The 57671-nt window shown below is 70.5% G+C and carries 51 protein-coding genes and 1 pseudogene (2 of these 52 only partly in view); 14 read left to right on the forward strand and 38 right to left on the reverse strand.

The window, feature by feature from the left end:
* From ACYVLQ_RS14530 to ACYVLQ_RS14615, 18 genes are all read right to left on the reverse strand, one after another.
* Window positions 1–314 carry the 5' end (the start) of a cell division protein SepF gene (locus ACYVLQ_RS14530; protein ID WP_460697977.1) on the reverse strand. The gene continues 493 nt to the left of window position 1, outside the view, so only the first 314 of its 807 coding nucleotides appear in the window; it begins with the start codon at window positions 312–314; the stop codon falls past the left edge of the window.
* 188 nt (window positions 315–502) lie between these two features.
* Window positions 503–1252 carry a YggS family pyridoxal phosphate-dependent enzyme gene (locus ACYVLQ_RS14535; protein ID WP_460697978.1) on the reverse strand — a complete coding sequence of 250 codons (750 nt, stop codon included), beginning with the start codon at window positions 1250–1252 and terminating at the stop codon, window positions 503–505.
* Window positions 1253–1543: 291 nt separating this feature from the next.
* Window positions 1544–2281 carry a peptidoglycan editing factor PgeF gene (pgeF, locus tag ACYVLQ_RS14540; protein ID WP_460697979.1) on the reverse strand — a complete coding sequence of 246 codons (738 nt, stop codon included), beginning with the start codon at window positions 2279–2281 and terminating at the stop codon, window positions 1544–1546.
* Window positions 2282–2569: 288 nt separating this feature from the next.
* Window positions 2570–3820 (reverse strand): cell division protein FtsZ, encoded by a 1251-nt coding sequence (gene ftsZ, locus ACYVLQ_RS14545; protein WP_460697980.1) that lies wholly within the window; start codon window positions 3818–3820, stop codon window positions 2570–2572.
* Between the two features lie 357 nt (window positions 3821–4177).
* Window positions 4178–5062: a cell division protein FtsQ/DivIB gene (locus ACYVLQ_RS14550; RefSeq protein WP_460697981.1), complete on the reverse strand. Its 885-nt coding sequence runs from the start codon at window positions 5060–5062 to the stop codon at window positions 4178–4180.
* A 70-nt stretch (window positions 5063–5132) separates the two neighbouring features.
* Window positions 5133–6614, reverse strand: coding sequence for a UDP-N-acetylmuramate--L-alanine ligase (gene murC, locus ACYVLQ_RS14555; protein ID WP_460698259.1), 1482 nt, complete (start codon window positions 6612–6614; stop codon window positions 5133–5135).
* A gap of 65 nt (window positions 6615–6679) precedes the next feature.
* A complete protein-coding gene (locus ACYVLQ_RS14560) occupies window positions 6680–7771 on the reverse strand; it encodes a UDP-N-acetylglucosamine--N-acetylmuramyl-(pentapeptide) pyrophosphoryl-undecaprenol N-acetylglucosamine transferase (protein ID WP_460698260.1) in 1092 nt (363 codons plus the stop codon).
* Window positions 7772–7869: 98 nt separating this feature from the next.
* Window positions 7870–9354: a putative lipid II flippase FtsW gene (gene ftsW / locus ACYVLQ_RS14565; RefSeq protein ID WP_460697982.1), complete on the reverse strand. Its 1485-nt coding sequence runs from the start codon at window positions 9352–9354 to the stop codon at window positions 7870–7872.
* A complete protein-coding gene (gene murD, locus ACYVLQ_RS14570; RefSeq protein WP_460698261.1) occupies window positions 9351–10799 on the reverse strand; it encodes a UDP-N-acetylmuramoyl-L-alanine--D-glutamate ligase in 1449 nt (482 codons plus the stop codon). The genes ftsW and murD overlap by 4 nt, the downstream gene beginning before the upstream one ends.
* Before the next feature lie 47 nt (window positions 10800–10846).
* Complete coding sequence (gene mraY / locus ACYVLQ_RS14575; RefSeq protein WP_460697983.1) at window positions 10847–11923, reverse strand: phospho-N-acetylmuramoyl-pentapeptide-transferase; 1077 nt, start codon at window positions 11921–11923, stop codon at window positions 10847–10849.
* A complete protein-coding gene (locus tag ACYVLQ_RS14580) occupies window positions 11920–13434 on the reverse strand; it encodes a UDP-N-acetylmuramoyl-tripeptide--D-alanyl-D-alanine ligase (protein ID WP_460697984.1) in 1515 nt (504 codons plus the stop codon). Before ACYVLQ_RS14580 ends, mraY begins: the two co-directional genes overlap by 4 nt.
* Window positions 13431–15017 carry a UDP-N-acetylmuramoyl-L-alanyl-D-glutamate--2,6-diaminopimelate ligase gene (locus tag ACYVLQ_RS14585; protein ID WP_460697985.1) on the reverse strand — a complete coding sequence of 529 codons (1587 nt, stop codon included), beginning with the start codon at window positions 15015–15017 and terminating at the stop codon, window positions 13431–13433. Before ACYVLQ_RS14585 ends, ACYVLQ_RS14580 begins: the two co-directional genes overlap by 4 nt.
* Window positions 15018–15177: 160 nt before the next feature.
* Window positions 15178–17061, reverse strand: a complete 1884-nt coding sequence (locus ACYVLQ_RS14590; protein WP_460697986.1) for a peptidoglycan D,D-transpeptidase FtsI family protein — start codon at window positions 17059–17061, stop codon at window positions 15178–15180.
* Window positions 17058–17900, reverse strand: coding sequence for a hypothetical protein (locus ACYVLQ_RS14595; protein ID WP_460697987.1), 843 nt, complete (start codon window positions 17898–17900; stop codon window positions 17058–17060). The genes ACYVLQ_RS14590 and ACYVLQ_RS14595 overlap by 4 nt, the downstream gene beginning before the upstream one ends.
* A 106-nt stretch (window positions 17901–18006) precedes the next feature.
* Entirely contained in the window at window positions 18007–18993 is a 987-nt protein-coding gene (gene rsmH / locus ACYVLQ_RS14600) for a 16S rRNA (cytosine(1402)-N(4))-methyltransferase RsmH (RefSeq protein ID WP_460698262.1), read from the reverse strand.
* Window positions 18994–19128: 135 nt separating this feature from the next.
* A complete protein-coding gene (mraZ, locus tag ACYVLQ_RS14605) occupies window positions 19129–19560 on the reverse strand; it encodes a division/cell wall cluster transcriptional repressor MraZ (protein WP_068033060.1) in 432 nt (143 codons plus the stop codon).
* A 392-nt stretch (window positions 19561–19952) separates the two neighbouring features.
* Window positions 19953–20387: a DUF3040 domain-containing protein gene (locus tag ACYVLQ_RS14610; RefSeq protein WP_460697988.1), complete on the reverse strand. Its 435-nt coding sequence runs from the start codon at window positions 20385–20387 to the stop codon at window positions 19953–19955.
* 124 nt (window positions 20388–20511) lie between these two features.
* Window positions 20512–20952, reverse strand: coding sequence for an SAV_6107 family HEPN domain-containing protein (locus ACYVLQ_RS14615; protein ID WP_460697989.1), 441 nt, complete (start codon window positions 20950–20952; stop codon window positions 20512–20514).
* A 189-nt stretch (window positions 20953–21141) separates the two neighbouring features.
* Here ACYVLQ_RS14615 and ACYVLQ_RS14620 point away from each other — a divergent pair, with 189 nt between their 5' ends.
* The 5 genes from ACYVLQ_RS14620 to ACYVLQ_RS14640 all read left to right on the forward strand — a co-directional run bounded on the left by ACYVLQ_RS14620 (window position 21142) and on the right by ACYVLQ_RS14640 (window position 26535).
* On the forward strand, window positions 21142–21762 hold the full coding sequence (locus ACYVLQ_RS14620; protein WP_460697990.1) for a GNAT family N-acetyltransferase: 621 nt from the start codon (window positions 21142–21144) through the stop codon (window positions 21760–21762).
* A gap of 34 nt (window positions 21763–21796) precedes the next feature.
* Entirely contained in the window at window positions 21797–23374 is a 1578-nt protein-coding gene (locus ACYVLQ_RS14625) for a phytoene desaturase family protein (protein ID WP_460697991.1), read from the forward strand.
* On the forward strand, window positions 23374–24147 hold the full coding sequence (locus tag ACYVLQ_RS14630) for a carotenoid biosynthesis protein (protein WP_460698263.1): 774 nt from the start codon (window positions 23374–23376) through the stop codon (window positions 24145–24147). Before ACYVLQ_RS14625 ends, ACYVLQ_RS14630 begins: the two co-directional genes overlap by 1 nt.
* A gap of 119 nt (window positions 24148–24266) precedes the next feature.
* A complete protein-coding gene (locus tag ACYVLQ_RS14635) occupies window positions 24267–25013 on the forward strand; it encodes an LppM family (lipo)protein (RefSeq protein WP_460697992.1) in 747 nt (248 codons plus the stop codon).
* 268 nt (window positions 25014–25281) lie between these two features.
* Window positions 25282–26535 (forward strand): glycosyltransferase family 2 protein, encoded by a 1254-nt coding sequence (locus tag ACYVLQ_RS14640; RefSeq protein ID WP_460697993.1) that lies wholly within the window; start codon window positions 25282–25284, stop codon window positions 26533–26535.
* A gap of 427 nt (window positions 26536–26962) precedes the next feature.
* Here ACYVLQ_RS14640 and ACYVLQ_RS14645 read toward each other — a convergent pair whose 3' ends face one another.
* Complete coding sequence (locus ACYVLQ_RS14645; RefSeq protein WP_460697994.1) at window positions 26963–27673, reverse strand: hypothetical protein; 711 nt, start codon at window positions 27671–27673, stop codon at window positions 26963–26965.
* A gap of 85 nt (window positions 27674–27758) precedes the next feature.
* Window positions 27759–28757, reverse strand: a complete 999-nt coding sequence (locus ACYVLQ_RS14650) for a methylenetetrahydrofolate reductase (protein ID WP_460697995.1) — start codon at window positions 28755–28757, stop codon at window positions 27759–27761.
* A gap of 258 nt (window positions 28758–29015) precedes the next feature.
* On the opposite strand from ACYVLQ_RS14650, the gene ACYVLQ_RS14655 reads away from it, so the two are divergent.
* The 4 genes from ACYVLQ_RS14655 (at window position 29016) to ACYVLQ_RS14670 (ending at window position 34510) form a co-directional block, all read left to right on the forward strand.
* Entirely contained in the window at window positions 29016–30125 is a 1110-nt protein-coding gene (locus ACYVLQ_RS14655; protein WP_460697996.1) for a polyprenyl synthetase family protein, read from the forward strand.
* 79 nt (window positions 30126–30204) lie between these two features.
* Entirely contained in the window at window positions 30205–31815 is a 1611-nt protein-coding gene (crtI, locus tag ACYVLQ_RS14660) for a phytoene desaturase family protein (protein WP_460697997.1), read from the forward strand.
* Window positions 31816–31976: 161 nt separating this feature from the next.
* On the forward strand, window positions 31977–33503 hold the full coding sequence (locus ACYVLQ_RS14665; protein ID WP_460698264.1) for an alpha-(1->6)-mannopyranosyltransferase A: 1527 nt from the start codon (window positions 31977–31979) through the stop codon (window positions 33501–33503).
* Window positions 33500–34510, forward strand: a complete 1011-nt coding sequence (locus tag ACYVLQ_RS14670; RefSeq protein ID WP_460697998.1) for a phytoene/squalene synthase family protein — start codon at window positions 33500–33502, stop codon at window positions 34508–34510. The genes ACYVLQ_RS14665 and ACYVLQ_RS14670 overlap by 4 nt, the downstream gene beginning before the upstream one ends.
* A gap of 341 nt (window positions 34511–34851) precedes the next feature.
* Here the strand turns inward: ACYVLQ_RS14670 and ACYVLQ_RS14675 are convergent, their stop codons facing one another.
* The gene (locus ACYVLQ_RS14675) at window positions 34852–35220 is read right to left on the reverse strand and encodes an Rv2175c family DNA-binding protein (RefSeq protein ID WP_460697999.1); all 369 of its coding nucleotides are present in this window, start codon (window positions 35218–35220) and stop codon (window positions 34852–34854) included.
* Window positions 35221–35349: 129 nt separating this feature from the next.
* On the opposite strand from ACYVLQ_RS14675, the gene pknB reads away from it, so the two are divergent.
* Complete coding sequence (gene pknB / locus ACYVLQ_RS14680) at window positions 35350–37341, forward strand: Stk1 family PASTA domain-containing Ser/Thr kinase (RefSeq protein WP_460698000.1); 1992 nt, start codon at window positions 35350–35352, stop codon at window positions 37339–37341.
* On the opposite strand, the gene ACYVLQ_RS14685 is transcribed toward pknB, so the two are convergent.
* From ACYVLQ_RS14685 to ACYVLQ_RS14695, 3 genes are all read right to left on the reverse strand, one after another.
* Complete coding sequence (locus tag ACYVLQ_RS14685; RefSeq protein ID WP_460698001.1) at window positions 37316–37726, reverse strand: hypothetical protein; 411 nt, start codon at window positions 37724–37726, stop codon at window positions 37316–37318. The genes pknB and ACYVLQ_RS14685 overlap by 26 nt on opposite strands.
* A 131-nt stretch (window positions 37727–37857) precedes the next feature.
* Window positions 37858–38163: a hypothetical protein gene (locus ACYVLQ_RS14690; RefSeq protein ID WP_460698002.1), complete on the reverse strand. Its 306-nt coding sequence runs from the start codon at window positions 38161–38163 to the stop codon at window positions 37858–37860.
* The gene (locus tag ACYVLQ_RS14695; protein WP_460698003.1) at window positions 38160–39545 is read right to left on the reverse strand and encodes a class II 3-deoxy-7-phosphoheptulonate synthase; all 1386 of its coding nucleotides are present in this window, start codon (window positions 39543–39545) and stop codon (window positions 38160–38162) included. Before ACYVLQ_RS14695 ends, ACYVLQ_RS14690 begins: the two co-directional genes overlap by 4 nt.
* Before the next feature lie 161 nt (window positions 39546–39706).
* Between ACYVLQ_RS14695 and ACYVLQ_RS14700 the strand changes: the two genes are divergently transcribed.
* Window positions 39707–40204 (forward strand): polyadenylate-specific 3'-exoribonuclease AS, encoded by a 498-nt coding sequence (locus tag ACYVLQ_RS14700; protein WP_460698265.1) that lies wholly within the window; start codon window positions 39707–39709, stop codon window positions 40202–40204.
* A gap of 4 nt (window positions 40205–40208) precedes the next feature.
* Here ACYVLQ_RS14700 and ACYVLQ_RS14705 read toward each other — a convergent pair whose 3' ends face one another.
* The 10 genes and pseudogenes from ACYVLQ_RS14705 to ACYVLQ_RS14750 all read right to left on the reverse strand — a co-directional run bounded on the left by ACYVLQ_RS14705 (window position 40209) and on the right by ACYVLQ_RS14750 (window position 49386).
* Window positions 40209–40934, reverse strand: coding sequence for a lysophospholipid acyltransferase family protein (locus tag ACYVLQ_RS14705; protein ID WP_460698004.1), 726 nt, complete (start codon window positions 40932–40934; stop codon window positions 40209–40211).
* 507 nt (window positions 40935–41441) lie between these two features.
* Window positions 41442–42407 (reverse strand): annotated as a pseudogene (locus tag ACYVLQ_RS14710) (ROK family protein); the annotation flags it as partial.
* Window positions 42404–42952, reverse strand: coding sequence for a hypothetical protein (locus ACYVLQ_RS14715; protein WP_460698005.1), 549 nt, complete (start codon window positions 42950–42952; stop codon window positions 42404–42406). The gene ACYVLQ_RS14715 and the pseudogene ACYVLQ_RS14710, both read right to left, overlap by 4 nt.
* Window positions 42953–43019: 67 nt before the next feature.
* A complete protein-coding gene (locus ACYVLQ_RS14720) occupies window positions 43020–44312 on the reverse strand; it encodes an ArsA family ATPase (RefSeq protein ID WP_460698006.1) in 1293 nt (430 codons plus the stop codon).
* 7 nt (window positions 44313–44319) lie between these two features.
* Window positions 44320–44757 (reverse strand): SRPBCC family protein, encoded by a 438-nt coding sequence (locus ACYVLQ_RS14725; protein WP_460698007.1) that lies wholly within the window; start codon window positions 44755–44757, stop codon window positions 44320–44322.
* Window positions 44758–44815: 58 nt separating this feature from the next.
* Window positions 44816–45214, reverse strand: coding sequence for a polyketide cyclase / dehydrase and lipid transport (locus ACYVLQ_RS14730; RefSeq protein WP_460698008.1), 399 nt, complete (start codon window positions 45212–45214; stop codon window positions 44816–44818).
* A gap of 39 nt (window positions 45215–45253) precedes the next feature.
* Window positions 45254–46399: a glycosyltransferase family 4 protein gene (locus tag ACYVLQ_RS14735; RefSeq protein WP_460698009.1), complete on the reverse strand. Its 1146-nt coding sequence runs from the start codon at window positions 46397–46399 to the stop codon at window positions 45254–45256.
* Window positions 46400–46438: 39 nt separating this feature from the next.
* A complete protein-coding gene (locus tag ACYVLQ_RS14740; protein ID WP_460698010.1) occupies window positions 46439–47446 on the reverse strand; it encodes a hypothetical protein in 1008 nt (335 codons plus the stop codon).
* A gap of 48 nt (window positions 47447–47494) precedes the next feature.
* Window positions 47495–48502 (reverse strand): NlpC/P60 family protein, encoded by a 1008-nt coding sequence (locus tag ACYVLQ_RS14745; RefSeq protein ID WP_460698011.1) that lies wholly within the window; start codon window positions 48500–48502, stop codon window positions 47495–47497.
* A 281-nt stretch (window positions 48503–48783) separates the two neighbouring features.
* Window positions 48784–49386 carry a C40 family peptidase gene (locus tag ACYVLQ_RS14750; protein ID WP_460698012.1) on the reverse strand — a complete coding sequence of 201 codons (603 nt, stop codon included), beginning with the start codon at window positions 49384–49386 and terminating at the stop codon, window positions 48784–48786.
* Window positions 49387–49937: 551 nt separating this feature from the next.
* On the opposite strand from ACYVLQ_RS14750, the gene ACYVLQ_RS14755 reads away from it, so the two are divergent.
* Both ACYVLQ_RS14755 and ACYVLQ_RS14760 read left to right on the forward strand, forming a co-directional pair.
* Entirely contained in the window at window positions 49938–51845 is a 1908-nt protein-coding gene (locus ACYVLQ_RS14755; protein ID WP_460698013.1) for a DEDD exonuclease domain-containing protein, read from the forward strand.
* A gap of 59 nt (window positions 51846–51904) precedes the next feature.
* Window positions 51905–52180 (forward strand): Lrp/AsnC family transcriptional regulator, encoded by a 276-nt coding sequence (locus ACYVLQ_RS14760; protein WP_460698014.1) that lies wholly within the window; start codon window positions 51905–51907, stop codon window positions 52178–52180.
* Between the two features lie 50 nt (window positions 52181–52230).
* Here ACYVLQ_RS14760 and qcrB read toward each other — a convergent pair whose 3' ends face one another.
* The 4 genes from qcrB to ctaE form a co-directional block, all read right to left on the reverse strand.
* Window positions 52231–53859: a cytochrome bc1 complex cytochrome b subunit gene (gene qcrB, locus ACYVLQ_RS14765; RefSeq protein ID WP_460698015.1), complete on the reverse strand. Its 1629-nt coding sequence runs from the start codon at window positions 53857–53859 to the stop codon at window positions 52231–52233.
* Window positions 53856–55001 (reverse strand): cytochrome bc1 complex Rieske iron-sulfur subunit, encoded by a 1146-nt coding sequence (gene qcrA / locus ACYVLQ_RS14770; RefSeq protein WP_460698016.1) that lies wholly within the window; start codon window positions 54999–55001, stop codon window positions 53856–53858. Before qcrA ends, qcrB begins: the two co-directional genes overlap by 4 nt.
* Before the next feature lie 20 nt (window positions 55002–55021).
* A complete protein-coding gene (gene qcrC, locus ACYVLQ_RS14775; protein ID WP_460698017.1) occupies window positions 55022–55903 on the reverse strand; it encodes a cytochrome bc1 complex diheme cytochrome c subunit in 882 nt (293 codons plus the stop codon).
* A 70-nt stretch (window positions 55904–55973) separates the two neighbouring features.
* Window positions 55974–56585 carry an aa3-type cytochrome oxidase subunit III gene (gene ctaE / locus ACYVLQ_RS14780; RefSeq protein ID WP_460698018.1) on the reverse strand — a complete coding sequence of 204 codons (612 nt, stop codon included), beginning with the start codon at window positions 56583–56585 and terminating at the stop codon, window positions 55974–55976.
* Window positions 56586–56831: 246 nt separating this feature from the next.
* Between ctaE and trpD the strand changes: the two genes are divergently transcribed.
* Window positions 56832–57671, forward strand: partial view of an anthranilate phosphoribosyltransferase gene (gene trpD / locus ACYVLQ_RS14785; protein WP_460698019.1) — the 5' portion only. The gene runs 216 nt beyond the window's last position; the window shows 840 of its 1056 coding nt (coding positions 1–840); the start codon lies at window positions 56832–56834; its stop codon lies off the right edge, out of view.

Raw genomic sequence — 57671 nt, forward strand, 5'->3', positions numbered from 1 at the left:
GGGCGGCGCGGTTCGTACCGGTCCTCGCCGTAGGACTCCGTGCCGTAGTCGTCGCGGCGCGCGACGGAGTATCCGGGCTGGTACGGAGCCTTGTAGGCCGGTTCCGGATAGCCCGGGTCGTCGCCGAAGCGATCGTCGGAGAAACGGTCGTCGGAGAAACGGGATCGGCCGCCGTCGTAGCGGGGCTCGACGAAACCCCGACGCGCGCCGTGTTCCTCGACGCCGCGCGGGCCGCGATCGTCGATGTAGTCGTCCTCGTATTCCTCGAGGGGAACCATGCCGAAGTAGGCCTTGAACCTGTGCAGGGTGCTCATACTCCCACCTCGCTAACGCTCGGCCCCAGCACGAGCATGCTCGTGGCTGCGCTTATGTCTCGCTCGCTGCGCTCGCACATCCTGGTCGACCTTCCTACGGCACCCGGCTGGCCTGGGGTGTTGAAGTCTTGCCTCAATCCTCGTCAGCCCCAGCATATGTTTCGAATGTGACTGATGAGGTTTGTTTGCTATCCAGAGGTTATCGGTCGTTCGCCCATCAGCGCGGTACCGACACGCACGCAGGTCGAGCCGTGTCGTATCGCGGCTTCCAGATCGCCGGACATGCCCGCGGACAGCTCGGCAGCCTCCGGATGATCGGCCCGCAGCCGGGTGTGCAGCGCGGCCAGTCGCGCGAACTCGGGCTCCGGATCGGCGGCCAGCGGCGGGATCGCCATCAGGCCCGCCAGCCGCAGGTTCTCCGCGGCCGCCACCTGATCTGCCAGCCGCGGCAGGTCGTCCGGGGACACGCCGCTGCGAGTCGGATCGCCGTCCAGGCTCACCTGCAATAACACCTCCAGCGGCGCCGTGCGGCGACCATCCTCGCGGGCCGCGCCCGCCGCGCCGTCGAGGGCTGCGGCCAGGCGCTCGGTGTCCACCGAATGCACGGCGTAGGCCCAGCGCGCGACCGCCTTGGCCTTGTTGCGCTGCAGGCGGCCGATCATGTGCCAGCGCACGCCGGGCAGGTGGCCCAGCGCCGCCCCCTTCGCGGCCGCCTCCTGCTCCCGCGATTCGCCGAATTCCCGGCGTCCGAGGCGGTACAGGGCCTCGATATCCGCGGCGGGAAAGAACTTCGTTACTGGAAGCAACCGAACCTCGCCCGGATCGCGTCCGGTGGCGTGGCACGCGGCCTCGATTCGGGCCGACAGACCGGTCAGGGCACTGGCCAGTTCGGCCGCCCGCGTGGATTCCGCTGCGGCGGTGCCGGATTCGGCGGTCATAGAACAACTCCCTCGAATGCGAAACTGATCACGAATGTCTCGGGCGTGTCGATAGTCCATTTTCCGCGCGCATTCATGGCGCGGTTGTAGGTGCAAGCCCAGAAAATGGGGGCAGGCGTTACGAACTTCTCATCTCCCGCGCCGTGGAAGGTCATCATTCCGGCCCTCGGAATTTGTCGCACGCCCCAATCCCGCCGCACCCCGCGCATGTTCACGCACCCCGTACAAGCGATGCAGTGGGTGCGAGAACTCGCACGGGGTGCGACAAATGCGGAATTTCGCCGCGAACACTCACTCCGGGGATCCCTCGGTTTCCATCCAGACGACCCCGGCGATGCGGCCTGTGGGGGCGCCGCGGCGGTGGCTGAAGAGCGTCTCGTCCTCGATGGTGCAGCGGGGGTCGACCGCCACCGCGCCGACGCCCGCTTCCTCGAGCTGACGGCGGACTCCGGCGCGCAGATCCAGGCCGGGGGTGCCCTTGGCGGTGGTGGTGGCGCTGCCGGGGAGGTGCTTCTCGACGTCGTCGCGCATCTGGGCGGGGACCTCGTACCGGCGGCCGCTGGCGGCGGGGCCCAGGAATGCGCCGATCCGTTCGGGTTTCGCGCCGAGCGAGGCCATCGCCTCCAGCACCCGCGGCACGATGCCGATCCGTGCGCCCACCCGACCGGCGTGCACCGCGGCGATCACGCCCGCCTCGTCGTCGGACAGCAGCAGGGGGACACAGTCGGCGGTCAGCACCACCAGGGCCAGGCCCGGCACGGTGGTGACCAGCGCGTCGGTCACCGGCACCGGTTCGCTGCGCGGCCCGTCGACGATCTCGACGTGGCGGCCGTGCACCTGCTCCATCCAGACCAGCCGTTCCGGCGCCAGCCCGATCCCCTCGGTCAGCCGTATCCTGTTGCGCCGCACCGCCTCCGGATCATCCCCGACATGGGCCCCCAGATTGAACGAGTCATACGGGGCCCGCGAGAACCCCCCGTCCCGCGTAGTCGTCACACGCCGAGTCCGAACCGAAGCAGCAGCAGTCATACCCCGAGATTAATAGCCACCACCGGGCAACTCCCGCCCTCGGTCGCGTCGACCCCGCAAGAATCCGAGAAGGCCCGGGATACGAAGGCCCGCCGCGATACGGGATCCGTGCGATACGAAGGGGGAGGCTGCAGTAAAGGTGTGGAGGCGTTGGCTCGTGCGGTGAGCCTGCTATCCGAGTGGCCGTGCACCTTGTTCCCCGCATCCGGCGCCCCGGCGCCGGATGCGGGGGTGGGGAACGCGGACGCACCCGCTCCCTTGCGCTGGAGCGGGTGCGTTCGGGGGTTCCTAGCGGCGCATGAAGGAAGGGACGTCGACGTCGTCGTCGGTGTCTTCGTCCGGGGGTTGGATGTGGGTGCGGGAGTTGTGGGTTACCGACGGGTCGTTGGTGGGGCGGACGGACTCGTAGGTGGGGGTGGGGCGGGGCTCATAGGAGGGGGCCGGGCCGCGCTGGACCGTGGAGGGGGCGGGGGTCGACTCCGTCGAGCGGGTGGAGCCGAAATCGGTGGTGCGTGTCGAGGTCTGGCCGATCTCGCCCGCTCGGGCCGGGCCGATGGTCGAGCGACCGGCGGAATCGATGCGGCGCGCGGGGGTGCCGCCGTCGAAACCGGCCGCGATGACCGTCACGCGCACCTCGTCGCCGAGCGAATCGTCGATCACCGTGCCGAAGATGATGTTCGCCTCGATGTGGGCGGCCTCCTGCACCAGCGAGGCGGCCTCGTTGATCTCGAAGAGGCCGAGATCCGAACCGCCCGCGATCGACAGCAGCACCCCGTGGGCGCCGTCCATCGAGGCCTCCAGCAGCGGCGAGTTGATCGCCGCCTCGGCCGCCTTCACCGACCTGCCCTCACCGCGGGAGGAGCCGATGCCCATCAGCGCCGACCCGGCGCCGGACATCACGCTCTTGACGTCGGCGAAGTCGACGTTGATCAGGCCCGGCGTGGTGATCAGGTCGGTAATGCCCTGAACACCATTGAGCAGCACCTCGTCCGCCGAGCGGAACGCGTCCATCAGGCTCACCGCGGCATCGCCGAGCTGCAGCAGCCGGTCGTTCGGGATCACGATCAGCGTGTCGCAGGACTCCCGCAGCGCCTGTATCCCGGCCTCGGCCTGATTGCTGCGGCGCTTGCCCTCGAACGAGAACGGCCGCGTCACCACGCCGATGGTCAGCGCGCCCAGCTTGCGGGCGATGCTGGCCACCACGGGAGCGCCACCGGTACCGGTGCCGCCACCCTCGCCGGCGGTGACGAAGACCATGTCGGCACCCTTGAGCACCTCTTCGATCTCGTCCTTGTGATCCTCGGCGGCCTTGCGGCCCACCTCCGGATCCGCACCGGCGCCCAGCCCGCGGGTGAGCTCCCGGCCGACGTCGAGTTTGACGTCCGCGTCACTCATCAGCAGCGCCTGCGCGTCGGTGTTGACCGCGATGAACTCGACTCCCTTGAGTCCCTGTTCGATCATCCGGTTGACGGCATTCACGCCGCCGCCGCCGATACCGACGACCTTGATCACTGCAAGGTAGTTGTGCGGGGGCGTCATGGGCTCTCGCCTTCCTTCGATCTAAAGCCTGTCGTTTTCGGATTCTCGGCAGAACGCCGACCGTGGAAGCCCGGGGCCTGCTCGAACTCGTCCGGGCAAACCCTAAACCTCAACAATAGGGTTAGCGTTATGTCAAGTATCCGACTGCTGCGGAACGCTATTCGCACCCGGCGCAATCCGCGCGCAGGCGCGCCGAAGCGAGCGTGAGAATCTTGTGTGATCCGTCTCGTCCGAGCCCGCCCCGCATCGTATCGCGAACGGCCGCCCCGAGCACGGGGAATCGTTCCTGGTGCCCACGGGATTTCGGCGGCTGTCGTTCACAGTCACCGAAAACCCTGAAAGCACAACGGGTATCACTCACTTTACCGTTACCAGATCGGGGCTCGACACGTCGAATACCCGCCCCGGCCGCGTCAGCACCGGCAGCACCACCGCCGCCTTGCGCGCGGAATCGTCCGCACCGCCCCAGACAACGCTGCGGCCGTCACGCAGATTCAGCCTGATATCCGAAACCGACCGCGCCACAACCTCTCCCACCTGCACCCGCAGCGCCGCCGGGGCCGCGGTGAGCACCGTGACCGCCGCCCGAGTGACCGCGTCGCTACCACCGGGATGCTCCGTGCTCAGCTTCGGCACACCGGGCGGCGGCGGTTCGATGGCGTATTCGACACTGTCGCCGTCGAGCAGGTGCGGACCCTCCGGACTGTCGAAGTACAGCACGGGCGTGCGCTCGGAGACCATGATTCGCACGGTGCCCGGAAAACTCCGCTGCACCCGCGCCGAATGCACCTTGGGAATGGCCGCCACCCGCCGCGCCATCGCATCGGTGTCCAGGCGGAGCATCGACCGGCCGTCCGGGATGCGCAGCACATCGCGCACCTGCTCTTCGGGGACCGCGGCCACACCCTCGATACGCACGGTGCGCACCGAGAACACCGGGGTGAAATACGCGACCGCGACCAGCACGATCACCACCGCGACAACGGGCAAGCCCCACAGGGCGATTCGCCGGGGCGAGGCGTCCGCGAGGGCACGACCGCCGCCTGTGAACCGAGCGATGCCGATGCCCCCACGCCGACGCCGGGGCCGCCCGGAACGGCCGCGCGACCGGCCCCGGCGACGGGTCGACCGGCGATGACCGGCCGCCGGGTCGGAATCGGAATCGTCCCGGTCGCCGGGGTCCCACGCGTCGGCATCGTCGAGGTCGTTTGCCGGATATCGCTGTGTACCACGAGAGCTCATGCGCACCCCCTATGTCTCCCGATCACGGCGTTCGCCGGGATGACGGGGTGCGAATCGCCCGGCACCGTCCTCACCGCCCGGTCGGCGGCCGCACCCGCAGCCCGTCCAGGATCTGCCCGCCCAGCATGGTCACATCGCCCGCGCCCATGGTGATCACCACGTCGCCCGGCCGGGCCAGGCTCGCGGCCTGCCGCCCGACCCGCGACATATCCGGTTGATAGTGCACCGGTTTGGTGACCGACTGTGCGACCAGCGCGCCGTTGACTCCGGGCAGCGGCTTCTCGCGCGCGCCGTAGACATCGAGCACCACCACCTCGTCGGCGAGATCGAGGGCGGCGCCGAAATCGGCGGCGAAGGTGGCGGTGCGGCTGTACAGGTGCGGCTGGAACACCACGATCACCCGCCCCTGCCGCGAGCGGGCGCCGTCGGCGGCCTCCTGCCGCACCAGCTCCGCCGCCGCGCCGAGCACCGCGCGCACCTCGGTCGGGTGATGGGCGTAATCGTCGAAGACCCGCACGCCGTTCTCGCGGCCGACGAACTGGAACCGCCGGTGCACGCCGCCGAAGCCCTCCAGCCCCTGCAGCGCCTCATCGGTCTCGGCCCCCGCGTCGCGCGCGGCGAGCAGCGCCGCGAGGGCGTTCAGCGCCATGTGCCGTCCGGGCACCGCCAGCCGCAGCGTGCGCGGCGCGGGTTCGTCGGTGAACTGGAAGGTGACCACGCCGCCCACATCCCGCGGCTCCCAGGACAGCAGGCGCACGCCGACCGGCACGGGCGGGTCGGCGATCTCGCCGGAGCCGTAGCCGAGGATCCGGATGTCCAGTTCCCCCGCCGCGTGCCGGGCCGCCACCCGCTCGGCCAGCGCCCGCGAGCCCGGATCGTCCAGGCACACCACGAGCAGCCCGCCGGGGCGCAGCCGCGCCACGAAGTCGTCGAAGACCTGGACGTAGGCCTCGTCGGAACCGAAGAAGTCCAGGTGATCGGATTCGATATTGGTGACGACCTCGATATCCGCGTCGTACTGCAGCAGCGAGCCGTCGGACTCGTCGGCCTCGGCGACGAAGAATCCGCCGGTCCCGTGATGGGCGTTGGTCCCGGCCTCGTTGAGTTCGCCGCCGACCGCGAACGACGGGTCGAATCCGCAATGCTGCAGCGAGACCACCAGCATCGAGGTGGTGGAGGTCTTGCCGTGCGTGCCAGAGACCAGCAGGGTGCGGTGGTCGCGCATCAGTTCGGCCAGCACCGCGGGACGCAGCAGCACCGGCACGCCGCGCCGATTCGCCTCCACCAGTTCGGGGTTGGTCTTGGGGATGGCGGCATAGGTGGTGACGACCGCGGTCGGGCCGCCGGGTAGCAGGTCGAGCGCTCCCGCGTCGTGACCGATCCGCACCTCGGCGCCCCGCGCCCGCAGCGCGAGCACGCCCCGGCTCTCCTTGGCATCGGAACCGGAGACCGAACCGCCGCGCGACAGCAGTATTCGCGCGATGCCGGACATGCCCGCGCCACCGATGCCGACCATGTGCACCCGCTGCAGCAGCGGCGGCAGGTCGGCGATCTCGCGAAAGGGCTGGGTGCGCTCGTCGGGCGACGTCTTCGCCTCGCTCGACTCGTTTTCCGCTGTCACCGGCCAGCCACCTCCACCACGATCCGCGCCACCGCGTCGGCCGCCTCGCGGTGGCCCGCACCCGCAGCCGCCACCGCCATCTTCGACAGCCGCACCGGGTCGGTGAGCAGCGGAATCACCTCGTCGATCACGTACTTCTCGGTCAGTTCCGAATCCGGGACAATTCTGCCACCGCCCTGGGCCACGACGGGGCGGGCGTTGAGCTCCTGCTCCCCGTTGCCGTGCGGCAGCGGCACGTAGAACGCGGGCAGGCCGACCGCCGACACCTCGGCGACGGTCATGGCGCCGGAGCGGCACACCGCGGCGTCGGTGGCGGCGTAGGCCAGATCCATGCGCGAGAGATAGGGCACGGCAACGTATTTCGCGGGACCGTCGGATTCGCCCGCGCTGTTCGACCCCGCCCCGATTCCCACGGGGAGATCGAGGGTGTTCTTCGGGCCGTGCGCGTGCAGCACCGAGATCCCGGCCGCCAGCAACCGCGCGGCCGCCCCCGACACCGCCTCGTTCAGCCGCCGCGCGCCCTGCGAACCGCCGAACACCAGCAGCACCGCGCCCTCGGCGGGCAGCCCGAAATGCGCGCGCGCCTCGGCGCGCAGGGCCGCCCGGTCCAGGGTCGCGATCGTCTCGCGCACCGGAATTCCCACGATGTCGGCGTCGGCGGCACCGGGCGCGCGCACCCCCGAATTCGCCACCGCGGCCAGCACCCGGGCCGCGCGGCGCGCGCCCACCTTGTTCGCGATCCCCGCCTTCACATTCGCCTCGTGCACCACCACCGGCACCGGTCGCCTGCCCCGAACCCCGCGGCCCGCGGCCAGATACGCCGGGAGTGCCACGTATCCCCCGAACCCGACGATCACATCGGCCTGCACCGCGTCGATCACCGCCCGGGTGCGCGCGACGGCCGAGCGCACCCGGCCGGGCAGCCGCAGCAGATCACCGCTCGGCTTGCGCGGCAACGGCACCGGCGGAATCAGTTCGAGCGGATAACCGCGGTCGGGGATCAGGCTGGTCTCGAGTCCGCGCTCGGTGCCCAGCGCCGTGATGCGGATCGACGGATCCAATCGACGCAGAGCATCGGCGACGGCCATGGCGGGTTCGATATGTCCGGCGGTGCCACCGCCCGCGACGATCACCGAGAGCGCCCGTCCCCCAGGTCTTTCCGTACCGGGCCGCTCCTCGGATGCAGTCACCTCGAATTACCTCGTTCTCTCGCATGCGTCATCGGATAGTTCGGCTCCCACGCCCTGGTGCTGCGCCAGGACCGGGTGCTGCGGCTGTCGCGCCGACCGGGATCGGCGGCCCGGCGCCGTGCCGAATCCGAATCTATCGAGCGGCGCGAGGGCGGTTCGGAACCACCCCGCCGCGCCGACCCGCCGGTGCGCGGCAGCTCCCGGCGCTGCGGTGCCGCACGCACCCCGGCACGGCCGCGGGCGGCCTGGGCGCGGGCGGCCGAATACGTCTCGGGCTTGGGCAGCCGCAGCAATCGGCTCATCCGGCCGTCCTGGCCGTTGTGCAGCGCGGAGACCGCCTCCGGCTCGTGCCGGGCCACGTTGGCGATGATGCCGAACATCAGCAGCGTGATCGCCAGCGAGGAGCCGCCCGCCGACACCAGCGGCAGCTGCAGGCCGGTCACCGGCAGCAGACCCACCACGTAGCCGATATTGATGACAGCCTGCATGGTGATCCAGAACGTCGCCGTCGCGGCGAGCAGCCGCAGGAACGGATCCACCGACCGGCTCGCGATGCGCAGCCCCGTGTAGGCGAACAGCGCCAGCAGGCCGAGAACCAGTGCGCAGCCGAGGAATCCGAGCTCCTCGCCGATGATGGCGAAGATGAAGTCGTTGTGCGCGTTGGGCAGATAGCTCCACTTCGCGCGGCTCTGCCCCAGCCCGCGGCCCCAGATGCCGCCGTCGGCCAGCGAGAACAGCGCCTGCCGCGCCTGATAGCCGATGCCCTGCGGGTCGTCGCCCGGGTTGAAGAACGCGCGCATGCGGTCGGAGCGATAGCCCGCCGACAGCGCCAGTACGCCCGCGGCGACCATGCCCGACACCGCGATGGTGACGAACAGCCGCACCGGCAGGCCGCCGAACCACAGCAGCGCCGCCAGGATCAGACCCAGCGCGATGGTCGTCGACAGGTTGGGCTGCAGCACCACCAGCAGACACGCCACCAGGCCCGCGGGCACCAGCGGCACCATGATGTCCTTGTAGTTCGCGTGCTCCGAGCGCCGCGCGGCGAGCAGGTGCGCGCCCCAGATGATCAGCGTCACCTTCACGATCTCCGACGGCTGCACCGACAGCGGGCCCAGCATGAACCAGCGCCGCGAACCCTGTACCTCCGAGCCGATGCCGGGGATCAGCACCAGCAACAACAGCACTATCGAGCCCGCGAACAGCGGGAACGACAGCTGCCGGATACGGCGCAGCGGCATGCGCAGCGCCAGATAGAACAGCACCGCGCCGATCGCCGCGAACAACGCCTGCTGGATGAACAGCTTGTACGCCGACCCGCCGTCGGCGTAGGACTCGACGCTGGACGCCGACAGCACCATCACCAGCCCGAGCGTGGTCAGCAGAGCCGCGATGGTGACCACCAGATGGAAGTCGGCCAGCGGGCGCGCCAGCCAGGCACCGAACCAGGTCGCCGAGGGCTTGCGCGCCGGTTTTGTCACTGCGGGCTCCCGATATCTCCTTCGTCGAGCGCCTGCACCGCCGCGACGAAACTGCGTCCCCGGTGGGTGTAGTCGGCGAACATGTCCAGCGAGGCCGCGGCGGGGGCCAGCAGCACCGTATCTCCGCGGCGGGCGTACCCGGCGGCGATGCGCACCGCCCTGGCCATCACCGCGTCCGCGCCATCGATTTCGGACGTGAGTTCCGCACCCATCACTGCATCGTCACCCGAACCGAGCTCCACGACGGGGACATCGGGCGCGTGTCGCGCCAGGGCCGTGGCGACGACCGGGGCGTCCTGGCCGAACAACACCGCGCCGACCAGCCGGTCGGCGACCTCCTCGACCAGGTCCTCCACATGCGCGCCCTTGAGCTGACCGCCCGCGAGCCAGACCACCTGGGCGTGCGCGAGGATCGACGACCGCGCCGCGTGTGGGTTGGTGGCCTTGGAGTCGTCGACGAAGGCGACCCCCGCCAGCTCCCGGACCAGGGCCGCGCGATGCGGCCCGACCTTGTGCTCCTGCAGCCCTTCCTTCACGAATTGCGGTGCCACGTCGATGGATCGGGTCAGCGCCGCCGCGGCCAGCGCGTCGGCCACCCCGGCCGGGCCGGACGGGCTGATATCGGCGGTCTCGGCGAGGATCGCGGCCTTGGTGAAGGCGCGGTCGAGCAACTTGCCGTCGACCACGCCGAGCTCGCCGTCGGCGGGCACGCCCACCCGGAAGCCGACGGTGCGGCGCGCCTTGGACTTTCGCGCCAGCGCGGCGGCCACCGGATCGTCCAGGCCGACGACCCCGACGCGGCCCGTCAGCGCGCGCGCCTTCGCCGCCGCGTAGGCGTCCAGTCCGCCGTGCCAGTCCAGGTGGTCCTCGGCGACGTTGAGCACGACCCCGGCCTCCGGGCGCACCGACGGCGCCCAGTGCAGCTGGAACGACGACAGCTCGACGGCCAGCACCTGCGGACCCGGATTGCGCCGCAGCGCATCCAGGATCGGCAGCCCGATATTGCCGCAGGCGACGCTGGCGATCCCGGCCGCGCGCAGGATCGCGTGGGTCATCTGGGTGGTGGTGGTCTTGCCGTTGGTTCCCGTGACCACCAGCCACTTGCGCGCCGGGCCGTACAGCCGGGCCTGATCCACCCACCAGGCGAATTCGACATCGCCCCAGACCGGAATGCCCTCGGTGACCGCCGAGACCAGCACCGGCGAATCGGGCCGCCAGCCCGGGCTCGTGATCACCAGCGCGAACCGGTCCAACGCGGCGGGCGCGAGCAGATCGTCGCCGGTAGCGGTGGACAAGCCCAGTTCGGCCGCCTCGGCCATCGCCTTCTCGCCCGCGTCGGTGACCACCGGGCGGGCGCCGATATCACGCAGCGGCTCGATCAGCGAGCGGCCCGACACCCCCCATCCCGCGACGAGAACGTCACGGCCGCGCAGGAATTCGAGCATGGGCCCCGGTGATCGCAGGGCCCGCGGTGTGTGTTCGGCCATCGCTGCTACCCGACCTGAGAGAGGTATTCGCTGTAGAACAGGCCCAGCCCCACCGCCGACGCTATGGCCGCGAGTAACCAGAACCGGATGATCACCGTGGTCTCGGCCCATTTGCTGAGTTCGAAGTGGTGGTGGAACGGCGCCATCTTGAACAATCGGTTGCGCGTGGTCCGGAACACCGCCACCTGCAGCACCACCGACGCCGTCTCGGCGACGAACAGCGCGCCGATCACGATCATCAGCAGTTCGGTGCGGGTCAGGATGGACAGCCCGGCCAGCAGGCCGCCGAGCGCGAGCGAGCCGGTGTCGCCCATGAAGATCTTCGCCGGAGCCGCGTTCCACCACAGGAATCCGACGCAGGCGGCCGCGCCCGCGGCACAGATCAACGCCAGGTCCAGGGGGTCGCGCACGTTGTAGCACCCGGCCTCGGGATGCACCGAACAGGAGTTGCGGTACTGCCAGAAGGTGATGATCACGTAGGCGCCCAGCACCAGGCTCATGGACCCGGCCGCGAGCCCGTCGAGGCCGTCGGTCAGGTTCACCGCGTTCGACCAGGCGACCACGACCAGGCAGACGAACGCCAGGAAGATGATCACCCCCATCGACACCGTGGTGATGTCGCGGACATAGGACAGGTGGCGGCTGGCCGGTGTCTGCTTGTTCGCGCCCGGGAACTGCAGCGCCAGCACACCGAAAATGACGGCGGCCGTGAGCTGCCCGAGGTATTTGCCCGCGGCGGTGAGTCCCAGGTTGCGCTTGTTGCGCAGCTTGATGAAGTCGTCGATGAAGCCGACCACGCCCAGCGCCGTCGTCAGCGACAGCACCAGCAGGCCCGACACCGTCGGCCCCTCGGCCTTGTATCCGATGCCGATCAGGTGCGAGCCCCAGTACCCGGCCCACAGGCCCGCCAGGATCGCGACGCCGCCCATCACCGGTGTGCCGCGCTTGGCCTTGTGGGTCTCCGGGCCGTCGATGCGGATCTCCTGGCCGAAGCCGCGCTTGGCGAACATCGTGATCAGCAGCGGCGTCAACAGGATCGACACCGCCAGCGCGATGGCCGCCGCGAAAAGAATCTGTCTCATACCGCCGCCTCCGTGAGGTGATGCGCGACCGCCCACAGCCCGACGGAGTTCGACGCCTTCACCAGCACCACATCACCTGCCGCGATCTCGTTGTCCAGCACCGCGATCGCGGCATCGATATCGGGCACGAGAACCGATTCCTCGCCCCACGACCCTTCCATGACCGCACCCTGGTGCAGCGCGTGGGCCGGACGTCCGCTGCCGACGACGATGAGCCGGTCCACGTCCAGGCGCACCGCCAACCGGCCGATGCGGTCGTGTTCGATCACCGATTCCTCGCCCAGCTCGGCCATCTCGCCGAGCACGGCCCAGGAGCGGCGCTCTCCGGTCTTCGCCATGCTCACCAGCGCCTTGAGTGCCGCGCGCACCGAATCCGGGTTGGCGTTGTAGGAATCGTTGACGACGGTGACGCCGTCGGTGCGGGTGCGCACGTCCATGCGGTGCGCCGACGCGATCCGCGCATCCGACAGCGCCCGCACCACCGTCTCGAGGTCCGCGCCGCATTCCAGCGCCACCGCCGCCGCGGACAATGCGTTGCCGACCTGATGTTCGCCGTGCACGGCCAGCCGGATCTCGACCGCGGCGTTTTCCTGGCGCCCGGCCGGTTCCCGTGCACCGCGATCGAACACGGAACCCTTGGCGTGCAAGGTGAATCGAGCCCGGGCGGCATCGTCGAGCACGACGTCGGTGGCACGCAGATCCGCACCGGCGGACTGCCCCACCGTGACCACGCGGGCACGGGTCCGGCTCGCCATGGCCGCGACGTTGGGGTCATCGGCATTGAGTACGGCGACGCCGGAGGGCGGAAGCGCTTCCACCAGTTCACCTTTGGCCTGGGCTATGGCCTCGCGGCTGCCGAACTCGCCCAGGTGCGCGGTGCCGACGTTGAGCACCACACCGATGCCGGGCGGCGCGATTTCGGTGAGCGCCTTGATATGTCCCGGCCCGCGCGCCGACAGTTCCAGCACCAGGAACCGGGTATCGGAGTTCGCGCGCAGCGCCGTCCACGGATGGCCGATCTCGTTGTTGAACGACCCCGGCGGGGCCACCACGGGGCCCAGCGGGGCCAACACGCTCGCCAGCAGATCCTTGGTCGAGGTCTTGCCGGAGGATCCGGTGACGCCGACAACGGTGAGACCACCGGCCACCAGCCGCTCGATATTCACCCGCGCCAGCGTCGCCAGCGCGGCCAGCACGGCCGCGCCGGAACCGTCGCGGTCGTGGGCCAGCGCCATCGCGCGACTCGGTGGCGCCTGCAGCGGGGCCACCACGATCGCGGGAACGCCCACCGGCCGCGACGCCAGCACGGCCACCGCACCGGACTCGACCGCGCCCGCCGCGAAGTCGTGCCCGTCGGCGTGCTCACCGGGCAGCGCCAGGAACAGATCACCGGGATCGACACGGCGCGAATCGAATTCGACCGCGCCGGTCACGGTCACCGCGGGATCCGGAACATCGTGCAGCGTGCCGCCGACGATATCCGCGATCTCCCGCAGGGTCAGCTCGATCATGAAACCGTCAGGTCCTTCGCTTTCCGAGAGAGGGCCTCCGCCAGCACCTCGCGGTCATCGAACGGATACTTCACACCCGCAATCTCCTGCCCAGTCTCGTGCCCCTTCCCCGCCACCAGCACGACGTCACCCGGCCGTGCCCAGTCCACGGCGGCCGCGATTGCCGCCGCCCGATCACCGATCTCGGTGACCTCGCCGCGCTCGGCCTCCGCGATCCCCAACGCCCCGCCGCGGATCGCCTCGCGGATGGCCGCGGGCTCCTCGCTGCGCGGGTTGTCATCGGTGATGATCAGCAGATCGGCACCGCGGGCCGCGGTCGCGCCCATCAGCGGCCGCTTACCGGCGTCCCGGTCCCCGCCCGCGCCCACCACCACGGCCAGCCGCCCACCGGAACCGCGCACATACTCGCGCAGGGTCGCGATCACCGATTCGACCGCGGCCGGTTTGTGCGCGTAGTCCACCACAGCCAGGAAATCCTGCCCCCGGTCCACGCGCTGCATCCGGCCCGGCACGTCCACCTGCGCCAGCGCCACGGCGGCGGTGGCCGCGTCGGCGCCGGCCGCCGCGCACACCGCGACCGCCAGCAGCCCGTTGGCGATGTTGTAGCGGCCCGGAAGACGCAGCCGCACCTGGACTTTCGCCTCCGGCCCGGCCGCGGTGAAGGTCTGCTCGCCGCCGTCGGCGGAGGGACCGAGCGCGGTCCAGTCCGGTTCGTCCTCGCCCGTCGGGCTGGAGGTGGTCGCCACCGTCAGCACGGGGGTGCGGCCGCCGATCTCGCGCGCCAGGCGGCGGCCCCACGCGTCGTCGACGCAGATGACGCAGTTCTGGGCGGCGACGGGCGATTCGGGTTCGAACAGGCGGCGCTTGGCGGCGAAGTAGTCCTCGAAGTCGGCGTGGAAGTCGAGATGGTCCTGCGACAGATTGGTGAACGCGCCCACCGCGAACCGCACGCCGTCGACGCGGCCCAGCGCCAGCGCGTGGCTGGACACCTCCATCACCACGTCCTGCACGCCCTGCTCGACCATCAGCGCGAACATCGCGTGCAGCTGCGGGGCCTCGGGGGTGGTCAGCGCGCTGGGCACGCGCTGTCCGCCGATGCGCGTCTCGATGGTGCCGATCAGCGCCGTCCGCCGTCCGGCCGCGGCCAGCCCGGCCTCGATCAGGTACGACGTCGTGGTCTTGCCGGAGGTGCCGGTGATCCCGATGACCTGCAGCCGCTGCGACGGATCGCCGTAGATCGCGGCCGACAGCTCCCCCAGCACCGCGCGCGGGTCCTCGCGAACCAGCACGGGCACGGCGACCGAGCCGATCAGCTCCGCGCCGGCCGGATCGGTCAGTACCGCGACCGCGCCCCGCTCGATGGCATCGGCGGCGAACCGGGCGCCGTGCGCCTGGGAACCGGCCAGCCCGGCGAACAGATCACCGGGTTGCACGACGTGGGACCGCTGTTCGATGCCGGTGACCACGACGTCGTCGAGGTCGTCGCGGCTCGGGCGCGCGCCCGCGAGCTCGACGACCCTTCGCAGCGCGGTCGACGGCGGCGCCGCCGGGCGCAGCGCCTGCGGGCTGGGCTGCACGGGCACGAAGCTCCTCTCGGTATATGCGGTTCTGTTCTGCCGTCGCACGGTGACGGACTGGGATCGACGTGTCAGGTTACCGTCAGCCCGCCTCCGCGCGTTCCTGGCATACAGGTTGGGAGCCGCCCGGCTCGGTATCCTTCACGAAAACCACCGGTCGGAGCCGTTACATCGCCTGCAGGACAAGCGGTTTCGCCGGAGGGGAGGGCGGGACGCGGTCGCGCTGCAGCGCCCACGAGGCGATGCTGTGGAACAGTGGCGCCGCCGACTGGCCGCCGCTGCCGTCGGCGCTGCGGGTCGGCGCGTTCAGCATGATGCCGACGACATAGCGCGGATTGTCGGCGGGGGCGATCCCGGCGAAGGTGATCCAGTAGCGGTCGGTGGAGTAGCAGCGGCAGGCCTGGTCGATCTGCTGCGCGGTGCCGGTCTTGCCCGCGATCTGGTAGCCCTCGATACCGCCGGAGGGCCCGGTGCCCTGCTGCACGCCCGTCGGGTCCTGCTGCACCACCGACTGGAACATGTCGCGCAGGGTCCGCGCGGTCTGCGGGCTCACCACCCGCACCCCCTCGGGCTGCTCCTCGTCCGTGCGGCCACCGTCCGGCCCGATCTCGGACTTCACGATGCGCGGCGGAATCCGCACGCCGTCGTTGGCGATGGCCTGGTACATCCCGGTCATCTGCAACAGCGTCATCGAAAGCCCCTGGCCGATGGGGAGATTCGCGAATGTCGAACCCGACCACTGATCGCGCGAGGGCACCACGCCGCCGCTCTCGCCGGGCAGGCCGACACCGGTGCGCTGGCCGAGGCCGAACCGCTTCAGCATCTCGGCGTACCGGTCCTCGCCGACGCGCTGGGACAGCATCAGGGTGCCGACATTCGAGGATTTGCCGAAGATTCCGGTGGTGGTGAACGGGGTGACGCCGTGCGGCCAGGCGTCGTTCACGGTGACGCCGCCCATGCTGATGGCGCCGGGCACCTGGTGCACCTCGTCCGGGGTGGTCAGCCCGTACTCGATGGCCGAGGCCGCGGTGACCACCTTGTTCACCGATCCCGGCTCGAAGGCGTCGGTGACGGACGGATTGCCCATATTCGGGGCGCCCCAGTTCTTCGGGCCCAGCTGCGGATTGAAGGTGTTGTCGTTCGCCATCGCCAGCACCTGGCCGGTGTGCGCGTCCAGGACCACCGCGGAGGCGTCCTTCGCTTCCGACAGCTGCTTGGCCTGCTGCACCTGCTGCTGCACGTAGTACTGCAGATCCGAATCCAGGGTCAGCTCCACCGCGGAACCGTTCACGGCCGGTTGGCGGTCGCGCTCGCTGCCCGGGATCACCGCGCCGTCGGAACCCTGATCGTAGGTGTGCGAGCCGTCGGTACCCGCCAGCTCCGAGTCCATCGAGGACTCCAGCCCGATCGCGCCGTGACCGTCCCAGCCCGTCGCGCCGATGACGTTGGCGGCCAACGAGCCGCCCGGGTAGATGCGGCTGGGTTGGCGGTCGGTGCCGACCTCGGGGAACTTCTCCTTGATCTCGGAGGCGATGCGGGCATCGACATTGCGGGCCAGGTAGGTGAACTTGTCCTCGCCGCGCATCATGCCCAGCAGGTCCGATTCCTTCGGGCCGTCCTTGCCGAGCTTCTCGTGGATCATCTTCGCGATCGCCTGCAACCGCTGATCGGGATCCGGGGCCTTCGCGGACTTGGCGCGCGCCTCGGCCAGCTGTTTGCGGACCTCGACCGGCTGAAAGGTGAGCGCCTTGGTGGCGACGGTGAAGGCCAGCGACTTGCCGTTCCGGTCGGTGATCGGACCGCGCATCGCGTCGTCGGAGATATGCACGGTGCGCTGGTTCGCCGCCTCCGCCGACAGCTTCGGCGCGGCGATCGTCTGCACCCAGAGCAGTTGGGCCGCGACCAGGAGCAGCGCCACCAGCATGAGGATCCGGCCGACGCCGAACCGGAGCCGGAGCGCGGCGTCCGCCGCGGTCCCGGGTCTGGCTCGTTTGCGCGGACGCGCCGGAGCGCGCCGCGCGGAGGTCGAGCGTCCGCGCGCCGAACTCATCGAACCACCTCACCCGCCGACGGAGCCTGTTCCGGGGCCGACCGGTCCGGCGCTGCGGCAGGGAACTGCCCTGCCGGAACCGAATTCGCACCCGGCGCCTGGTCGGCCGGGACGGGTTGGCCGGTGTCGGGGCGGGCGGCCCGGTTCGGTGTTCCGGCCGGAAGCTGCACCGCCGGAATCTGATTCGCGCCCGCGGCCTGGTTGCTCACCGCCTGGTTCGCGCCCGGCGCCGGGGTGCTCGTGACCGGCAGCAGCCGTTCGCCGCTCGACCGACCGGGTTTCGGGGGCACCGCGGTGGGCGCCGCCGGGGTGGTGTTCAGCGGCGGCGCCGGGGCGCCGTGCTCGGGCGTCTCCTTGCCGATCACGGTCACCGTCCCGTCGGGGGCGATGAGCAGGCGGGAGGGGTCCTTGGCCGGGATCATGCCCAGTTCGCGGGCGCGGTTGGCCAGGTCGGGGGCCGAATCGGCGGCCTCGACCTCGCGCTGCAGCGCCGCCCGCTCGTCGCCGAGCTGGCGGTTGATCCGCCGCGCATCGCCGAGCTGATAGCTGTCCTCGGCGGCGCGGGTGGTGAGCAGCAGGGTGAAGATCAGCCCGCACGCCAGCAGCGCGATGATGCCCGCCACGAAGGGAATCCGTCCCGCCATCGCCGAGGCGGCGCGGCCCGGCAGCGGCGGCAAGGGGCCGCCACCCTCGACCCGGTTGCGACGGCGCGCGTAAGCCCGCTGGGCCGCACCGGATTTCACCCGCTCGGCCTGTTTCACGCGCCGCGGCGCGGCCTGCTCGTCCCGGCGTGGCGTCACAGCCCGCCGCGGTGCGTCCACCCGTGTGCGCACGCTCATCTTTCTGCCTCCCCTACTGTGATGCACCGGAGTGGTGCGGCGGCATTCCCGGGGCCCTGCGTGGTTCCGCAGGTCAGCTGCTCCGGGGCTACCGTCCGCACCGCACTCATCCGGCCTCCTGAATCCGTTCCACGGCCCGCATCCGCACCGGGGCGGCACGCGGGTTGTCCTCGATCTCCTGGTCCGATGCCTTCTCCGCCCCCCGGGTCAGCACCGTGAATTCCGGTCCCATACCGGGCAACTCGACCGGTAGGTCCAGCGGCGTGCGCGACGCCGACCGCTGCGCGAACAGCTGCTTGACGACCTTGTCCTCGAGCGATTGATAGGACATGACGACGAGTCGGCCGCCTACCTCGAGCGCGTCCAGCGCCGCGGGTAGCGCGGCCTCGAGCGACTCCAGCTCCCGGTTGACCTCCACGCGCAGCGCCTGGAAGGCACGCTTGGCGGGATGCCCGCCGGTGCGCCGGGTCGCGGCCGGAATCGCGTCGTAGAGCAGCTCCACCAGCTGCGCGCTCGTGCGGAAGGGGCGCTGCTGCCGGCGCCGGAGGACCTCGCTCGCGATCCGACCCGCGAAGCGTTCCTCGCCGTAGGTCTTCAGCACCCGGGCCAGTTCGCCGTGGCTGTAGGTGTTGAGCACGTCGGCGGCGGTGAGTTCGGCGGTGGGATCCATCCGCATGTCCAGCGGCGCGTCGACGGAGTAGGCGAAGCCGCGGTCGGCCTCGTCCAGCTGCATCGACGACACGCCCAGATCCATGAGGATCGCCCGCACCGAACCGGTGGCCGACAGCCCGGCCGTCGCCAGCGCGTCGGCGATGTCGTCGTATCGGGTGTGCACCAGGGTGATCCGGTCCTCGAACGGCCGCAGCCGCTCGCCCGCCAGCCGCAGCGCGGCGGTGTCGCGGTCCAGCCCGATCAGGCGGATCTCCGGATAAGTGCGCAGGAAGTGCTCGGCGTGGCCGCCCAGCCCGAGCGTCGCATCGACCATAACGCCGCCGGAAGCCAGTGCGGGACCGAGGATTTCGTCTGCTCGGCGCAGCAGGACCGGAACATGACGGGGAGTCGGGTTCGCATGATTCACCTCGACCTCCCGGATCCGCCTGCGATTGGACTGACACGTCGGTGGTGGTGAATGCCCCGTGGTCTCTGACCGACATCGGCACCTGGCGTTGGGGAAGTACGTCAGGGTCCGGGTCGGTCAGAGGCCGCGGGGCATTCGCCTCGCTCGGGGCTAGAAGATCCCGCCCAGCGACTCGTCTCTGGCCAGCGAGTAATCCTCCTCGTTTTCGGCGAGGTAGGACTCCCACGCCTGCTTGTCCCATATTTCGAGGAAGTCGACCGAGCCGATCACCACGCAGTCCTTCGTCAGGCTCGCGTAGCGGCGGTGTTCGACCGACAGCGTGATCCGGCCCTGCCCGTCCGGACGTTGCTCATCGGTGGAGGCCGCCAGGGCCCGGACGAAAGCCCGTGCCTGCGGGTTGCTTCGGGATGCCGCGGAGGCCCGCCGCGCGAGCGCGGTGAATTCCTCCTTGGGGTACACGGCAAGGCTGTGGTCCTGACCCTTCGTGACCATCAACCCTCCCGCCAGTTCGTCCCGAAACTTCGCCGGCAACGTCAGTCGCCCCTTGTCATCCAGCCGAGGCGTGTAGGTACCGAGAAACACCGTCTCGACACCTCCTGCTGGATCACCTCGTCTGATCGGCCTCCATCAGTGCGCGTCCCACATTACCCCACTTTCCCCCACTTTCAATCGAAAGCCACAGCGATCCCGGTCATCGCGCGGCGGATTTCGCAGGTCTCGTCAGCTATCGCCCAGGCGGGGAGATTTCACCGAGTTCCCCCGACGCATCCCGCAAATTCGTCCGACGACCCGACAACCATCAGCAAACTCGCAGATCGGACCGGCTCGACGGCCCGAGTGGGGAGCGCCCGTGGGGAGATGTGGGGAGTTCTGGAAGGCCGCGGTGACTGATACCCACCGACCCCGGGAAGAGATCCGCACAACAAAACGACACGCCGCGCTGTGCACGGCGTGTCGCGGTAGATCGACGGGTTCTAGTTGCCTTCTTCGAACCGGCGCCTGAACCGGTCCTCCATGCGGGCGGCGAAGCCGCCTCCGGACTTACGCGGTTTACTCTTCGGACCGCCGCCGCCCGGGACACCGCCGGTGCCCGGTTGCGCGTCCTCGCCCTTGCGATCGGCGCCCGGCAGGCCCGAGCCACCCATCAGCAGCAGCACGCCCGCGCCGAACATCACGATGAACCCGAACAGACTGATGATGGGAAAACCGCCCGGCTTCACGGGCAGGGCGATGCCCGCGACGAGGAGAACCAGGCCGAGGACGAACAGCGCCGCCGCCTGAAGTCTGCGTCTACCGGTGATCGAACGTAGGCGTCCGCCACGGACGGTCGAGGCGAACTTGGGGTCCTCAGCATAGAGCGCGCTCTCGATTTGTTCGAGCATGCGCTGCTCGTGCTCGGAGAGTGGCACGGTACCTCCCCCGGCACTTGTCGTGGTGGTCGCCTCCGGGTAGACGACAAGTAGCCGACCTTGGCGGCTACCTGCCACCAATGATACGAGTTCGATCAGTGCGCTACCACCTACTCGCCGATGTTCAGGCCGTGCCGTCGGCAAGCCCGCCCTCCATCGGCCGCAATCGAGCCGTCGTACTGATCAAGTCTTCCACATCGTGCAGGAATGCTCCTACCCGAGAAGCGAACTCATCGGCGCGTCGCGCGTCGACCGGGCGATCGAGGCCCGCCTCGATCGCCGCGCGGGTCTCGGAGAAGGAACTGAAGTAGTCGGCCCACATCACGAACTCGGGCGCGGCCTGCTGCATCAGCACCCACGCGTTGCGCGAACGCGCCCGGGGCGCGCGGTCGGCGCCGGTGAGCGCCAGCACCGCGCCCGCGCCACGCAGCGCCGCCAGATACGCGGTCCGGAACCGCTCGCGCGGATCCCCCTCGGCGGCCGACTGCAGCAGCAGTCCGTCGGCGCGGTCCAGCAGACCACCCGCCCGCCCGGAACGTCCCGGATTCCCGATCCGACCAGCCATTGCGGCACCTCCACACCCTTCGCATACCCGGGCCCGTCGAGTACATCGCCGACCGGACGGACCGAACAGGTATTCGAACGTTTCAATTGAGTGTGAATATAGAGACGACCACCGACAAACTTCCGCCCCGCGCTCGTCCCCGCGTCCGAGTGCGGCCACCGCGTCGAACGAGAGCCACGCCGTCCTGACATGACCGCCCTCAGACCGCACCCCACCCCCGCCCCCGTCGTCGTCGACCTGTCGGTCGCCGCACTACGCGCCCGGCTGCACGACGCGCTGGCGGTGTACGTGGCGGCCATGGACTATCCGCGCGGCACCGAACACCACCGCGCGCCCATGTGGACCGAGCACACCACGCGGCCGGGCTGGCAGGCGGTGGCGGCCGTGCTCCCCGACGACACCGGCGAATTCGACCTGCGCACCGCGCCGATCGTCGCGATCGCCTACGGCTACCGCGGCGCGCAGCACCAGTGGTGGCATCAACAGGTCCACAACGGGATGCGCCGCTCCGGCTGGCCCGAACACGCCGCGCAGGAACTGCTGTCGAACTATTTCGAACTCACCGAGCTGCACGTGCACCCCGCGGCGCAGGGGCGCGGGATCGGCGAGACGCTGCTGGTCCGGCTGCTGCGGGATCGGCCGGAGGCCGCGGCGCTACTGTCCACGCCGGAGGTCGATCGCGAGGCCAACCGCGCCTGGCGGCTGTATCGACGGCAGGGATTCACCGACGTGGTCAGGCATTTCGTCTTCTCCGGCGATACCAGGAGGTTCGCGGTGCTGGGTCGGCGGCTGCCGCTGGAAACTCTGTGAAGGGGCCTTTCCCGCACGGTGGCGAGGCGATGCCGTGAGCGGGCCGCCGCGGCCCGTTGTAGTCGTCGGCTCGGGCCATAACGCGCTGGTCGCCGCCTGCTACCTCGCCCGGGCGGGGCATGCGGTGGAGGTGCTCGAACGCGACGAGGTGCTCGGGGGCGCGGTGTCGACGGTGGAACGGTTTCCGGGCCACCTGGTCGACCGCGGCTCGTCGGCGCACATCATGATCCGGCACACCGGGATCATCGAGGAACTGGAGCTGGCGCGGTTCGGGCTGCGCTATATCGACTGCGACCCTTGGGGATTCGCCCCGGCACCGGCGAGCACCGATCGGGCGCCCATCGTGTTCCACCGCGACCTCGACGCTACTTGCGCATCGATCCAGGCCGCGTGCGGCGGCCGTGACGCCGAGGCGTACCGGCGCTTCGTCCGGGTGTGGGGTCCGCGCGCGCGGCGGGTGATGCGGGCGTTCTCCGGGCCGCCGAGGCCCGGCCGCTTGCTGCGGTCGTTCTGGGGGCTGGACGCCCGGGCGGGCGGCGCCGCCCTGTCGCGGGAATTCCTGCAGTCCGGAGATGCCCTGCTGGACAGCTACTTCGACGACGAACCGCTGAAGGCCGCGCTCGCCTGGTTCGGCGCGCAGTCGGGACCGCCGATGTCGGAGCCCGCCACGGCGCCGATGGTCGGGTTCGCCGCGCTCATGCACACGCTCCCGCCCGGGCGCGCGGTCGGCGGCAGCGGCGCGCTCACCGCGGCCCTGGTCGCCCGACTGCGCGCCGACGGCGGCACGGTCTCGGCCGGTGACGCGGTCACCGAGCTGCGGCGCGCCGGGGACGGGTGGCGAGTGCGCACGGCATCGGGACGAAATCTGCCGGCGCGCACCGTGGTCGCGGGCACCCACATCCTGACCACGCTGGACCTACTGGGCCGCGGCGGATTCGATCCGGCCACGCTGGACGACTGGCGGCGGCGCATCCGGGTCGGGCCCGGCATCGGCATGGTGGTGCGGGCGGCCACCGACGCGCTGCCCCGCTATCCGGGCGCCGCGACCGCCGAATCCGCGCACGGGCTGCAATTGCTGGTCACCGATCGGAGCCGGTTGCGGCTCGCGCACGGCGCCGCGCTCGCCGGTGCGCTGCCACCGCGGCCGGTGGTGCTCGCGATGAGCTTCAGCGCCCTGGACCCGTCGATCGCACCCGCCGGGCAGCATCAGCTGTCGCTGTGGTCGCAGTGGCACCCCTACCGGCTCGGCGACGGTTCCGACTGGAGTGCGCACGCCGCGCGGGAAGGCGATCGCATCATCGCCGAGGTCGATTCCCTCGCACCGGGTTTCGCCGATTCGGTGCGGCGGCGATTCGTGCAGACCCCGGCGGATCTGGAGCGGGAGCTGGGGTTGATCGGCGGCAACGTGATGCACGTGGAGATGTCCCTAGATCAGATGTTCCTGTGGCGGCCGGTGCCGGAACTGTCCGGGCAGCGGGTCCCGGGCGCTTCGGGGCTGTATCTGACCGGCGCCTCCACCCATCCCGGCGGTGGCGTCTCGGGAGCGAGCGGCCGCAGCGCCGCCCACCTGGTGCTGCGCGATCTGCGGCGGCCCCGGCTCGGACGGCGATGATCGCTCGGCGGCTGCCGGCGGTCACTGCGGTCGCGCTGGTGCTGGCGCAGATCGCGTACCCGCTCACCGAGGGGGCCGGGCGGGACCGGGTCACGGTCCTGGTCGTGGTGCTGTCCGCGGCGACGGCGCTCGCGCACGCCGGGACCACCCGCGGGCCGCGCTTCGCCGCCGGGTTCGTGCTGATCGTGTCCGGGCTCGGGCTGGCCGCCGAAATCCTCGGCACCGCCGCCGGATTCCCGTTCGGGTGCTACGACTACGCGTCCGGGCGGCTGGGGCCGGAGCTCGCGGGCGTGCCGCTGGTGGTGCCGCTGGCCTGGACCGGCGGGCTGTATCCGGTCTGGGTGGTCGCCGGGCGGCTGTATTCCCGTGCCCGCCTGCGCATTCCGATGACGGCTGTGGGCGCGGTCGGCTGGGATCTGTTCCTGGATCCGCAGATGGTCGCCGACGGCCAATGGAGCTGGTGCGCCGCCGCGCCGGGACTGCCCGGCCTGCCGGAGATCCCGTACACCAACTACCTCGGCTGGTTCGCCCTCGCCGCCCTCATGGCCACACTGTTGGAACTCCTCGCCCGCGGCCGCGCCACATCCAGCACCGACACCGTCCCGATCGCCGTCTTCCTCTGGACCTGGCTCGGCTCCACCCTCGCCCACGCGGCCTTCCTCCACCTCCCCGCCTCCGCCACCTACGGCTTCCTCGTCCTGAGCATCCTCGGAGTTCCCGCGCTGGCAACCATGTTCCGCCCCCGGCGCGCTTCAGCCAGGGTCCATCGGTAGATTCCGGCCGAGGGCGCACCGGAATTGCGAGGTGATGCGGAGTCGCGTACACCGGAACGACGGCGCGGCATCGTCTCCCGGCCCGTCGCATGCCGGGAGGTCCGGCGTGTCATGGCACGATGTGTGCCGTGCAGCCGAGTCCGACAACCCCGAAGCCCAACGGCACGAGCGTGACCGCGCCCCGCCGGCGCCGCCATCGTGCCTGGTCCCTCGTCGTGCTGGCGGCGTTGCTGACGCCACTACTGGCGGGCTGCCTGCGGCTGCAGGTATCGATGGGCGTGTCGTCGAACGACCGGGTGTCGGGGCGCATTGTCGCGGCGGCGGTGCCCGCCAACGACAAGGACAAGGGGCCGGAACTCAAGGCGCCCGAGTCGCTGTCGAGCAAGGTGCGAGTGGAGCCGTACACGCAGGACGGATACACCGGCAGCCAGGTCTACTTCGATGATCTCACCTTCGGCGAGGTGCAGCAGCTGGGCCAGCTGTCGGACCAGACGCAGGGGATGTTCAACCTGTCGTTCAACCGCACCGGCGATCTGGTCACCCTCAGCGGTCGGGTGGATCTGCGCAATGTGCCGCCGCAGGGCTCGGACGTGCAGTTCACCGTCGCCTTTCCCAACCGGGTGGCCACCACCAACGGCACCCGCGAGGGCGATTCGATCGTGTCCTGGAAACTGCCGCCCGGCGATGTGAGCACCGTCCGGGCCGAGGTGAAGTACGCCGACCCCAACACCCGCTCGTTCGCGGGCTGGGCCGGAATCGTCGGCGGCATCACCCTCGCCGTCGCCGCCATCGTCGCGGTGCTCGCCTACGTCAACCGCAACCCCACCCCGCCACCGCCCGCGCCCCGCCCGCGCCAACGCACCTGAACGAGCGCAGCCGACCACAACGCGCCACCAGCCCACGCACGGCGCTGATACGCCCATCGCCACAACCGTCACCAGCCCACGCACGGCCGGCAGGAACGCGGAGATAGGCCCGTCGGCACAACGACACCAGCCCACGCACGACCGCAGCGAATGCGGAGATACGCCCGTCAGCACAACGACACCAGCCCACGCACGACCGCAGCGAATGCGGAAGTACGCCCATAACGCGCGAGACAGCTGTCACGGCGTGTGGCAGTCTGGACCCCGCATGAAGAGAACACGTGAGGAAGCGACGGATCGGCGGATTCGCTCCGCGTTCTCGCGCCCGCCGCGGGTGCGCGACAAGGGCTTCGCGGTCCGCGGACTGGTCGCCGGTGGCACCGCCGTCGCGGGCGCCGGCGCCGTGCTGGCGGCGGTCAACAGGGCGACGATCCGGCAGCTGGATCCGGTGCCGACCACGGTGATCGAGCCCGTGACGGTGTGCGTTCCGGCGCGCGACGAGGCCGCGCGGCTGCCCGACCTGATCGCGGATCTGCGCGCGCAGCACGGGGTTTCGCGAATGCGGGTGCTGATTCTCGATGACCGTTCCGGCGACGGGACCTATGCCGCGGCCGTACACGCGGTCGGTGGCGACGAACGTTTCACGGTGATCGCGGCCGAATCCGAACCTTCACCGGGCTGGACCGGGAAGAACGCCGCATGCGCGCGGCTCGCCGAAATCGCCGGGGTCGCCGCCGATTCCGGTGACGCCCCCACCGGTGTGCTGATCTTCCTCGACGCCGACGTGCGGCTCGCGCCGGGCGCGATCGCGGCCGCGGTGGGCGAATTGCGCAGGGCCCGTGCCGGATTGGTGTCGCCCTGGCCGTATCAGCGCGCCGGATCGGTGGCCGAGGCCCTGGTGCAGCCGCTGCTGTGCTGGTCCTGGGCGGCGACGCTGCCGATCCGCCTGACCAACCACAGTCTGCGGCCGTCGACCGCGGTGTCGTGCGGACAGTTCCTGGTCTTCGATGCCGCCACCTATCGCGCCGTGGGCGGGCATACTGCCGTCGCCGCGCAGGTCACGGAGGACCTGGCGCTGGCGCGGGCGCTGCGGCGCGCCGGACACCGGACGGTGCTGGTGGCCGCGGGGCATGTCGCCACCACCCGGATGTATCGGAGCGCAGCGGCCCTCGAGGCGGGATACACCCGCTGGCTGTGGTCCGCCTACGGATCGGCCGCGGGCAGCGCGGCCGTCGGCGCGGCGGCGGCCCTGGCGTTCTGGGGTCCCCCGCTGGCGGCGCTGTTCGCCCACGGCCGCACCCGGCACATCGGACGAGCCGGGTACGCCTGCGCGGTCACGGGACGACTGCTGGCCCGCACGCTGGAGTCCGGCGGCGCCCCGCGCCCCGCGGATATCGTTGCCGCCGTGGCACATCCGCTCTCCGTCGCCACCTACCTGCGCCTGTCCCTGCGCTCCCACCGCCTCCACCACACCGGCTCACTGATCTGGAAAGGCCGTTCCCTCCCCGCCCGCGCCATATAACCGCCCCAACGAACCGATGCGTCACCACCATCACCCGGACGTGCAACACCACCATCACCCCGGCATGCAACACCACCATCACCCCGGCGTGCAACACCACCATCACCCGGCATACGTCACCACCGTCATCCCAGCATGCGACACCACCATCACCCGGCATACGTCACCACCGTCATCCCAGCATGCAACACCACCATCACCCGGCATACGACACCACCATCACCCGGCATGCCACACCACCGTCATCCCGGCGTGCTTTTGGCCGGGATCCATAGCAAGATTCCGGCCAAAAGCATGCCGGAGTAACGGGTGGGCGCCGCGCGGGGCGCCGGCGGGGGTCCGATGACCGGGCGAGTCCCTGAGCATGGCGGGTCACACGGCCGCGGCGTCCGGCCGAACGTCGCTGTGGCGCAGGCGATACCGGCGCTCAGGGCACCGGGACGATACCCACTGTCGGCAAGAAGAAGCAGGTGCGGTTGCCGTTGCGGACCGAGCCGAAGACCGCCGCCAGCACGGTGCCGGATCCGGTGTTCACCGGGACCGCTCGGACGCCGCCGGTCGGGAGGGCGGCGTCGAAGAAGTTCTGCACGGCCTGCTCGGCCAGCGGGCGGATCCCGGCGGGCACCTCCGGCGGCACCATCGCCCGTACCACCTGCGACAGCGGGTTCATCGCGGCGAATCCGCCCCGGCCGGTGCCGGTGTTCAGCCACGCTACCTGCATACCCGACGTATCGGCGCCGTCCGAGCCCAGCCCGTAGGGCACGAACGCGAACATCGTCTGGCCCTTCTTCACCGCCGACAGGTCCAGGCCGGGCATCGACACCGTCGTCTTCGGCCAGGGGTCGGGCAGCGCCCCCGCCAGCGCGGGCACCAGGCCCATGGTGGTGCCGTCATGGCACAGCGCCGACGCCGACGGGTACAGAAACGGCTGCACGCCCAGCTGCTGCAGGCTCTGCACCGCGGTCTGGTAGGCGGTCAGCAAATCGCCCGGCGCCGCGGTGTCGGCGCGACCGGCCGCGGCGATGGCGGCCTCCGGGCCGGGCGGCACCGCCGCCGCCATGGCCGAACCGACGCAGGCCAGTGCGACGCACGCGCCCACCGCGGCGGAAACACGGACCAGACTGCGCAACACGGCCATCGGAGTACTCCTCGTCGTCACGGTCGAGACGAGACGGTACTCCGCTCAGGCAGCACAACCCCCGCTATCGGTCGCGAAACGCCGATCAGGCGCTCACCGGCGTGGCCGTCACCGTATAGCCGAGATTGATCAGCACCTCGGTGGTGGCCTTGGCGAAGTTGAGCGTGATGAAGTGCAGGCCGGGGGCGCCCTCGTCGATCAGCCGCTGCCCGATCTCGGTGGCGATCTCGATGCCGACGGCGCGCACCGCGTTCCGGTTGGCCGCCGGATCGTTCCCGGCGGCCTTCTCCAGCCGCTGCATGAGCCGCGCGGGCAGCGGTCGACCCGACAGTTCCTCGGCCCGCTGCACCGTGCGCAGCGAGGTGATCGGCATCAGCTCCGGGATGATCGGCTTGGCGCCCTCCACCGGGTCGCAGGCCACCACCCGGTCCCGCAGGCGCAGATAGTCGTCCACGTCGAAGAACATCTGGGTGATCGAATACTCCGCGCCCGCACGCAGTTTCGCGCACAGGTAGGCGGTGTCCTGGTCGAGATCCGGGGAGCGGTGGTGCCCCTGCGGGAACGACGCCACGCCGACGTGGAAGTCGCCGAGCCCGCGCACCATGCGCACCAAGTCCTCGGCGTACTCCAGCCCCTCGGGGTGTTTGCGCCACTCCCCGAGCGGATCCCCCGGCGGATCGCCGCGCAGCACCAGCAGATTGCGGATACCGGCGTCGGCGTAGGTGCCGACGATCGAACGCAGTTCGGCGACGCTGTGCTCGACCGCGGTGAGATGCGCCACGGTCAGCAGCGTGGTCTCGCGGGCCAGCTGCCCCGTCACCCGCGCGGTGCGGTCGCGGGTCGACCCGCCCGCGCCGTAGGTCATGGAGACGAAGGCCGGATGCATGCGCTCGAACTCGCGCGCCGCCCGCCACAGCCGCGCCTCGGCGGCGGCATCGCGCGGCGGGTTGAACTCCACGGAGAACGGGATAGTCCCCTCGGGCCGCCTGACCAGCTGCCCCACGATGGACGGAGTTCCGGAAACCCGAGGCGTCCGGGAAGGTCGGCCAGGGGTCGATCGTCCCCGTACGTTGTCGAAACTCACCGACCCAGTGTAATTGGCAATCACTCCCACTACCGCCGCCCGCCCCGCACCCCCTACTCGTTCCCGCACCCACTGCGACGCTTGTACGGGGTGCGCGAATGGATGCGGGGTGCGGGCGGGCGGGGCGATCGGACGTGGGCTGCGGGGCGAATCGGGAGGTCGGTAAGGTTCCGATGCGGGGTGTGCTGGGTGCCCCGGACCAAATGTCGCCGCGCACGATCGGATTGCCGACGCGTCGGACCACCTTGGGAGGTTGCAATGGCCGCCGGATCGGGCACCCCGACACGGCCGACTCCGGCCGGCGCCGCCCTGGTAGCGGCCGTGGAGAGCACACTCACCGACTTCTTCGCCTCGCGGCGTGAGCTGGTCGCCGAACTCGGCCCGGTCGTCGTGGACGTTGTCGCCGAACTCGAGGATTTCGTACTGCGCGGGGGCAAGCGCACCCGTCCGTCCTTCGCCTGGACCGGCTGGGTCGGCGCGGGCGGCGACCCCGAGGGCCCCGAGGCCCCGGCCGTGCTGCGGGCCTGCGCCGCTTTGGAGCTGGTGCAGGCGTGCGCGCTGATCCACGACGACATCATCGACTCCTCGCGCACCCGGCGCGGCTTCCCCACCGTGCACGTGGACTTCGAACGGCGCCACCGCGACCGCGAATGGACCGGCGACGCGGCGCATTTCGGAATCAGCGTGGGTGTGCTGGTCGGCGATCTGGCGCTGGCGTGGGCCGACGATATGGTGGCCGCCGCGGGCCTGGAACCGGCCGCCCGCACCCGCTTCGGCCCCGTGTGGGCAGCGATGCGCACCGAGGTCATGGGCGGGCAGCTGCTCGATATCCACGGGGAGGCGGGCGCCGACGATTCGGTGGAGGCGGCGCTGCGCATCAACCGCTACAAGACGGCGGCGTACACGATCGAGCGGCCCCTGCACCTGGGTGCGGCCCTGGCCGACGCGGGGGCGGACCTGGTGGCGGCCTACCGCGAATTCGGCACCGATATCGGCATCGCCTTCCAACTGCGCGACGATCTGCTCGGCGTCTTCGGCGATCCCGAGATCACCGGCAAACCCTCGGGCGACGACCTGCGCGAGGGCAAACGCACCGTCCTGGTCGCCGAGGCGCTGCGCCGCGCGGACGCCACCGCCCCCGCCGCCGCGAACCTGCTGCGCACCTCCCTCGGCACCGACCTGACCCCCGGCGAGGTCACCCACCTGCGCACGCTCATCACCGACCTCGGCGCCGTCGACGAGGTGGAGCGCCGCATCACCGACCTCACCGACCGGGGCCTGGCCGCCCTGGACACCAGCTCCGCCGCCCCGGAGGCAAAACAACGCCTACGCGCCATGGCCCTCGCCGCCACCAGACGCGTCGCATGACCCCGAGGCAGCGGCCGATCGTGCCGACCATAAACGGTGACGGGGCACTCTTTGGTGGTCTCGGGGTGGGAGCGCGGACGTGAGAACTCTCGAGGGGCCGACGGATCGGGTTGTGGTGGTCGGGGCCGGGTTGTCCGGGCTGTCCGCGGCGCTGCATTTGATCGGGGCCGGGCGCGATGTCACTCTGCTCGAGCGGGCCGACCATCCTGGCGGGCGGGTTGGGGTCTATCGCGGGGCGGATTACGAGATAGATTCCGGGGCAACGGTTCTCACGCTGCCGGGGCTGATCGATGAGGCGCTGGGTGCGGTCGGGACCGGCGCGGCCGCGCAGGGGCTGCGGATCCACCGGCTCGCCCCCGCCTATCGCGCGCGCTTCGCCGACGATTCCACCATCGACGTCTTCGACGACCCGGACGCGATGGCCGCGGAGGTGGCCCGCGCCTGCGGGACCGCCGAGGCCGGACGCTACCGGCAGTTGCGCGACTGGCTCGGCCGCGTCTACGGCGCCGCCTACGGCCAGTTCATGGACACCAACTTCGACTCGCCACTGGATATGGTCCGGATCCCGGCGAAGCGGGCCGCGCTGACCGAGCTGGTCCGGCTGGGCGCGTTCGGACGGCTCGGGCCGCGGGTCGGCCGCATACTGCACGACCGCAGGCTGGCCCGGTTGTTCACCTTCCAGGCGCTCTACGCGGGCCTGGCACCGGGGCAGGCGCTCGCCGTGTACGGCGCCATCCCGCATATGGACACCTGCCTGGGCGTCTACTTCCCCGAAGGCGGCATGCGCGCGGTCCCGGCCGCGATGGCCGCCGCCCTGACCGCCGCGGGCGGCACCCTGGAACTGAACACCGAGGTCACCGGCGTCGACTACGCCGAGGGCCGGGCCCGCCGCGTGCGCACCGCCGACGGCCGGGCCTACGACTGCGATGCGGTCGTCCTCACCGCCGACCTGGCCTCCCTGGACCGATTCGGCCTCCCCCGGCGACGCCCGTTGCGGGCCGCGCCCTCGGCGGTCGTCGCGCACGGAACGATCCCGGCGGCGGTGGCGGCCGCCTGGCCGGTGCAGGCGCACCACACCATCGACTTCGGCGCCGCCTGGGACCGCACGTTCGCCGAGATCGCCACGCGACCGGGCCGCGGCCGCACCATGAGCGATCCGTCGCTGCTGCTGACCCGGCCCGCGCTCACCGACCGCGCCCTGTTCGTCGATCGCCCGAGCGGCCGCCACGAGCCCCTCTCGCTCCTGGCACCGTGCCCGAATCTCGATGCGGCGCCGTTGAATTGGACACATCTGGGGCCCGCCTACATGAGCGAACTGCTGGCGGTACTGGAGCGGCGCGGCTATCGCGGTATCGCCGAGCATTTCACCGTCGGTCATCTCGACACCCCGCAGACCTGGCGCGACCAGGGCATGCTGGCAGGCACCCCGTTCTCTGCGGCACACCTGTTCCGCCAGACCGGCCCGTTCCGCACCCGCAACCTGCCCCGCACCGCCGAGAACGTCGTACTGGCCGGGTGCGGCACCACGCCGGGAGTAGGGGTTCCGACGACGCTGCTGTCGGGAAAGCTGGCGGCGCAACGCATCACCGGCGAGCCGCGTGACCGCCGACCGCCCGACACCCGGATCGCACCGGTTCGTCATGCGATCTTCGACATGCCGGGGCATGATCCCTACGAACCGACGCGCTAGTGTTTCCGGCAACCAATTAAACTAGCGGCGACCTGTTGACAGCGGTTCCGACCGCACCGATTTCCGGGGGGACCCTACGACCTATGCCTACCCCCGAACCAGATACCGCCACCGTAGCGGCCCCAATCATCACCGCGGCACCCCATCCCGGCGCCACGGCGATGCCACACACCCTGCGCTGGTGGATGCGATTCGCTGCCGACTTCTTCCGCAGCCCCGAGGGCCACGCCGCGCTGCTCGGCTGCTGCGGCTCGCTGCTGATCACCTGCGGTGGTCTCGGCGCCGGCGCCACCCGGCGCAGCGATCCGCTGCTCGAGGCGGCGCACCTGTCCTGGCTGCGGTTCGGGCACGGCTACGCGCTGGCCACGATGGTCGTCTGGCTGGGCGTGCTGGCGATGATCGTGGGCTGGGTGCGGCTGGGCCGGATCACGATCGGCACCTCGGCGCGCGGCAGCGCGGTCACGCTCAACGAACTGCGCGGGATCGTGGGTCTCTGGGTCTTCCCGCTGCTGTTCGCGGTCCCCATGTTCAGCCAGGACGTCTACTCGTATCTGGCACAGGGCGCCCTGCTGCGTGACGGCTACGACCCCTACACGGTCGGCCCGGTGGTGAACCCGGGCGTCCTGCTGGACAACGTGAGCTCGGTGTGGACCACCACCACCGCCCCGTACGGCCCGATCTTCCTGCTGCTGGGCAAGTGGATCACGATGATCACCGGTGACAACGTGGTGGCGGGCACCTGGGCGATGCGCCTGGTCATGCTGCCCGGCCTGGCCCTGATGATGTGGGCGGTGCCGCACCTGACCAAGCATCTGGGCGGTAAGCCGACGGTGGCGCTGTGGCTGGCGGTGCTCAACCCGCTGGTGCTGATCCACCTGATCGGCGGCGTGCACAACGAGATGCTGATGGTCGGCCTGATGGCCGCGGGCATCGCGCTGGTGCTGGAGCGGCATCACGCGGCGGGCATCGTGGTGGTCGCGATCGGCGTGGCGATCAAGGCGACCGCGGGCGTGGCGCTGCCGTTCCTGGTGTGGATCTGGATGATTCACGAACGTGAACGACGCGCCGCGGAGAACAAGGGGCCGCTCCCGCATCCGCTGTGGACCTTCGCGAAAATCGGCGGGCTGGGATTGTCGGTGTTCGCGGTGGTCTTCGCCGCCGCCTCGGCCGTCGCCGGGGTCGGGGTCGGGTGGCTCACCGCGCTGTCGGGCTCCAAGAAGATCATCAACTGGCTGTCGCTGCCGACCGTCATGGCGCACATCACCACCTGGGTGACTCCGCTGCGGGTCGAGTCGGTGCTGGACTGGACTCGCGGCCTGTGCGGGGTGGCGCTGGTGGCCATCCTGATCTGGACGTGGTGGCGGTTCAAGCACACCGAGCGTGAGGCCGTGCTGGGCATCCTGATCGCGTTCGTCGCGATCGTCATCCTGTCCCCCGCCGCGCTGCCCTGGTACTACTCCTGGCCGCTGGCCCTGGCCGCCGGGTTCGCGCTGTCGACCACGACGCTGATGGTGCTGGTCGGGCTGTGTACCTGGCTGATGCTGGTGTTCCAGCCGGGCGGTGCGATAGGTCTGTACAACATCTGGCACGTCGCCGTGGCCACCTTCATCGCTGTCGTGGCGGCGCTGTCGCTGCGCACGGTGGACCCACTGCGGCTGCGCGCGGACGCCGGTAAACCCAAGCAATGAGTAGCAGCGCGGCCGGAATACCAGCCGCGTACCGGCATTGCCGGGCGGTCGCCGCCGAGCACGGCCGCACCTATTTCCTCGCCACCCGGCTGCTCTCCCCCGAACAGCGCCCGGCCGTGCACGCGCTCTACGCCTTCGCCCGCACCGTCGACGACATCGTGGATCACGGCGCCGAGGACGCCGCCGCCCAACTGGACCGGATCGAGAAGCAACTGCGCGAGCGGCTGCCCGCGACCGCGGCCGACTACCCCACACACGTCGCACACACACCGCGTCTGAGGTCTGCCCACGCCCTGCACGGGTCGGCGCCGATCGCCCCGCGCCCCGAACCGGCGCCCGCCGACGCGCCGGCCAGCGAACTCGTACTTTCCGCCGTGGCCGACACCATCACCCGGTTCGGCATTGGGCCGCAGCACTTCTGGACCTTCCTGGACGCCATGCGGATGGACGTGCCGGGCAGTCCGCTGTTCCGTAACCGCTACGCCACCTTGACCGAGCTGCGCGCGTACATGCGCGGGTCGGCGGCGGCGATCGGCCTGCAGCTGCTGCCGGTGCTCGGCACGGTGGCGCCCGCCGCCGAGGCGGAACCCGCGGCCGCCGCGCTGGGCGAGGCGTTCCAGCTGACCAATTTCATTCGCGACGTCGGCGAGGACCTGGACCGCGGCCGGGTGTACCTGCCGTCGACCGAGCTGGCCGCCTTCGGGGTCGACGCGGACCTGCTGGCCCACTGCCGCCGCACCGGCCGCACCGACCCGCGCCTGCGCCGCGCCCTCACCCACCTGATCGCCACCAACCGCGCGCTGTACCGCCTCGCCACTCCGGGAATCGACCTGTTGCAGCCGCGCGTGCGCCCCGCGATCCGGACCGCCGCCGTGCTCTACGCGGGGATTCTCGACGAGGTGGAATGCTCGGACTACGCGATATTCGACCGTCGCGCCACAGTCCCGCTGCGCCGTCGGCTACGTGTGGCCGCAGCCGAATTCACCACCGCCCACCTGCGCGGATAGCAGAAGGCCCGTCATCCGCCGTCATCCGGCGCGCTTTGGCCAGAATCCGTCCGCACGGTGTGTCCCGGTCAAAAGCACGCCGGGATGACGAACCGTGAGCCCACGCCGGGATGACAAAGGGTGCCCACACCGGAATCACAAACGGGAGCCCACGCCGGAAACACGAACGGGAGCCCACGCCGGAAACACAAACGGGAGCCCACGCCGGAAACACGAAACGTGAACCCACGCCGGAAACACGAAACGTGAACCCACGCACGGGATGACGAAACGTGGCCCACGCCGGGATGACGGGAGGTGGGCGCGCATGCATGTCCGGCGGGGGAGTTATCCTGCTCGCTTCAGAAGGGCTCGGCTGCGGCGCGGCGGACGACCTCCCGGGCCAGTGGGCCGTGGATGGCGTCGACGGGGCGGCCGGGCAGGCTGTCGTCGGCGGTGTAGATCCACTCGAGGATTTCCTCGTCGGTGTATTTCGCGTCGCGCATCACGGTGATCAGGCCGGGCAGGGGTTTCACCACGGCCCCGGCGGAGTCGAAGAAGTCCTTCGGAACTCCGGCGACGCCGTCGCGACGCACCGCGAGCAACTGATGGTCGCGCAGCATCTGATGCACGCGGGTCACCGCGATTCCGAGCTGCTCGGCCACGTCCGGGAGCGGGAGCAGCGTCACCGACTCCGGAAGGACATCGTCGCTGCAAGGAAATGCACTCACCCGGATAACGGTAGCCGGTCCGACCCGCACGTCGTGAGAGACCCGCACCCGACGCGCCTATACCATCGGGGGTGCCGCCACGGGGGTGGCATTCGCTTGTCGCAGCCGAAGCGAGAGGTGAGAGCTTTTGTGAAAGTCGGAGGACATCTGTTGATCGGCCAGATGCTGGACGGGCGCTACCGCATCGACGCGCCGATCGCGCGGGGTGGCATGTCGATGGTGTTCCGGGGGGTGGACACGCGCCTGGACCGACCGGTCGCGATCAAGGTGATGGACCCGAAGTTCGCCGGCGACCCGCAGTTCCTGAGCCGGTTCGAATTCGAGGCCCGCTCGGTCGCGAGGCTGAAGCATCCGTCGCTGGTCGCGGTCTACGACCAGGGCGTCGACGGCGACCACCCGTTCCTGATCATGGAACTGGTGGAGGGCGGCACCCTGCGCGAACTGCTGCGCGAGCGCGGCCCGATGCCGCCGCACGCGGTCTACGCGGTGGCCGAGCCGGTGCTGCAGGCCATCGGGGTGGCGCACGCCGCCGGGCTGGTGCACCGCGACGTCAAGCCCGAGAACGTGCTGATCTCCGACGGCGGCGAGGTGAAGATCGCCGACTTCGGCTTGGTCCGCGCCGCGGCCGGATCCAATATGACCTCCGCGAGCGTCATCCTCGGCACGGCCCAGTACTTGTCGCCCGAGCAGGTCACCGACGGCAATGCCGACGCGCGCAGCGACGTGTACTCCTTCGGCATCCTGATCTTCGAAATGCTCACCGGCCGTACGCCGTTCACCGGCGACACCTCGCTGTCGATCGCCTACCAGCGGGTGGAGAAGGACGTACCCGACCCCGGACGGCTCATCGCCGGGGTGCCGCCGGAATTCGACGAACTGGTCGCGCACGCCACCGCGCGCGAGCCCGCGCACCGCTTCGCCGACGCCACCGCGATGGCGAGCGAGCTCCGCCACATCGCGGCCGAGTTGCGGCTGCCCGACTACCGGGTGCCCGCGCCGAAGGAGTCGGCGGAACATCTGTCCTCGCATTACCGTATCGGCCCGACCCCCGCCGCGCCGCCGCCCCCGCCGCCCCGCGCCGCCGACGAGACCACCCGGTTCGCGGCCGAACCCCCAGGCCCGCAACGCACCCGGGTGATGACCGCGACGCAGCCGCGCGCCGAACCGGAGCAGCCCGACTACGCGCCACCCCCGGACCGTCGGCAGCCCTATGCCCAGGACTTCGAGGCCGCCCGCGACAGATCCCGCCGCCGAGTGCTGATCTGGGCGGCGATCGTGGTCGCGCTGGCGCTGCTGCTCGGCATCGGCGGCTGGTGGCTGGGTGTGGGGCGCTACGCCGCGGTACCGCCGATCGCGGGGATGAACACCGATCGCGCGACGGTGACCCTCGGCGAGGCCGGATTCGACACCACGATCCGCAACAAGGCCTCCGATACCGTCCCGGTCGGCAATGTGGTCGGCACCGATCCCGCGGCGGGGACCCGGGTGGTGAAGGGCTCCACCGTGGCGCTGCTCATCTCCAGCGGCAAGCCGCAGGTGCCGCGCTTCCAGCCCGGCGACGATGTGAAGACGGTGCAGCAGGCCATCCGCGACGCCGGGCTGAAGCCGGTCGACGGCGGCGAGAGACCCAGCACCGCCCCCAAAGGTTCGGTGGCGCAACTGGAGCCGGGCCCGGGGACGGTGCTGCCGACGGATGCGACGGTCAAGGTGTTCCGCAGCAAGGGTTCCGCGCCGGTGAAACTGCCGGACGTGCGCGGCAAAACCGCCGACGAGGCGCGCGCCGCGCTGGAGAAGGCGGGAATCACCGTGCAGGACACCAGAACCGAGTTCGATCCGAGGATAAAGTCCGGTGACGTCGTCGGCACCGATCCCGCCGCGGGCGCCAGCCTGCTGTCCGGCGCCACGGTCACCCTGCTGGTCTCGAACGCCGTGCAGGTCCCCGACGTCGGCGGCAAGAGCGTGACGGCCGCCCGCAGCGAACTGGAGGGCCTCGGGCTGCAGGTGGTGTTGAGCAACATCTTCACCGGCAACGATCGCGGCACCATCCGCGGTCAGACCCCGATCGCCGGGGCGCACGTCGCGCCCGGCAGCTCCGTCACGCTGGTCGTTCTGCCGTTCTAGCCGGGGCGTCCGGCCGCCGTTCGGTGCGGCGCGACATCGGCAGATCCGATCCCACGCTCGCCCCGCCGATCACCTCGGCCACGCTGAGCCCGACCCGCGCCGCGACCAGATCCAGGGCCTGTTCCAGGACCGAAGTCGCGCTGCTCCCGACGACCTGCGACTGTTCCAGTCTGCCGATACCGCGGGCGATCCGAATCCGGCAGCGCCAGGCGCGCGCGGGCCGATCCGCCTCGGGTCTCTCGATGACCACCGACGCCGGCACGCCGTCGATCACCAGATCGTGCTGTACCAGGGCGGCCCCGTCTCTTCCCATCGATCGGCCGCGGCCACCGCCGAGCCGATCGGCGCCGGGTCGCAATTCACCGGCCACCGTTACCACCTTCATCGGTCCTCCCAGGGCAGATCCCTCAGTCAGCCCATTGCCGCCGGCAACGGACGGGTCAAACCTAACCCAACCGCTCGGTATCAGCAACAGTTCAGCTAACTTTTGCGAGTGACCTTGTCCTGGACGAGCGCTCAGGCGACGGCGAGCAGCGGCGTCCCGGTCTCCGGATCGTTGATCGCCACCACGGCCGACGTGCTGAACACGTCGACCGGCATACCACCGATGCTCGGGCTGATATTGGTGGTGACCTGGGCCGAGACGACCGCCGGGTCATAACCCCAGGAGATATTGAAGATCAGCAACCGGCTGCCGTCGCTCAGCACCACCTCCGACGGGATCCCGTCGCGGTCGCGATCGCGCAGCAACCGCAGAATGGCGCGATCGGTCCCGTCGACGCGCAGGTCCCCATCGGTGCGAAAGACGACGTTCAACGTCACCGCAGCATCTCCGCGACCAGGAACGCCAGTTCCAGCGACTGCTGGGTGTTCAGGCGCGGGTCGCAGGCCGTCTCGTAGCGGTCCTCGAGGTCCAGGTCGGAGATGTCCTGCGCGCCGCCGAGGCATTCGGTGACGTTCTCGCCGGTCAGCTCGATGTGCAGGCCGCCCGGATGGGTGCCCAGCGCGTGGTGCACCTCGAAGAAGCCCTGCACCTCGTCGACGATGCGGTCGAAGTGGCGGGTCTTGTATCCGGTGGACGACTCGTGGGTGTTGCCGTGCATCGGATCGCACTGCCAGATCACCTGGTGTCCGGTGGCCTGCACCTTCTCGATGATCGGCGGCAGCACATCGCGCACCTTGGTGTTGCCCATGCGCGCCACCAGCGTCAACCGCCCCGGCTCGTTGTTGGGGTCGAGCCGTTCGACGTATTCCATCGCCTGCTCGGGCGTGGTGGTCGGGCCGATCTTGAGGCCGATCGGATTGGCCAGCAGTTCGGCGAAGGCGATGTGGGCGCCGTCGAGCTGACGGGTGCGCTCGCCGATCCACAGGAAGTGCGCCGACAGGTCGTAGAGCACCGGGTCGCCGGAGGCGTTCTCGGCCAGGCGCAGCATGGCCCGCTCGTAGTCGAGCACCAGCGCCTCGTGGCTGCAGTAGATCTTCGCCGACTGCAGGCTCGGATCCTGCACCCGGCAGGCGCTCATGAAGGCCAGGCCACGGTCGATCTCCTCGGCCAGTTGCTCGTAGCGGGCACCGGCCGGGGACTGCGCCACGAAATCGCGGTTCCAGTCGTGCACCTTGTGCAGATCGGCCATGCCCGCGCCGGTGAGCGCGCGCACCAGGTTCATCGCGGCGCTGGCGTTGGCGTAGGCGCGCACCAGCCGCGACGGGTCGTGCTCGCGCACGGCGGCGTCGGCCACCAGCGAGTTCACCATGTCGCCGCGGTAGGACCGCAGGCCCAGCGCGTCCAGATCGGCCGAGCGGGGCTTGGCGTACTGCCCGGCGATGCGGGCCACCTTGACCACCGGCAGGCTGGCGCCGTAGGTGAGCACCACAGCCATCTGCAACAGCGTGCGGATATTACCGCGGATATGCGGTTCGGTGTTGTCGGCGAAGGTTTCGGCGCAGTCGCCGCCCTGTATGAGGAATGCCTCACCGCGAGCCACCTCGGCGAGGTGCTCGCGCAGTTCTTCCACCTCGGCGGGCACGCAGATCGGCGGCACGCTCTCGAGTACGGTGCGCATCTTCGACGCCAGGTCCGGATCCCACGACGGCTGCTGCAGGGCGGGGCGCGCGAGCGCATCGTCGAGTCGCCGACGCAGTTCGGCAGGCAGCGGAGGCAGTTCCGGCAGGCGGTCGATCGGTACGTCGACGGTCCAGTTCACCAGCTCAGGATAGTGACTTCGAGCGACACTGTGGTAACGCGGAGGTAGGGGGGTGCGCAAGCACACTGCGCCGGGCCGTAACCTCGATAAGCCCGCGGTACCGAGTGCGGGCGCCGCTGCCGGTGGAGATTCCGCCCGGCCGACCACGAGGAGCGATCGCGCTGAAATACTTTTACGACTGCGAATTCATCGAGGACGGTGTGACCATCGACCTGGTCTCGATCGGCGTGGTCTGCGAGGACGGGCGCGAGTACTACGCGGTCTCAACGGAATTCGATCCCGGGAAGGCGGGGCCCTGGGTGCGGCGCAACGTGTTGCCCAAGCTGCCGCCGCCCGCGTCGCCGCGGTGGCGCCGCCGCGCGCAGATCCGCGACGACCTGTACCGCTTCCTGGTGCCGCGGCCGACCGTGGAGCCGGAGATGTGGGCCTGGGTCAGCGCCTACGACCACGTGGCCCTGTGCCAACTGTGGGGTTCCATGGTCGACCTGCCCAGCACCCTCCCCCGCTACACCAACGAACTGCGCCAATACTGGGAGATGTCCGGCCGCCCGCCGCTCCCTCCCGTCCCCCCGGATGCCCACGACGCCCTCGCCGACGCCCGCCACAACCTGGCGAAATACGAAGCGATAGAGGCCCACCGCCGCCGCGAAGCCTCCTAGGCCGCTAGCCCGCGAGGGTCTCCGGCATGCGGTCGGCATCCGGGCGGGTGTCGGCGGGGGCGGACTTCTTGAGGCTGGAGGCGTAGACGTCCACGTACTCCTGGTTGCCCATGCGCATCAGTTCGTACATGATCTCGTCGGTGACGGCGCGCTCGACGAAGCGGTTGCCGCCCATGCCCTCGTAGCGGGAAAAGTCGATCGGCGCACCGAATTTTACGGTGACCTTGCGCGCGCGCCACGTGAACGGGCCGGGCGGGCACACCTCGTCGGTGCCGATCAGCGCCACCGGGATCACCGGGACACCGGTCTCCAGGGCGAGGCGCGCCACGCCGGTCTTGCCCTTGTACAGCCGCCCGTCGGGCGAGCGGGTGCCCTCCGGGTACAGGCCCACCAGGCGCCCCTCACCCAGCAGCTTGCGCGCGGTGTTCAGCGCGCTCTCGGCGGCGTCGGCGCCGCTGCGGTCGATCGGGTACTGACCGGCGCCGGAGAAGAACCACTTCTGCAGGCGGCCCTTGAGCCCCGGGGTGGTGAAGTACTCGGCCTTGGCCAGGTAGGTGATCCGGCGCGGGCTCGCCAGGGGGGTGAACAGCCAGTCGGTGAACGACAGGTGGTTCCCCGCGAGGATGGCTGGGCCGTCGACCGGAATATTCTCGACACCCTCGGCCTTGGGCCTGTTGACCAGGTGCATGAACGGTCCCGGAAACACGAACTTCAGCAGCCAGTAGAACATCGCGTCCTTTCCCAGTGAGCATGTACGGGACCGGCCTCCTTGCAGGCACCTCCGTCGGTGCCGACTCTACCGCCGCCGAGCAGCTGTGACCAAGCCCGCACGAGCGATTTCACACAGCCGGAACCACACTCGTCAGCACCGCGCCCCGGCGTGGCCGCCGGCGGCCGATCCCCGCCGCACGGCGGGGTCCGATTCGCGCCTCTCGGTGGTGTCCGATTCGCGTCCGCCCGCGGCATTGGTGCCCCGACCGGCGGCCGTGCCGGACCCCCGACCCGCCGCGTTCGCGGACCCGCGGATCGCCTTGCGCTCGGTGCGGGCCGTCGCGGTTCCGGGCGGGGCGCTGGCTCCCCCGCCCTGCTGGTCACCGGCGGCCATCCGGGAGTTTCCGGCCGCACCGCGTTTTCCGTCCCCCCGCTTCCCGTCGCCGCTCGTCTCGGCGCCGACCTCCGCGGCCCGCGCACCCCTGCCGACCGCGGGGTCCCGCCGGGAGCCCTTCGACTCCGGGCGCAGGGCCGCCCGCGCCAGTTCCGCCGCGCCGATCATGCCCGCCGCCTCGCCCAGCTGCGTGGTACGGATGCGGGCCAGCGGCCGATGCCGGGCGCCGGTGATCGCGCTCGCGTAGTGCTCGCGGGCGTCGTCGAGGAACAGCGCCGCCGACGAGCTCACCCCACCGGCGATCACGATCAGGTCCGGATCGAAGATATCGCCGACGAAGGCCAGGCCGAGCCCGAGCCAGCGCGCGAAGTCGGCCATCACCTCCGCGGCGACCGGATCCCCGTCCTGCGCGGCGCCCGCCACCTGGCGCCCGGTCAGCGAGCCCGGATCGCGAACCACCTCGCGCGCCAGGATGGTCGAGCGCATCGGGTCGGTGGCCAGCATCTCGATGGCGGTGTCCACCAGAGCCGTTCCGCTGCAGTACCGTTCCCAGCAGCCGCGTTTGCCGCAGGGGCAGGCGCGGCCGTGCGGCACCACCTGCAGATGCCCCAATTCCGGTGCCACACCGTAACTTCCGCGGTACAGGCGGCCCTCGACCAGCAGCGCCGCGCCGATCCCGGTGCCGATCGCCACCAGCACGCCGTTGTGCGCCCCGGCGGCGGCGCCGAACCGGTACTCCGCCCACATCGCGGCGTTGGCATCGTGTTCGAGGATGACCGGCAGCCCGAGCCGCTCGGTGAGCCGGTCCGCGACCCCGCTGTCCTCCCACGGCAGATGCGGGGCGAACCGCACCGAGGCGCGGGTCTCGTCGACGAATCCGGCGACGGCCAGGCCGACCGCGCCGATCGTGTGCCGGGCCCGCAGTTCCCGCACCGCGCGGTCCAGCCCGTCCTCCAGGGCCTGTTCCGAATGCGGGGTGGGGGCCTGCACGGTGTCGAGCACCTCGCCCGCGCCGTCGACCACCGACGCGCGAATGTTGGTGCCGCCGACGTCGATGCCGACGGTCAGCGGCGTCTCCCGCCCGATGCGCGTGGTCATACCTTGATCTGCACCGGGATCGAGACGTACCCGGATCCGCCCGCACGGGCGCCGGAGGACGCCGGGCCGCGTGAAGTACGCTGCGGCACATCGCTTTCCGGTGCTACCGGATCCACCGGCACCCCGGCCAGGGCCTCGCGCAGCACGGTCACCACGGCGGTACCGTGCTCGGCGATCGCGGCGACGACGTCGTGGTGCTCGCCGCGGACCAGCGCGGCCGCGGCGCACAGCGGGCACCAACTGCAGCCGCCCCAGTCGGCGCGCCCGTCGGCGGCGGCCCGGCGCAGCACCGGCTCGACCCGCTCCAGCACCGCCTCCGCCAGCAGCCGCATCTCCTCGGTGAATTCACCGAGATGGTCGTCGTGGCGGTGTTCGTCCGGGCCCCCAGACCCCGCGCCCGGTTCCCTCGCGGCTTCGTCGCGCTGGCCGGAATGCGCGGCGCCCGAGGGTGATTCACCGGCCGGTCCCGCCGCGGGCCCGCCCGGGGTCGCCCGGTCGGCCCACGGCTGTTCCGGCGCGTCCCTGCCGTCGTCGAACTCGCTCATAGCTGTGCCCCACCGCCACCCGGCTCCGCCATGGGTGAGAACCCTGCCATGGTTTCGTTCCGCCCGCTCATCGCGGCCACACCTCGGGGTCGGGGCGGAAGCGGACGACCAGTTGATCGCCGTCGAGTTCGGCGCCGTCGACCGTGCACCGGCGCAACACCGGCGCCAGGCGCATGCGGCGCCGCACTCCGTCCGCTCCCACGATCAAATCGTCCTCCACTCGTCCCAGTCGCAGCGTCGCCGGGTCGACCACGGGCAACCGCATCCGCAGCGTGAACACCGACTGCGGGCCGGTACCCGACTCCAGCCGCACCACCGGCTCGCCGTCGCGCGCGTGCGCGGTGTTCGCATCGTCGCCAAGCATAGGGTCTGCCGAAGTGACTACCCGGTTCCCGCGCGAATCCACCGCATACGACAATTCGGTCAGCGAATCGATACCCACCGGTTCCGGGCCGCTGTGGTGGGCCACCGTCACCGCCACGCCGGGCAGCCGCCCGCGCAGTTCGTCGATCACCTGCAACTGCTCGGCGCGACGGGCCTGATACCAGCGCACGGCCGGATGCGCGGCGCCGTCCGCCTCGGGCACCGGCGCCAGCACCTTGTTGACGATCACCTCGTCCAGGCGCAGGCCCAGCAGCGCCGCCGCCGACCGCACCCGCGCCGTTTCCGCGAGCGCCACCCGCTCGGCGCCGGTGATCAGCCGGGCGCCGGTGCGGGCGCGGTCGGCCAGCAGGTCCCGCACGCCCGCGACCGCGGTCGCGACCCGTTCCACCGCCGCCGCCAGCACCGCGCGCCGCAGGTCCGGACCGCCCGCACTCAGGGCGCGGGACTGCGCGGGCCAGACCCGCTCCAGATAGCCGAGCAGGGCCTCCGGCGCGGTCACGAGGCGCAGCATGTCGGCCGAGGGCGGGCAGTCCACGACGATCACGTCCCAGTCGTCCTCGTCGGCGAATTCCGCGATCTCGGTGAGCATCAGCAGTTCCTGCACGCCCGGCAGCCCGGTCAGTTCGGCCGGGTCCAGCGCGGCCAGGTCGACCCCGTGCTCGTGTCCGTCCCCGCCGCCCAGCACGCGCACCATGTCGCGGAACCGGTCCTCGAGCAGCGCCAGCGAGTCGATCTCGATCACGTCGAGTCCGGGCAGGACCGCGGCCACCCCGGCGACGGTGCCCGGGTCGTGCGGGAACCGGAATCCGAGCGCGTCGCCGAGCGAATGCGCCTGGTCCAGGGAGGCGATCAGCACGCGGGCCCCGGCGCGGGTGTGCGACATCGCCGTCGCGCAGGCCAGGGTCGTCTTGCCCACGCCACCCTTGCCGATGAACAGCTCCAGGCGGGTCCGGTCCGCCGAACGATCCGCAGTCACCCGCCCGTCAGCCTTCGACCCGTTTCTTGAGTTCCTTCAGCGCCGTATCGGTGATCACCTTCTCGGCCTTGCGCTTGAACATTCCGATCATCGGGATCGTCAGGTCCACGGTCAGCTCGTAGACCACCTGAGTGGTGCCGTCGGGCTGGTCGATCAGTTCGTAGGTGCCGTCCTGGGCCTTCTGCAGATCGCCGCTGACCAGTTGCCAGCTCACCGCCTTGCCGTCCGGGCGCCAGGTGTAGGACAGCAGGTAGGTGTCCTTGACGACGCCCGCGTCGAGCACGAAGCGCGCGGTGCGGGCGCGGCCGTCTGCGAATTTGTCGACGATCTCCACCGACCGGGCCGCCGATACCCACTCCGGATACGACTCCAGATCGGCGATGACGCTCATCACCCGATCCGACGGGGCGTCGATGATGATCGACCTCTGGGTCCGGTCGGCCATGAGTGCCTGGGTGTCCTTTCCGGCTTGCGGTGCGGGAGAACAGCTTTCGGACTGTGAATCAGGCCGAGACGGCGGCGGGGCGGGGGCCGATTCCGGCCGCGCGGCCCGCCTCGAGCCGGGCCTTGATCTCGAACGACATCTTCTTGCCCGCCACCCGGCGCGCCCGGTTGGCGGCCGTCAGCTCGCGCGCGGGCAGCCTGGACGCGTCGCCGGGTTCGGCGTGCAGGAAGTAGTGCAGGATCACCCCGTCCATGCAGGGCTGCAGCCACACCTCCATCGTGCCGTCCAGCGGGCCGCGCACGGTCCAGCGAATCCCCTTGTCGCCGCGGTTCTCTCGCTCCTCGAGGGTGAGGTCGGGCCACCACTGCCGCCAGCGGGAACGGTCGGCCAGCACCTCGGCGACCGCGGCGCCCGGCGCGGCGACGAACGTCTGATCGGCGACCTGGATCGTGCTCATAACGGGTGAGCCTAATAGGCGCGGGCGGCGCGGGCGTCGTCAGCCCGATCGCGCGTTCGCATCCAGCAGGGTGCGCAGGCGGCCGCCGAGCACATCCCAGCGCCACTGGTCGGCGACCCACTCGCGGCCCGCGGCGCCCATGCGGGCGGCGGCGTCGCGATCGCTCAGGATGCCCACGATCGCGTCCACGATCTGATTGTGCGCGCGCCCGTCCACGACGTGCCCGGTCCGGCCCTCCAGCACGGTCTCCGGCGCCCCGCCGGAATCTCCCGCCACCACCGGGACGCCGGTCGCCGAGGCCTCCAGGTAGACGATGCCCAGGCCCTCCACGTCCAGACCGGCGCCGCGGGTACGGCACGGCATGGCGAAGACGTCGGCGAGGGTGTGGTGGGCCGCCAGCTCCGACGCCGGTACCCGGCCGGTGAACACCACGTGGTCGTCGAGGCCGAGCGAGTGCGAGAAGGCGCGCAGCTTCTCTTCGTAGGGACCGCCACCGGCGATCACCAGCACCGCGCCGTCGACGCGTTCGATGATCTCGCGCATCGCGATGAGCAGCATGTCCTGCCCCTTGCGCGGCACCAGCCGGGACAGGCACAGGATGGTGGGCCGGCCCCCCAGCCCGTAGCGGGCCCGAAGTTCTTCCCGCGCCGCCGGATCCGGGCGGAACACCGAGGTGTCGACGCCCGGCGGCAGATACTCCAGCGCCGCCTGCGGACCGAACGCCGACGCGAACCGCCTCCGGGTGTACTTGCTGACATAGGTGACGACATCGGTGTGGTCGCCGATCGCGCGCAGCGACTGCCGGGCCGCCGGAAGCATCGACCAGCCCACCTCGTGGCCGTGCGTGCTCGCCAGGATCCGCCGCGCGCCCGCGCGCCGCAGCAGGGGCGACATCAGCGCCAGCGGCGCCGCGGCGCCGAACCACACGGCGTCGCACCGCTCGTCGCGCAGCAGCTTGGCCGCCCGCCGCAGGACCAGCGGGGTCGGCAGCATCAGCGTCGTGGGGTGCCGCACCACCTGGAAGGGCTGCTCGGCATCGAAACGCAGATGGCTGTCGCCCTTCCACCGCGGCGCGTACACCACCAGTTCGTCCGGCGGCAACTGCAGCGCCAGCGAGTGCACATACGACTGGATACCGCCCGGCCGTGGCGGGAAATCATTGGTAACCAGCAGGGTGCGCGCCATGGGGGCAATCCTATCCACGGGGCGGATTCCCTTGACGCGCTAGGCGAGAATGCGGGAACGGATCCAGTCTCGCCAGCGGGCGACGAACTCGCCGTGGCCGATGCCGAGACAGGAGCGCAGGGTGTCGTCGACCGCGTGGGCGTTCTTCGGTCCGGTCGCCATCCGGTGATACAGGTCCACCAGCTTCGGCTCGCCGAACTGGCCGGCGGCGAACGCGTTCGCGGACCAGGCCTCCTCGTAGGCCAGCGCGGCATCGGTACCGGCCGCGGGCGCGAAGGCCGCGTCGGCGGGCAGATCCTCCGGGAAATCGCCCGTGCGGGCGCGGGCGGCCAGGGTCGGCGCCTGCTGGGCGAACGGATCCCGCTCCTCGCGCCGGGCCGAGTACTCGGCGAACCCCTCCAGCATCCACTGCGGTGAGCCGTCGGTGGTGCGCGCCCGCGCGGCGACGTGCGTGAGCTCGTGGCGCAGGGTGTCGCGGAACCCCTCCGTGCCCAGTCGGCGGATCGCGTCGGGGGCGAACACCACGCGCTGCCCGGTGGGCCGGGTCCCGGGCCGGAAGGGATCCGAGACCGAGGCCGCCGCCACCGCCGCGGACACCGTCCCGGTCGCGTGGGTGAGCGCGGCGAATTCGGCGGGGCTCGAGGCGATCGCCACCACGGCCGACTGCGGCCACTCCGGCCCCCACAGCGCGGTGATCTCGGCGACCGCGGGACCGATCTCGCGGGCCAGCGTGTCGACGTCGCCGCGCTGTCGCGAATGCCCGAACACCGTCGACAAGCGGCCGTTATCGCCCAAGACCTGCTGGGTGACAACGGGTCCGTACGATTCCATGACCCGGCGCAGCTCGGCGAGCTGCGGGTCCGGATCCGCGGGCGCCGCGGCCTCGGCGGCCGCGGGCATCGGAGGGATCCTGGTCAGCGCCGCCTTGGGCAGCAGGACCAGCGCACCGCCCGCCGCGGTCAGGGCGACGACCATGGCGACGGTGGCGACGAATTCGAATCGCCGCCGCGCCCGCATCCAGTCACGGACCCGCCACCACGCGGTCATACCGCGCCTGTGCTGCACTCGTTCATGCCTCGGCTCACCTCGGTGTGATTACGACATGCCCTTCCAGTAACGCCGTGCGGAGTTATACGGGGTCGAGTCCATCGGCGCCACCGCGACCGGAACGCCGAAGGTCGAGGCGTGCAGCATCAGGCCGTTGCCCGCGTAGATCCCCACGTGCGTGATGTCGGGATAGAAGAAGACCACATCCCCGGGCTGCAGGTCGCCTTTGCTCACCGGCGTGCCGACCGACGCCTGCGCCTGACTGGTGCGCGGCACGTTGATGCCGACCTGGTGGAAGGCCCACTGGACCAGGCCGGAGCAGTCGAACTGGTCGGGGCCGGTGGCGCCCCAGACGTACGGGTCGCCGATGCGGGTGAGCCCGGCGGCCAGCGCGCTGGTGCCACTGCCGGGGACTAGGCCGTTGAGCAGCCGGTCGCGGTCGAAGCCGGGCGGGAACAGCGATCCGGCCAGCGCGGATTTATCGCCCGCCGACAGCTGACCCCAGGCCCCGATCACATGGGCGATCGACCCCTGCAGGTCGGCGCGCTTGCGCTCCAGATCCGTGCGGACGGTGTCGGCCTGCTGGGCGGCGGTGCGCGCGGCGTCGGAGGCGGCGCGGGAGGTGGCCTGGGCCGCGGTGGCGGCGTCGGTAGCCTTCTTGTACTGCGAGACCTGGACGGCGGTCTGGGTCGACATCACGTCGAGGGTGGACATCTGGTCCAGCAGTTGCTGCGGCGAATTGCTGACCAGCACCGAGAACAGCCGGTTGGTGCGGGCGCCCTGGTAGGCGGCCACCGCGGTGCGGTCGATGGCGGGCTGGAACTTGCGGACCTCCGCCTGCGCCGCGTCGACGACCTGGGTGGCGCTCGCCAGCTTGGCGTCGGCGTCGGCGGCCGCGGCCTGCTTCGCGTCGAGGTCGGACTGGGCGGCGAGCGCCTGCTGGTTGAGCTGCTCGGCCTGGTGCGACAGCTCGATCAGCTGCTGCACGGCGTCGTTGGCGCTGGTCGGGGCGGCGACCGGGTCGGCCGGTGCGCCGCCGGTACCACCTCCGAACACCAGGACTCCCACCGCCAGGGATCCACCCACCAGGCGTCTGGTTCGATTGTTGCGGTGATGCGCAGTCACTGCCTGCCGTGCCCCGTTCTCGCTGAAGTCCGATGCGGTGTCCGCGGAACCTGCCACGCGGAAATCACGAAGGTCTCGATCAGGTTACGGAACGGCTACCGTCCGTGTCCAGTAGGCCACGAAATGATCACGACCGGCTCGGGCAGGTGGCTCGCTGGACCACGCTGTCGCGCGAGCACCCGCCCGTCCGGCGCCGTTCCGTCGGACCGATCTCAGTAGCGGCTGGCGCCGTCGACCGGCATCGAGGAGATCGGCGCGACGGCAACCGGCTGGCCGTAGGTGGAGGCGTGCACGACATTGCCGTCGCCGACGTACAGGCCGGAGTGGCCGCCGCCATAGAACGACACCACGTCGCCGGGCTGCAGATCGTCCATCGACACCGGGGTGCCCGCCCCGGCCTGGGCCTGGCTGGTGCGCGGGAGATCCACGCCCGCCTGCTCGTAGGACCACTTCACCAGGCCGGAGCAGTCGAAGGCGTCCGGTCCGGTGGCGCCGTAGGAATACGGCGTGCCGACGCGGGTCATCGCGGCATCGGCGGCGCGCTGGCCCGCCGACTGCGCCTGCGGGGCGGGGGCCGGACCGACGCCCGGCAACTCGACGCCCGGGGGCAGCACGCCCGGCGGGATGGCGCCCGGCGGAATCGCGGCGAGCATCTGGTCCGGCACGTCGACGGTGCCGACGCCCGGCACGGTGACCGGCGCCGCCGAGGCGGGCGCCGCGGGGAGCAGCAGTGCGCTGAGGGTGGCTGCGCCAACGGCTCCGGCAGCCACGGCCCGGTGTGCGATGCGCCCCTGGCCCTGTCGCTTGTTCGCCATGATGCGGTACTCCTCATCCGCCCCACGACGCCGCACCCGGTGGTGCGTCGGACTCCGTGAGGTCTCAGGAAGATTACGAGCACATAACGGTGCGTTGTAAAGCCGCGAACAAGCGAAACGGGGCTGGACAAGATTGGTGGACGGCACTGCGTGCGACATATCTCACACCAATCACGAAACGATAACACGAGACGGCTACCAGGGTGTTTGCCGTCGGCTGCCGAGCCCCGCGACCGGCGTGCCGCTCAGAGGTTTACACCGCGGTAATTCGGGAAATCAGCATGTCGGGTGGATCCTCACGCCTTAAAGGCGACCGATCAGTCCGCATTCTGTGACCACCCGCCGCGACGCGGTGCAGCATGCCCGCGGCAGCGCCCGGTCGTTATCCGCGAAGTCCCGCGAATTGATCCGGTTTACGCATGAATGTGACCCTGGTCACATTTCCTTGGATTCCGGCACTTCGCGCCCCGAGGCCCGGACTTTCGACCGGGACTTCAGGCAATTGCCTCGTCGCGGCGTATGTGTCGGACCTCGTCGTTACGCTGCCCGCCGTGCCCGACACCGCGTTCGATGCGACGTCAGGGTCCGTCGCGCCCCGTCCCGCCCAGCTGGCGTTCGACGACCTGGATACGCCGCTGTACGACACCACGTTCGTGGTCGTGGACCTGGAGACCACCGGCACCAGCCCGGAGCGGGACGCGATCACCGAGATCGGTGCGGTGAAGGTGCGCGGCGGCGAGGTGCTGGGCGAGTTCGCCACCCTGGTCGACCCGGGCTGCGCGATTCCGCCCCAGGTCGTGCACATCACCGGGATCACGACGGCCATGGTGATGGAGGCGCCGCGTATCGACGCGGTGCTGCCCGGATTCCTGGAGTTCGCCGCGGGCTCGGTGCTGGTCGCGCACAACGCCCGCTTCGACACCGGATTCCTGAAGGCCGCGGCGGCGCGGTGCGCGGCGACCTGGCCCGCCTTCCAGGTGCTGTGCACGGTGCAGCTGGCGCGGCGCATCCTGGCGCGCGACGAGGCGCCCACCGTGCGGCTGTCGGCGCTGGCGCAACTGCTGGGCGCGTCCACCCGCCCGACGCACCGCGCGCTGGACGACGCCCGCGCCACCGTGGACGTGCTGCACGCGCTGATCGAGCGGGTCGGCAATCAGGGCGTGCACAGCCTGACCGAGCTGGTCGACTATCTGCCCGAGGTGAGCCGCCGGCAGCGCTCCAAACGCTTCCTCGCCGCCGACCTACCCGCCGCGCCCGGGGTGTATCTGTTCCGCGGGCCGTCGGAGGAGGTCCTCTACATAGGGACGGCCGTGCATCTGCGGCGCCGCGTGCGCAGCTACTTCACCGGATCCGAGACCCGCACGCGCATGCGGGAAATGGTGGCGCTGGCCACCCGGGTCGACCACGTGCGGTGCGCGCACGGGCTGGAGGCCGGGGTGCGGGAGCTGCGGCTGCTGGTCGCGCACGCGCCGCCCTACAATCGGCGGTCGAAATTTCCCAGGCGGGCGTGGTGGCTCACGCTCACCGCCGAGCCCTTCCCCCGCTTCGCGATCACCCGCACACCGACCTGGGACGCGCTGGGCCCGTTCGGCTCCCGCGCCGATGCCGCCGAGATCGCCGCCACTGTCGCCGAGTACTGCGGGCTGCGCACCTGCACGACGCGGATACCGCGACACGGACGGCACGGCGCCGACTGCCCGCCCGCGGCGATCGGCGGCTGCCCGGCGGGCGTCACGGGCGAACTCCGCGACGCGACGGACTACGCATCGGCGCCCCGGTCGGTGCGCGAGCTGTTCACCGGCGGCGACGACGCGGCCTTGCGCGCCATCCGGGGCCGAATCGAAACCTACGCCGCCGCAGAGCATTTCGAGGCCGCCGCACGGTTGCGTGACCACCTCACCACGGTCGTGCGCGCACTGCGGAAGACCCAGCGACTGACCGCCCTGGCCCGCATCACCGAACTGATCGCCGCGCGGCCCGACGGTTCCGGCGGCTGGGAGTTCGCGGTGGTCCGCTACGGCCGCCTCGCCGCCGCGGGCACCGCCGCCCGCGGCATCTCCCCTATGCCCGTGGTCGAATCCCTCGTCGCCGCCGCCGAAACCGTGGTCCCCGCGCGACTCGAGACGGTATCGGACCGCACCGCATCGCCGACAAGTTCAGCGTCCGTAGCGAGGACCGCGCCGCCGGGATCCGGGACACTCGGGCTACCGCTCGATCTCGGTTCCGACGCCGACAATCTCCTCGCCGACCCGCGTTATCCCCCGCTGCGCGGCGCCTCGCCAGAGGAGACGGCACTCATCGCCCGCTGGCTCGAACAACCCGGCACCCGCATCGTCCGCACCACCGACGGCTACCACGAGCCCCGCCTAGGCGCCGGTCCCTGGCTGCGCTGGCTAGAGCGCGCCGAGGCGGCCACCCGCACGGAAACCGCCGCCCACGACTACCTCGCCCATACCTGACCGACAGGGCACGGGTTGTTTGCGCCGCGGGCGTCGGGGCGGGCAATAGACTCGGCGGCATGATTACCGCGATCGTATTGATCCACGCCGAGGCCGCCCGCATTCCCGAGACCGCGCAGGCGCTGGCCGATCTCGACGGGGTCGCCGAGGTGTATTCGTGCGCCGGAGACGTCGACCTGATCGCGGTGGTGCGGGTCCGCGACCACGAGCAGATCGCCGAGGTGGTGACGGGCCGGGTCAACAAGACCCCCGGCGTCCTGCGCACCGCCACCCACATCGCCTTCAAGTCCTACTCCCGGGCCGACGTCGAAGCGGGCTTCTCCATCGGCGAGTAGAAAAGCGAAGGCCCCGAGTCGGTTTCGACTCGGGGCCTTGGCTGTGGAGGTCAGTGGTCGTGCTTGCCGCTGCCCTCGCCGCTGCTCTGCTCCTGGTACTCGGCCAGGATCTCCAACTGTTTGTGGTGCTCCTCGCGCTCGTAGGCCGTGAGCTGGTCGGCCTGCGGCGCCGGATCCGCGCTGAGGAACGAGCCCAGGCCCGGCTTGCCCGCCCAGCCCAGCTTGTTCATCTTCTTCGGCACCGGGGCGCCCTGGTATTCCAGCGGAATCGGATGGCCGTGGTCGTCGACCGGGCCCAGCGGCTGGTGCACCTCGATGTACTCGCCGTGCGGCAGCCGCTTGATCACACCGGTCTCGATACCGTGCTCGAGCACCTGCCGGTCACTGCGCTGCAGCCCCAGACACATCCGGTACGCGAGGAAGTACGCGATCGGCGGGCCCACCAGCAGCGCGATGCGGAAGAACCACGTCGTCGCGTTCAGCGAGATGTCGAACTGCAGCGAGATGATGTCGTTGACGCAGGCCAGGGTCAGCACCAGGTAGAAGGTGATCGCCATGGCGCCGATCGCGGTGCGCACCGGCACGTCCCGCGGCCGCTGCAGCAGGTTGTGGCGGGCGGTGTCCCCGGTGAGGCGCTTCTCGATCCACGGGTAGGCGATCAGCACCGTGAACACCAGGCCCATGATCAACGCCACCCAGAACGCCGCCGGAATGGTGTAACGGCCCAGGTACAGCTCCCACGGCGGCATCAGGCGCGCCATGCCGTCGGTCCACATCATGTAGAAGTCCGGCTGCGAACCCGCCGACACCTGGGAGGGGTTGTAGGGGCCCAGGTTCCAGATCGGGTTGATCTGCAACACGCCGCCCATGATCGCGACGATGCCGAGGGTGAACATGAAGAACGCACCCTGGTCGGCGGCGAACACCGGCACGATGCGGGCGCCCACGACGTTCTTCTCGGTGCGGCCCGGGCCGGGGAACTGGGTGTGCTTCTGGTACCAGACCAGCGCCACGTGCGCCGCGATGAGCGCCAGGATGATGCCGGGCAGCAGCAGCACGTGCGCGATGTACAGGCGCGGCACGATGATGTCGCCGGGGAAGTCACCGCCGAAGATCAGCCAGTGCAGCCAGGTGCCGACCACCGGCACGCCGATCGTGATACCCGAGAACGCCGCCCGCAGGCCGGTGCCCGAGAGCAGGTCGTCGGGCAGCGAGTAGCCGAAGAAGCCCTCGAACATCGCCAGGATCAGCAGCAGCGAGCCGATCACCCAGTTCGCTTCGCGCGGCTTGCGGAACGCGCCGGTGAAGAAGATGCGGAACAGGTGGATGATGATCGACGCCGCGAACAGCAGCGCCGCCCAGTGGTGCACCTGCCGCACGAACAGCCCGCCGCGCACCTCGAAGGAGATGTCGAGCGCAGTCTCGAACGCCCGCGACATGGTCACGCCGCGCAGCGGCTGATAGGCGCCGTTGTAGACGACCTCGCTCATCGACGGATCGAAGAACAGGGTCAGGTAGATGCCCGACAGCAGCAGAATGATGAAGGCGTAGAGCGCGATCTCGCCGAGCAGGAACGACCAGTGGGTCGGGAAGACCTTGTTGATCGACCGCTTGACGAATGCCGCCATGTGGTAGCGCTCGTCCATTTCGTTGGCCTGCGCGGCCGCTTTAGAACTCATGAACGACGCTCCCAGTAGGCCGGGCCGAGCGGCTCGATGAAGTCGCCCGCGGCGACCAGGTAGCCCTCGGAATTGACGGTGATCGGCAGCTGCGGCAGCGCGCGGGCGGCGGGGCCGAAGACCGGCTTACCCCACTCGGTGGCCGAGAACTGCGACTGGTGGCAGGGGCACAGGATCCGGTTGGTCTGCTGCTCGAACAGCGAGGTCGGGCAGCCCAGATGGGTGCAGATCTTCGAATATGCGAAGTAGTCGCCGTAGTTGAAGCTCTCCTGGCCCTTGCGCTTGATCGCCTTCTGCGCGTCCTCGGTGCGCAGCCGGATCAGCATGACCGCGTTGCGGATGCCGCGCAGCGATTCGAGGGTCTCGTGCTCGTCGCCGCGCCACTCCTCTTTCCAGGGGAAAACGGTCTCCATGGCGCCCGCGTCGAGATCCTCCGGCCGCACCAGCACGATGTCCTCGGGGCGCCCGGTGTCCTTGCGGATGTAGATGGTCTGGCCGGGGTAGTCCGGCGTCCAGCCCGACACCCACAGCGGCGACTTGTCGCCCTTGGCCCACGGGTTCTTCACCAGGCCGCCGACGAACAGGAACAGCGCGCCGATGCCCAGCACGCCCACGCCCAGGCCCGCGGTGCGGGTGATCATCTTGCGGCGGCCCAGCGTCGAGGTCTCCCCCGCGTCCTTCAGCTGCGCGACCAGCGTGCGCCGCTCCACCTCGTCGGACTTGCCGTCGTGGCGATCCTGGATGGAGATTTCCGGCGGGATGAACTTCTTGCGGATCAGCACCACCGCGATGCCGATCGCCAGCACCGCCACGCCCAGCGTGATGCCGTACAGCGGGGTGGTCAGCGAATAGATCCCGGCACCGTCCTCGTGCCGACTCTTGTACTCCCAGGGCCAGAACAGGAAGACGCCGATCAGTGCGAGGGCCGAGATCGCCGAGATCGCGAACCACAGCGACACCTGCCGCTCGGCCCGCTTCTCCGCGCGGGTGCCCGGAACCGGCCAGCGCGGGGCGCGGTAGGCGACGTCGACGCCGTCGCGCTTGGTGCCGAGCTCGACCAGCTCGGACTGCGACATCGCGTCGAGCTGCTCCTCGGTGGGGTTCAGGTCGTCCCCCGGCTTGCCGTCAGCAGGCGCGCCCATGTCGTTTTGCTCCTTATCACTCATGAGCGGGATCCGATCCACATCGCCGAGCCGACCAGCGCCACGATGCCGACCACCCAGATGGCCAGGCCCTCGGTCGCGGGGCCGAAGCCGCCGAGGCCGTAGCCGCCCTCCGGTTTGGACTCGGTGCGGTCCTTCACGTAGGCGACGATGTCGCGCTTCTCCTCCGGCGTCAGCTGGCGGTCGGAGAACTTCGGCATATTCTGCGGGCCGGTCAGCATCGCGGTATAGATCTGCTGCTCGCTGGCGGGGCCGAGCGGCGGCGCGAATTTACCGGACGAGAGTGCGCCGCCCTTGCCGGTGAAGTTGTGGCACGACGCGCAGTTCATCCGGAACAGCTCGCCGCCGCGGCCGAGGTCGCCGCCCTTGATCAGCGACTCCTGCGCGATCTCGCCGTTCGGGTCGCGCACGACCGTCGGGCCGCCGCCGTTGGCCGCGATGTAGGCGCCCAGCGCGTCGGTCTGCCGCTCGTCGAACTTCGGTGGCTTGCGCTCGAGCTGCGCGCCGTTGGCCGCGGCGGGCATGCGGCCGGAGGAGACCTGGAAGTAGACGGCGGCCTCGCCGACGCCGATCAGGCTGGGGCCGCGGTCCTGCACGCCCTGCAGGTTGGCGCCGTGGCAGGTGATGCAGGAGGTGTCGTAGATCTGCTTGCCCTCGCGGATGATCGCGGACTTGTCCTCGTTCGCCGTCGCTACCTGCGCGTCCGGGGTCAGCGCGGACGCCGCGAATCCGGCTCCGACAAGACCCATCAGGAGAACCATGCCGCCCGCGACCTTGCGGCGCGTCCGGCGCTGCTTGCGGGTCTTGGTGGCCTGGTTATTCCGAGCGCTGCCGACCCCGGGGCTGACGGGATCTGGCGCTGACGGGGGAGATGAACTCATCTGTGTCCCTTTGGAGTAGACGGAACCGACTGATGCTTGGGCTGGTGCTCGTCGAAGAGCGTAGGCGTCCCTATCGGACGAAGTAGATCGTGGCGAACAACCCGATCCACACGATGTCGACGAAGTGCCAGTAGTAGGAGACGACGATCGCCGCAGTGGCCTGGGCCGGTGTGAACTTGCTGGCCTTGGTGCGCACCAGCAGGAAGATGAACGCGATGAGACCGCCGATGACGTGCAGACCGTGGAAACCGGTGGTGATGTAGAACACCGAGCCGTACACGCTGCCCGAGATGGTGGTGCCCTCGTGCACGAGGTTGATGTACTCGTAGCCCTGACCGCCGACGAAGAAGGCGCCCATCAGGAAGGTGAGGACGTACCAGCGCCGCAGCCCGAACACGTCGCCCTTCTCCGCCGCGAACACGCCCATCTGGCAGGTGAACGAGGAGGCGACCAGCACCGCGGTGACCGGCACCGCGAGCTTCAGGTTCAGCTCCGTCGGCTCCGGCGGCCAGTTGCCATGGGCCTGGGCACGGGCGACGAAGTACATGGCGAACAGCCCGGCGAAGAACATCAGCTCGCTCGACAGCCAGATGATGGTTCCGACGCTGACCATGTTGGGCCGGTTCAGCGAGTGCACGCGCTGAGTAATGGCCGATCCTGGGGTGCCTACTGCGGTCGTCACGCGGGTAAGTATGACTCGTCGTAGTACGACAGGCGTAGCCGGGTACGAAACTTACTGTCGCGTGTCGGAAATCCCACGGCGAGAGTGGGTCTCGCCACGCCTCCGGCGTGTCACGCGAATGCGCAGCTCGGAGGCGGTACGCGGGCGCCGCGACCAGGGTCTCGAGTGGCCCCGCGACCAGGGGCGCGAGAAAACGCCCCACCCCACTAGGCTGCTGGCAAGCGGAAATCGCGACAGGAGACAGTGATGAGCGCGCGCACCTGGCCCCAGATCCTCGGGGCCCTCACCGATGGGGTCGACCTGACCACGGACGAGGCGGCGTGGGCCATCGACGAGATCTTCTCCGACAACGCCACCCAGGCGCAGATCGCCGCGTTCGGCGTGGCGATGAAGATGAAGGGCCCCACGGCCTCGGAGCTGTCCGGTCTGGCGGCGGGAATGCTGGGCCACGCCCGGCGGGTGCCGCTCGAGGGCCGGGCGGTCGACATCGTCGGTACCGGGGGTGATCGGTCGGGCACCGTCAATATCTCCACCATGTCCTCGATCGTGGTGTCCGCCAGCGGAGTTCCGGTGGTCAAGCACGGCAACCGGGCGGCCTCGTCGAAGAGCGGCGGCGCGGACGTGCTGGAGGCGCTGGGCGTGCGCATCGCCCTGGGACCCGAGGCGGTCGCGCGCTGCGTGCGTGAGGTCGGTATCGGATTCTGCTTCGCGCCGCTGTTCCACTCCGGGCTGCGGTTCGCGGGTCCCGCCCGCAAGGAGATCGGCGTGCCGACCGTGTTCAATGTGCTGGGCCCGCTGACCAACCCGGCACAGCCGCAGGCCGGGCTGATCGGCTGCGCGTTCCCCGACCTGCTCCCGGTCATCGCGGGCGCGTTCGCCGAGCGCGGGAACAACGCGCTGGTGGTGCGCGGTAACGACGGGCTCGACGAGATCACCACCGCGGACACCACCACCGCGTGGGTGGTCACCGGCGGGCATCTCACGCAGACCACCATCGACCCGACCCGGATCGGTATTCCGCGGGTGTCCCAGGAGTCGCTGCGCGGCGGCGACGCCGAGGCGAACGCGGTCATCGCGCGCAATATG

The organism is Nocardia thraciensis (assembly GCF_054782435.1).

Bases quoted from the DNA above. Each gene is read 5' to 3' on its own strand.
- ACYVLQ_RS14535 (WP_460697978.1), bottom strand. From the start codon at position 1,252: ATGACCGCCGAATCCGGCACCGCCGCAGCGGAATCCACGCGGGCGGCC.
- pgeF (WP_460697979.1), bottom strand. From the start codon at position 2,281: ATGACTGCTGCTGCTTCGGTTCGGACTCGGCGTGTGACGACTACGCGG.
- ftsZ (WP_460697980.1), bottom strand. From the start codon at position 3,820: ATGACGCCCCCGCACAACTACCTTGCAGTGATCAAGGTCGTCGGTATC.
- ACYVLQ_RS14550 (WP_460697981.1), bottom strand. From the start codon at position 5,062: ATGAGCTCTCGTGGTACACAGCGATATCCGGCAAACGACCTCGACGAT.
- ACYVLQ_RS14560 (WP_460698260.1), bottom strand. From the start codon at position 7,771: ATGGCCGTCGCCGATGCTCTGCGTCGATTGGATCCGTCGATCCGCATC.
- murD (WP_460698261.1), bottom strand. From the start codon at position 10,799: ATGCTCGAATTCCTGCGCGGCCGTGACGTTCTCGTCGCGGGATGGGGG.
- mraY (WP_460697983.1), bottom strand. From the start codon at position 11,923: ATGAGACAGATTCTTTTCGCGGCGGCCATCGCGCTGGCGGTGTCGATC.
- ACYVLQ_RS14580 (WP_460697984.1), bottom strand. From the start codon at position 13,434: ATGATCGAGCTGACCCTGCGGGAGATCGCGGATATCGTCGGCGGCACG.
- ACYVLQ_RS14590 (WP_460697986.1), bottom strand. From the start codon at position 17,061: ATGAGTTCGGCGCGCGGACGCTCGACCTCCGCGCGGCGCGCTCCGGCG.
- ACYVLQ_RS14595 (WP_460697987.1), bottom strand. From the start codon at position 17,900: ATGAGCGTGCGCACACGGGTGGACGCACCGCGGCGGGCTGTGACGCCA.
- ACYVLQ_RS14615 (WP_460697989.1), bottom strand. From the start codon at position 20,952: ATGGCTGGTCGGATCGGGAATCCGGGACGTTCCGGGCGGGCGGGTGGT.
- ACYVLQ_RS14620 (WP_460697990.1), top strand. From the start codon at position 21,142: ATGACCGCCCTCAGACCGCACCCCACCCCCGCCCCCGTCGTCGTCGAC.
- ACYVLQ_RS14635 (WP_460697992.1), top strand. From the start codon at position 24,267: ATGTGTGCCGTGCAGCCGAGTCCGACAACCCCGAAGCCCAACGGCACG.
- ACYVLQ_RS14640 (WP_460697993.1), top strand. From the start codon at position 25,282: ATGAAGAGAACACGTGAGGAAGCGACGGATCGGCGGATTCGCTCCGCG.
- ACYVLQ_RS14645 (WP_460697994.1), bottom strand. From the start codon at position 27,673: ATGGCCGTGTTGCGCAGTCTGGTCCGTGTTTCCGCCGCGGTGGGCGCG.
- ACYVLQ_RS14655 (WP_460697996.1), top strand. From the start codon at position 29,016: ATGGCCGCCGGATCGGGCACCCCGACACGGCCGACTCCGGCCGGCGCC.
- ACYVLQ_RS14665 (WP_460698264.1), top strand. From the start codon at position 31,977: ATGCCACACACCCTGCGCTGGTGGATGCGATTCGCTGCCGACTTCTTC.
- ACYVLQ_RS14670 (WP_460697998.1), top strand. From the start codon at position 33,500: ATGAGTAGCAGCGCGGCCGGAATACCAGCCGCGTACCGGCATTGCCGG.
- ACYVLQ_RS14685 (WP_460698001.1), bottom strand. From the start codon at position 37,726: ATGAAGGTGGTAACGGTGGCCGGTGAATTGCGACCCGGCGCCGATCGG.
- ACYVLQ_RS14705 (WP_460698004.1), bottom strand. From the start codon at position 40,934: ATGTTCTACTGGCTGCTGAAGTTCGTGTTTCCGGGACCGTTCATGCAC.
- ACYVLQ_RS14715 (WP_460698005.1), bottom strand. From the start codon at position 42,952: ATGAGCGAGTTCGACGACGGCAGGGACGCGCCGGAACAGCCGTGGGCC.
- ACYVLQ_RS14725 (WP_460698007.1), bottom strand. From the start codon at position 44,757: ATGGCCGACCGGACCCAGAGGTCGATCATCATCGACGCCCCGTCGGAT.
- ACYVLQ_RS14730 (WP_460698008.1), bottom strand. From the start codon at position 45,214: ATGAGCACGATCCAGGTCGCCGATCAGACGTTCGTCGCCGCGCCGGGC.
- ACYVLQ_RS14735 (WP_460698009.1), bottom strand. From the start codon at position 46,399: ATGGCGCGCACCCTGCTGGTTACCAATGATTTCCCGCCACGGCCGGGC.
- ACYVLQ_RS14740 (WP_460698010.1), bottom strand. From the start codon at position 47,446: ATGACCGCGTGGTGGCGGGTCCGTGACTGGATGCGGGCGCGGCGGCGA.
- ACYVLQ_RS14750 (WP_460698012.1), bottom strand. From the start codon at position 49,386: ATGGCGAACAAGCGACAGGGCCAGGGGCGCATCGCACACCGGGCCGTG.
- ACYVLQ_RS14760 (WP_460698014.1), top strand. From the start codon at position 51,905: ATGATTACCGCGATCGTATTGATCCACGCCGAGGCCGCCCGCATTCCC.
- qcrB (WP_460698015.1), bottom strand. From the start codon at position 53,859: ATGAGTTCTAAAGCGGCCGCGCAGGCCAACGAAATGGACGAGCGCTAC.
- qcrA (WP_460698016.1), bottom strand. From the start codon at position 55,001: ATGGGCGCGCCTGCTGACGGCAAGCCGGGGGACGACCTGAACCCCACC.
- qcrC (WP_460698017.1), bottom strand. From the start codon at position 55,903: ATGAGTTCATCTCCCCCGTCAGCGCCAGATCCCGTCAGCCCCGGGGTC.